We start from the raw sequence: 57,045 nt of genomic DNA, 5'->3' as shown, positions 1-57,045 counted from the left end.
AAGATTTGCTGTGGCTTGGTTGGTGCTGGCCGTCTGCATGGGCATGGCGTTTGGGGTGTGGCGGACCGGGTTGGTTTTGGCTGGTCAATGGCCTGTAGGGGAGATGGCGGCTAAAGTTTTGACGGTTGAAGTGGCGGATATGCCGCGTGATGATGGTCGGCGCGTGCAGTTTGCGGCAAGGGCTTGGGATGAGCGTGGGCAGACTTTTGATTTGATGTTGTCGGATTATCAGCGGCGTGATTGGGCGGTGGGCAGCAGGTGGTCTGTATCGGCGCGGGTAAGGCCGGTGATCGGTGAAGTGAATGTGCGCGGTTTGAACCGTGAAACATGGGCTTTGGCCAATGGTATCGATGGCATGGGTACTTTGGGACGCGACAGGAAACTCGTGCGGCAAGGCGGCGGTTTGGGTTTGGCTAATATGCGTGATACGGTAAGCCGGAGTTGGCAGAGAACAGGGGAAAAGTATCCTGAGTTTTCAGATGGCATAGGGCTGATGCGTGCTTTGAGTATTGGCGAGCAATCGGCGTTGAGGCCGCCTTTGTGGCAGGCATTCCGGCCTTTGGGACTGACGCACTTGGTCAGTATTTCGGGCTTGCATGTGACGATGGTGGCGGTATTGTTTGCCTGGCTGATTAAGCGAATTTTCCGTTATTTGCCGTGGATTCCGGCGCAACCGCGTGTGTGGATATTGGCTGGCGGTGTTGCCGGTGCTTTGTTTTATGCGCTTTTGGCCGGTTTTTCCGTACCGACGCAACGCAGTGTGTTGATGTTGGCTGCGTTTGCGTGGGCATGGTGGCACGGAAGTGGCGGCTCGGGCTGGACGGCATGGTGGCAGGCTTTGGCCGTTGTTTTGTTGTTGGATCCGTTGGCAGTATTGGGCGTGGGAACTTGGTTGTCTTTCGGCTTGGTTGCTGCTTTGATTTGGGCTTCATCAGGCCGTCTGAAAGAGTTGGGTTGGCGTTTGGCTGTACGGGGGCAATGGGCGGCAACGGTGTTGTCGGTGGTATTGCTGGGCTATTTGTTTGCTTCGTTACCTTTGCTCAGTCCGTTGGTTAATGCTCTGGCTATTCCTTGGTTTTCTTGGGTGTTGACGCCGTTGGCTCTGCTGGGTTCGGTTTTTCCGTTCGAACTTGTCCAGTTGGTAGCGGCATTTTTGGCGGAATACACTTTGCGTGGTTTGGTATGGCTGGCTACGGTATCGCCTGAATTTGCCGTCGCAGCGGCGCCTGTGCCTTTGCTGGTGTTGGCGATGATGGCGGCTTTGCTGTTATTGTTGCCTAAAGGAATGGGCTTGAAACCTTGGGCATGTCTGGTTTTATTGGGTTTTGTATTTTACCGTCCTGCCAAGCTGGAGGAGGGGGTGGCAAGAGTTACGGTGATGGATGCAGGGCAAGGTTTGTCGGTGTTGATACAAACGCGCAACCGTAATCTTTTGTTTGATACAGGAACGGAGCAAGTGGCGCAAACAGGTATTGTGCCGAGTTTGAACGCTATGGGCGTGCGCCGTTTGGACAGCCTGATTTTGTCGCACCATGATATTGACCATGACGGCGGTTTTCAAAGTGTAGCAGCTGTTGGTACCGATAAATTGCTTGCCGGACAACCTGAGTTTTATCCGAATGCAGAGTTTTGCCAAGAAGACAAATGGCAATGGGACGGTGTAGATTTCGAGTTGCTCAGGCCGTCTGAAAATACGGGCAAGGAAGATAACGACCAAAGCTGCGTATTGCGTGTCGTGGCAAACGGCAAAGCCTTGTTGATAACCGGCGATTTAGGCGTGAAGGGCGAGGCCGGTTTGATTGAGAAATACGGCAATGCGCTGTATAGCCAAGTGTTGGTATTGGGCCATCACGGCAGCAGCACGGCTTCGTCGGGCAGCTTTCTGCATACGGTTTCGCCGCAATATGCCGTGGCATCCAGCGGCTATGCCAATGCCTACAAACATCCGACCGTTGCCGTACAAAATCGTGTCCGCGCGCACGGCATTACTTTGTTGAGAACGGATTTGTCAGGCGCGTTGGTGTTTGCTTTGGGACAGGGCGATATATTTCAAGGCCGTCTGAAAAAGGATAAGTTTTATTGGCAGAAGAAACCGTTTGAGTAAAAAGGCTAAAAGGCCGTCTGAAAGACTTTTCAGACGGCCTTAATATTTTTCATTGACGGGCATTATCCAAATTTTGTGTGAATCCAATTGTGGATAGTTTGGTTTGATATTTGATAATAAAGAATAAATTAATTGTGATGAAAAAATAGGCAGTTTAAAAATAGGGTAATAATTACAAAGTTATTAGTAATAATCGGTATGATGTTCTGTATATCAAGCAGAGCCTAAAGCAGCACAGAGTTTGCACGTTTCTACAATGAAGATGCTGCGCAGCTGACAGCCGCCAATATTATCGGCTGATTGTTATTTTAAAGTTTAAGGCCGTCTGAACCTGATATTTCATGTTCAGACGGCCTTAAACTTATATAATATCCGACTCATCTGTTTAAAAAGGCAATTTCCATGCACACCATACGCACCAAAATTTGCGGCATTACCCGACCTGAAGACGCGCTGACTGCGGCCGAATTGGGTGCGGATGCCATCGGGCTGGTGTTTTACGCCAAGAGTAAACGGGCAGTGAGTATTGAGCAGGCGCAGGCGGTTGTGAAAAATCTGCCGCCGTTTGTATCGGTGGTGGCCTTGTTTGTGAATGAAAACGAGCAAACCATCCGCGAGATTCTGCGTCAGGTGCCGATAGATATGATTCAGTTTCATGGCGATGAAGACGATGATTTTTGCCGTCGGTTTGACCGCCCGTATTTGAAGGCCGTGCGTGTACAGTCCGCAGCCGATTTTCAGACGGCCTGTGCCAAATTTCCGAATGCACGCGCCTTGTTGTTTGATGCTTATCATCCGACCGAATACGGCGGTACGGGACAAAGTTTCGATTGGACCATGTTGCACGGCAATATCGGCAAACCGTGGATACTTGCCGGCGGATTGACTGCGGAAAACGTTGCCGAAGCGGTAAAAATCAGTGGCGCGGCGGCGGTGGATGTGTCCGGCGGCGTGGAGATCTCCGGTGGGGTTAAGAGCAGGGAGAAAATGGCGGCGTTTATTCAGGCAGTAAAGGCCGTCTGAAAATTTGTTTGAATGAAAAACAACCGGAATACAGATATGCAAGAGTCAATCGTTGAGTCCCACCCCTTCGCAGCCTTGTTGCCTCCGCAGGCAACGGTCATGATGATGGGGACGTTTCCGCCTAAAGAAGAAAAACACGCGATGCAGTTTCATTATCCGAATTTTCAAAACGATATGTGGCGTGTGTATGGGCTGGTGTTTTTCGGCGATGCGGCGCATTTTCAAAAGCAGGGCGAAAAAGCGTTTGATGCCGATAAAATCAAAGCGTTTTTGAGTGAAAAGGGGATTGCATCCTGTCCGACCGTATTGAAGGCAATACGCGAACATGGCAATGCTTCGGATAAGTTTTTAAAAGTGATAGAAACTGTCGATTTGGCGGCAGTATTGGCGCAAATGCCCGAGTGCCGCCATCTTTGCACCACTGGCGGCAAGGCAACCGAAGTTTTGTTGGAGATTCAAGGCAGCGGCATGAAAATGCCGAAAACCGGCGAAACAGTGCCGTTCCCCTATGCAGGGCGTGAGTTGACCCTGACGCGTCTGCCTTCGACTTCGCGTGCCTATCCTTTGAGTTTGGCAAAAAAAGCAGCGGCGTATCGGGCTTTTTTTGAAATGGCTGGATTGACTGTTTTTCAGGAGTAGGGCGATGGATCGTTATGAAATCTCTTTAATGGTGTTTATGGCTTTGTGGTGGCTTTTTAATGTCGTCTCAGTGTGGCTGAAGGCCAAAAAATGGCACATCAGGGTATTGTTGGGCGGAACGCTTTTGTATGTGATACAAATATCTGCAGTCATTATGTCTGTTAACGGCCTTAATTGGATATTTTTGAACGTAAGTACTATAAATACCAATGAGTTGATTATTGCTTTGCTTGTGCTTAACTTTCTGGGTTGTTGGTTGCTGGCGCTGTGGCTGGGGATGTTGGCATTGAAACTATGCCTGAGAAACAAAAACGAAGAAAAATATATCGCGCCTCCGTTGGGTACGGCATTGATTGCAACATCGAGCTGTACGCTGTTGTTCCTATTTTGTCTGCTGATATTATTATTCAATTAGTTGCCGACAAGATGAATGGAAAACAGCTATAATTGCTGACAATTTTTACTTTCAGACGGCCTTTTACTGAATCAGGCCGTCTGAAACCATAAAACGAACAAGGAAAAATCCCATGAAAAATTATCACGCTCCCGACGAGAAAGGCTTTTTCGGCGAACACGGCGGCCTGTACGTTTCCGAAACCCTGATTCCGGCATTGCAAGAATTGGCAGAAGCCTATAAAGCAGCGAAAGAAGATCCTTCATTTTGGGAAGAGTTCCGCCATGATTTGAAACACTATGTCGGCCGTCCCAGCCCTGTTTACCATGCCGCGCGCTTGTCCGAGCATTTGGGCGGCGCGCAAATCTGGCTGAAGCGTGAAGATTTGAACCACACTGGCGCGCACAAAGTGAACAACACCATCGGTCAGGCTCTGCTTGCCCGCCGCATGGGCAAAAAACGCGTGATTGCCGAAACCGGCGCGGGTCAGCACGGCGTGGCTTCTGCTACCGTCGCCGCACGCTTCGGCATGACTTGTGACGTGTACATGGGCGCGGACGATATCCAACGTCAAATGCCGAATGTGTTCCGCATGAAATTATTGGGTGCGAACGTGGTCAGCGTTGACAGCGGCAGCCGTACTTTGAAGGACGCGATGAACGAAGCCATGCGCGAATGGGTGGCGCGTGTGGACGATACGTTCTACATCATCGGCACCGCCGCCGGTCCCGCGCCGTATCCCGAAATGGTGCGCGACTTCCAATGCGTGATCGGCAATGAAGCCAAAGAGCAAATGTTGGAAGCCATCGGCCGCCAACCTGATGTTGCCGTTGCCTGCGTGGGTGGCGGCTCGAACGCCATCGGTTTGTTCCATCCCTATATCGAAGAAGAAAACGTACGTTTGGTCGGCGTAGAAGCCGGCGGTTTGGGTGTGGATACCCCTGACCACGCCGCACCGATTACCAGTAAAGCCCCTATCGGCGTATTGCACGGTTTCCGCAGCTATTTGATGCAGGACGAAAACGGTCAAGTCTTGGGTACGCACTCCGTTTCCGCAGGCTTGGACTACCCAGGCATCGGCCCGGAACACAGCCATTTGAACGACATCAACCGCGTGGAATACACCGTTGCCAAAGACGACGAAGCACTCGAAGCCTTTGATTTGCTCTGCCGTTTCGAGGGCATTATTCCTGCGCTGGAATCCAGCCACGCCGTAGCTTGGGCGGTGAAAAACGCGCCGAAAATGAGCAAAGACCAAGTGATTTTGGTCAACCTCTCCGGCCGCGGCGACAAAGACATTAACACCGTGGCGAAACTCAAAGGCATTGAGTTGTAAGCTTGATTGAGCAGTAAAGGCCGTCTGAAAAAGCTGGGTTTCAGTCTTTCAGACGGCCTTTGTTTCCGTAATGATTCAGCGTAGTATTTTATCCGCGCAAACTCTATCAAGTATCGGCGGCTAAGGAAATTTATCCTTCCAAACTGCGCTTGTACGCTTTCTAAACCGATTATCCAAGTTATCCATTTATTGTAATTATGAAACATTTGGCAATCCATCTAAAACTATTGGGCATGGCGGCGTTTTGGGGCGCATCTTGGCCGATGGGGCGGATGTTGGGACAGGCGCAGCCGCCTTTAACGGGCGGTATGCTGCGCTTTTTGACGGCGGCGATCTTGCTTTTGGGCTGGCTGTTTACACGGTATCGGTTGCGTACTTTAGCGGTTTTGTCGCGCAAACAATGGCTTGGATTGGCACTGGCGGCGGCATTCGGCGTATTTGGTTTTACTGTGTTGTCTATGCTGGGTTTGCAGCGGATTCCTGCTTCAAGGGCGACGGTGTTGGTCACGTTTAATCCTGTGTTGACGATGTTTTTTGCGGCTTTGTTATTTGGCGAGAAGCTCAACGGCAAGATTGTGTCGGGTATGCTGTTGGCAGTGGCAGGCTCGATATGGGCGGTTACGCATGGCGAGATTGCGGCGTTTTTGTCGGGCGGCGGCGTAGGGTGGGGCGAAGTGCTGGTGTTTTGCAGCCTTTGCTGCTTGGTTACTTATACGATGATAGGCAGGGCGGTGTTGCAGGGGATTGACGCGCTGACGGTTACCGTGGCCACTGCTTGGCTGGGTGCAATGATGTTGCTGCCGCCAGCGCTGATTTCAGACGGCCTGCCGTTTGGTATGCTTGCCGAAATGGACGGCAGGGGCTGGTTTGCTTTGATTGGCCTGTCTGTCGGTGCAACGGTCTTGAGCTATGCGTGGTATTTTGAAGGCGTAAAGACTTTGGGCGCAGGCAGCGCGGCGGCGTACATCACTTTGGTGCCGGTATTCGGCATTTTGTGTTCCGCTTGGTTTTTGGGTGAGGCATTGCATGTTTCCTTGGTTGCCGGCTGTTTGGCGGCCGTAATCGGATTGGCGCTGATGCAATATGGAAGACGCGCCGTCTGAAAAGGTAAAGATGTTATATAATAACGAAAATTGTCAATCTGTCTTTAAAACGAATATGTCAGAACCGTCCTCCCTGCTCGATTTCGACCGCGCCCATCTGCTCCATCCCTATACGTCCATGACCGACCCGTTGCCTGTTTATCCGGTGCGCCGTGCGGAGGGCGTGCATATCGAATTGGCGGACGGTACGCGGTTGATTGATGGGATGTCGTCTTGGTGGTGTGCGATACACGGTTACAATCATTCCGTTTTGAATCAAGCGGTTGAATCGCAGATTAAGCAAATGTCGCATGTAATGTTCGGCGGTTTGACGCACGGGCCGGCGGTGGAGCTGGGCAAGTTGCTGGTTGGGATTTTGCCGCAGGGGCTGGACCGTATTTTTTATGCGGATTCGGGTTCGGTTTCGGTAGAAGTTGCGCTGAAGATGGCGGTGCAATACCAGCAGGCGCGGGGTTTGACCGCGAAGCAGAATATTGCGACGGTGCGGCGCGGGTATCACGGCGATACTTGGAACGCGATGTCCGTCTGCGATCCGGAAACGGGGATGCACCATATTTTCGGCAGCGCGTTGCCGCAGCGTTATTTTGTCGATAATCCGAAAAGCCGTTTCGACAATGAATGGGACGAGGCGGATTTGCAGCATGTCCGCGCCTTGTTTGAAGCGCATCATGCGGATATCGCCGCCTTTATTTTGGAACCGGTCGTGCAGGGCGCGGGCGGCATGTATTTTTATCATCCGCAGTATCTTCGTGGTTTGCGCGATTTGTGCGATGAATTTGATATCGTGTTGATTTTTGACGAAATCGCCACCGGATTCGGGCGCACGGGTAAGATGTTTGCCTGCGAACACGCGGAGGTCGTACCGGATATTATGTGTATCGGCAAGGGCTTGAGCGGTGGCTATATGACGCTGGCGGCGGCAATCACTTCGCAAAAAGTCACCGAAACGATTTCGCGCGGCGAAGCGGGCGTGTTTATGCACGGCCCGACGTTTATGGCGAACCCGCTGGCGTGTGCCGTTGCCTGCGCTTCGGTCAAGTTGCTTTTATCTCAAGACTGGCAGGCAAATATCCGCCGCATCGAAAGCATCCTGAAAGGTCATCTGAAAACCGCATGGGACATTCGCGGCGTGAAAGACGTGCGCGTTTTGGGTGCCATCGGGGTGATCGAGTTGGAAAAAGGCGTGGATATGGCGCGTTTTCAAGCGGATTGCGTGGCGCAGGGAATTTGGGTGCGCCCATTCGGCAGGCTGGTGTACCTCATGCCGCCTTACATTATTTCAGACGACCTCTTAACCGAACTTGCCGATAAAACCGTACAAATCTTGAAGGAACACAGCAAATGAAAGGCGTTTACTTCGTCAGTGGCATAGACACGGACATCGGCAAAACCGTCGCCACCGGCGTGTTGGCAAAACAATTGTTGCAGCAGGGCAAAAGCGTGATCACGCAAAAGCCTGTGCAAACCGGTTGCCAAAACATCGCCGACGACATCGCCGTCCACCGCAAAATCATGGGCATACCCATGCAGGAAGCCGACAAGCAAAAGCTGACCATGCCCGAAATCTTCAGCTATCCCGCCTCGCCCCACCTCGCCGCCCGTCTGGACGGCAGAGCTTTGGACTTGCACAAAATCCGCACCGCCACGCAAGAATTGGCGGCGCAATACGAAATCGTCTTGGTCGAAGGCGCGGGCGGATTGATGGTTCCGCTGACGGAAAACCTGTTAACCATTGATTATATTCAACAACAGGCTTATCCCGTCATCCTCGTTACCAGCGGACGGCTCGGCAGTATCAACCACACTTTACTAAGCTTTGCCGCGCTTAAACAATACGGCATCCGGTTGCACAGCCTGATTTTCAACCATATTCACGACAGCAAAGATGAAACCGTTGCCGGCGATACTTTGGAATATCTTAAAGGCCGTCTGAAAGATGAATTTCCCGAAGCCAAATGGCAGGAATTGGCCAAGACAGAGGTGTCAGATGGAGCTTGATATACCGCGTGGCACGCTTTGTTCACATGCCGAAGCTTCAAGTCTTTTGCCGTCTAAGGCCGAACATTTGCTGACCGTTTCTTCGCTAACCGCTGCGTTGCGCGCTTCCGGTAAGGATTTTTCAGTCGAGCTGGTGTATTTGGGTTTGACGAAGGGTGCGGAAAACGGAGACGAAATCTTTGTGCGCGATGTTTTGCTCAAACTGGACGGCGAAACAGTGATACAAGCCAGAAGCGCGTGCCGGCCGGACAGCAGTCTATGGACAGAATTATTGGATTGCGGAACGCAGCCTTTGGGCGAGCGCCTGTTTGACGGTACATTGCCGTTGAAACGTTCGGATTTTGAGTTTCTTCGTTTTGAAGATTTAGACCATCCATCTTTCAGACGGCCTATTACCGCGCGCCGTTCGTATTTCGATTGGAACGGCGAAATATTGGAATTAACAGAATATTTCTTATTGAAATTAATAGATTTATACCGCTAAGGCCGTCTGAAAATAAAACCGATTACCGATGTTTGTCATAATTCTGTTATAATACAATAAATTAAATTGTTAAGATCTGTTTAATTTCAGACGGCAATACATTATAATAAGAGCTAAGGCTCTAAAAAACCGTTCCTTCCGAATCGACACATAAACAACGACACATTACATCAATGAACATAAGGCGATTTTTCCTACAATTTTTACCGCGTTACGCTGTCGGACGGATGGTGATATACGCCAAACTGATGCGTATCGACAAACCTATTGGCACACTGCTTTTGCTGTGGCCGACTTATTGGGCATTGTGGATTGCGTCTAAAGGTGTTCCCGACGCGGATATTTTTATTGCCTTTAGCGCAGGCACATTTTTGATGCGCAGCGCAGGTTGCGTGGTGAATGACTTTGCCGACCGCAATTTTGACGGTGCAGTAGAGCGCACCAAAAACCGCCCGTTTGCCAAAGGTTTGGTTTCTAAAATCGAAGCGCTGCTTTTGACCGTCATGCTGTGTCTGATGGCGGCTTTATGCTTGGTGCAGCTCAACCGCTTTACTTGGCTGATGAGCCTTCCGGCCTTGTTCCTTGCCATCACATATCCCTTTACCAAACGCTTTTTCCCGTTGCCGCAGTTTTATTTAGGACTGGCATTTTCGTTCGGCATTCCTATGGCCTTTGCCGCCGTGCAAGGCCGAGTGCCTCCCGAAGCATGGCTGATGTTTACCGCCAATGCCTTATGGACGCTGGCTTACGACACGATTTATGCCATGGCGGACAAAGAAGACGATTTGAAAATCGGCATTAAAACTTCGGCAATCACATTTGGCCATCACGATATTAGCGCAACCATGCTTTGCCATTTTTGGTTTACCGTATTGATGGCGGTGTTGGGTATCAAAATCGGTGCAACTTGGCCGTATTGGTTGATATTGCCGATAACTGTTTATTGGCAGTATCAGCAATATGTTGTCATCCGTACGCGCAATCGCCAGTTGTGCTTCCAAACGTTTTTGGCCAATAACCGCATCGGTTTGGCGTGGTTTTGCGGATTGGTCTGCCATTATTTCTGGGTATTTTTGGTTTCCAAACTGTTTTAAAAAAAGAAGTTGGGGCCGTCTGAAAAGAAGGGGAAAAGGGGTATGCCGGGCATACCCCTTTTCATTTGAATCATAGTTTGGCTATTGATAGCATTTTTACTTTAAATTCAATATAAGCAAGCAGTTGGATTATTTTTAGCTCGTTAAAAAATATCAAGAACAACATGGAAAATGTTAGCAGGGCGAGTGTAAATTACGCCTTCAGGATTGAGATTTGCACCGACAATCGGTACAATCCTATTGTTTTGCGACATTTAAAAGAGATACACATGAGCCTGATTGGCGAAATTTTACCTTTGTCCCATATCGTTTTGGATTTGGAAGTCAGCAGCAAAAAGCGTCTGTTTGAAGAGGCCGCCCAGCTGCTGGAGAATGAAGCAGAATTACCGAATACCAACGTGTTCGACTGCCTGTTTGCCCGTGAAAAGCTTGGTTCGACCGGTTTGGGGCAGGGGGTGGCGATTCCTCACGGCCGTCACGCATGCGTGAAAAAAGCCACCGGTGCGTTTATCCGCACCAAAGAGCCGGTTGCCTTTGATGCGCCCGACGGCAAACCCGTTTCCTTGATTTTCATCCTGCTTGTGCCTGAAAACGCTACCGGCGAACATTTGGAAGTCTTGTCCAAACTGGCCGGCAGATTCTCTCAAAAAGCCATCCGTGAAGCATTAATGGCCGCAACTTCTGCCGAAGAAGTACGCACACTTCTGACCGAAGAGTAATTCATGCCCAGCATATCCGTCCGCCGCCTGTTTTCCGACAATCAGCACAAACTCGAACTTGCTTGGGCTGCCGGCAATTCTGGCGCGGACAACCGTATCGGTGTCGAAGCCGATAAACCCGTCTTGGCCTTGGTCGGCCACTTAAACTTTATCCATCCCAACCAAATTCAAGTTGTCGGCGTAGCTGAAGCCGAATATTTGCGCCGCTTGGAGTCGGGCGAGCTCAACTACGATTTCGGAGAGCTTTTCGACATCCCCATGTCTTTGGTCATTGTCGCCAACGGCTTGCCGGTATCGCCCAAATTGCGCGATTATTGCCATACCAACAGTATCCCCTTGCTGACTTCCAAACAGGAAAGCCCGCACCTGATGGACGTTTTGCGGATTTATCTGCAACGGACATTGGCAACTTCCACCATCAAGCACGGCGTATTTTTGGATGTATTTGAAGTGGGCGTACTCATTACCGGACAATCCGGCTTGGGTAAGAGCGAATTGGCATTGGAGCTGATTTCGCGCGGCCACAGCCTGATTGCCGATGATGCGGTCGAACTTTTCCGTACCGGCCCGGAAATGCTGGAAGGCCGTTGCCCGCCTATGCTGCGTGATTTCCTCGAAGTACGCGGTTTGGGCATACTTAATATCCGCCATATTTTTGGCGAAACCTCTATCCGTCCGAAAAAAATCCTCCAGCTGATTATCAATTTGGTTCCGGCCGACGACGGATATATGAAACAACTTGATCGATTGAGCATCCGTACCGAAACAGAATCTATCCTCAACGTCAGCGTCCGTTCCGTTACCCTGCCTGTTGCAATCGGTCGAAACTTAGCAGTATTGGTTGAAGCTGCAGTACGCAATTACATCCTTCAATTGCGTGGTAAAGACAGCACCAAAGAATTTCTCGAACGTCACCAAACACAACTCAAAGAAAACGAACAAAATCATGAAAATCGTCCTGATTAGCGGCTTATCCGGCTCGGGAAAGTCCGTAGCTCTTAAGCAGCTCGAAGATTTGGGCTATTACTGTGTCGATAATCTTCCCTTGGAAATGCTTCCATCATTGGTTTCACTCCATATCGAACGGGCCGATGAAACCAAACTCGGTGTCAGCGTTGATATCCGTTCCCGTATTAATATCCAAGAAGCGCAAGAGCAAATCCAATATTTGCGTGACGAAGGACATCAGGTTGAAGTCCTGTTTGTTGAAGCAGAAGAGGGTGTTTTGGTTCGCCGCTTCTCAGAAACCCGACGTGGACACCCTTTGTCTGGTCAAAACCTGACTTTGTTGGAAAGCCTGCAAAAAGAACGCGAGTGGCTCTTTCCGCTTAGAGACATCGCATATTGCATCGATACGTCCAAAATGAATGCTCAGCAGCTGCGTTATGCTGTGCAACAATGGCTCAATATTGAACGTGTCGGTTTGCTGGTCATTCTTGAATCCTTTGGTTTCAAATATGGCGCTCCCAATAATGCCGACTTTATGTTTGATATGCGCAGCCTGCCCAATCCGTATTACGATCCGGAATTACGCCCCTTTACTGGCATGGACAAACCTATTCAAGATTATTTGGGCCAGCAGCCGTTGGTTCAAGAAATGGTTGATGACATCGACCATTTTATTAGCCGCTGGTTGCCGCGCCTGCAACAAGAGAGCCGCAGTTATGTGACGATTGCCATCGGTTGTACCGGCGGTCAGCACCGCTCCGTTTATGTTGTGGAAAAACTGGCCGAGCGCCTCAAAGGCCGTTATGAACTCCTTGTCCGCCACCGTCAGGCTCAAAGCTTGGCAGGACGCTAACTTGCCGTTTCAGACGGCCTCAAAGGAAGAAACCATGAAAAAAATCAGTCTGACCGCATTATCCTTGCTTATCTTGACCGCCTGCGCGACAGAGCCTGTCACTGCTTACCGTTGGCATCGTACCGGCGCGAGCGAAGCTGAAGTTTCCCGCCAAATCAATACTTGCAAATCGCAAGTCCAAAATAGAAATACATACAAGACGTTCGAGCAATGTATGGATGAAGCAGGTTATTACAGCTATGAACATGGCAATCTCTAAATCCGGATTGACCGATTATCCAAATACCGAGGCCGTCTGAAAAAAAATGATTGTTCAGACGGCCTCAGATACGAATAGAAAGAACAAAAAGACATGGCTATCCAATGGTTTCCCGGCCACATGAACAAGGCAAAAAAAGCCATTGCCGAACGCATTAAAAGCGTTGATATGGTGATTGAGATGTTAGACGCGCGTATGCCTGCTTCCAGCGAAAACCCTTTGCTTGCCCAGTTGTCCAAAGGCAAGCCAAAACTCAAAATCTTAAACAAGCAAGATCTTGCCGATCCCGAGCGTACCAAAGTTTGGCTCGAACACTACAACAGCCGCCAAGATACCCGCGCCATTGCGCTTGATTCTTCCGAAACCGGCGCTCATGGCAAAATTACCCAAGCCTGCCGCGCCATGATTCCGCATCGCCAAGGTATCGAGAAGCCGCTACGTGTCCTGATTTGCGGCATTCCCAACGTCGGCAAATCCACCTTGATTAACGGCATGATCGGCAAAAAATCTGCCAAAACCGGTAACGAACCCGGTATTACCAAAGCCGAACAACGCCTTTTCCTTGCAGACGATTTCTGGCTTTACGATACCCCCGGTATGTTGTGGCCGAAAATTATCGTCGAAGAAGGCGGCTACAACCTTGCGGCCGGCGGTGCAGTCGGACGCAACGCACTGGACGAAGAAGAAGTAGCGCTTGAGCTTTTGGATTACCTCCGCCGCCATTATCTGGCCCTGTTGCAAGAGCGCTATCAAGCCGACAAAGATCCAAGCAGCCATTGGGACGATACTTCTTGGCTGGAGTGGATTGCCAAAAAACGCGGTGCGGTTTTGAGCGGCGGACGGGTCAACTACCAAAAGGCTGCTGAAAATATCCTGACCGATTTCCGCGAAGGAAAAATCGGCAGAATCACGCTGGAAACGCCAAACCAATGGGAGGCTTGGCTGAAAAAAGCCAGACAGAAAGAGGCCGAACTTAAAGCCATTCGCGAAGCCAGAAAGGCGGAACGAAAAGGGCAACAGCCTTCTGCCGATTAATATAAAAGGCCGTCTGAAATCTATTTTCAGACGGCCTTTTGTTGGAATAGGCAATTTAGAGGGCGGTACGGCTGAAGCTGTCCAGGGCTTTATCAGTTTGGATTTGGTTGAACTGCATGATGGTTTTGTCGCCTTGCTTTTCGTCTAATTCGATTTTACGTACCAGCGTATCGCCGTTGATTTCGATACGGTTGAAGATTTGACGGGTAATGGCGGTTTTCGGAGTTAAGGTCAACGTCCATTTTTTCTCGTTGCCGTTTAATTTCAAATCAAATTGTTTTTCCAAGCCTTGGGTATTGCCGCCCAACAGGTCGAGGAAGAGTTTGATTTGGCGGCTTTGGCCGTTGAGCTTGCTGGCGTTTGGGTTGACCCATTGGTTGCCATTCCATTGCATGATGCCGTCTGAACGCACGCGCAGGGTGGTTTCAAATGGTTTTTGCATTTTCCAGAGCAGGCCTTTTTGAGGGACAAGGGTAAAGCTGCCGCTGGTGGTCATGGGTTTGCTGAGGGATTTGAGCTGGCGTTGTTGGACAAAATTGCCTTGCACGTTTTGCGGTTTTTGCAGGGTTTGTGCCAATTCGGCAGGGGAAAATGCCCACAAAGCCGGAGCACTGATGAGGAGAGTAAGAGAAAGAATGGTTTTTTTCATTGTGTTTCCATAAGGTCTGAGGCCGTCTGAAAGTTCAGACGGCCTTTTATTGCTTTAATTATAAGGCTGACAAGGCCTGATTAAAGGTTGCGCTCGGACGCATCGCTTGCGCGGCTTTTTCAGGATTGGCTGCGTAGTAGCCGCCGATGTCAACCGCTTTGCTTTGTACGGCAGAGAGTTCTTCAACGATTTTGGCTTCGTCGGCAGTCAAAGCGGCCGCCAATGGGGCAAATGCGGCTTTCAGTTCGGCATCTTTGTCTTGCGCTGCCAATTCTTGCGCCCAGTAGAGGGTAAGGTAGAAATGGCTGCCGCGGTTGTCGAGTTCGCCAGCTTTGCGTTTAGGCGATTTGTCGTTCAACAGCAGTTTTTCGGTGGCTGCATCCAAAGTGTCGGCGAGGACTTGGGCTTTGGCGTTGCCGGTTTTTTGCGCCAGATGTTCAAACGATACGGCGAGCGCGAGGAATTCGCCCAAAGAGTCCCAACGCAAGTGGTTTTCTTCGAGGAATTGTTGAACATGTTTCGGTGCGGAGCCGCCCGCGCCGGTTTCAAACATACCACCGCCGTTCATCAAAGGAACGATAGACAGCATTTTCGCGCTGGTACCCAGTTCCAAAATCGGGAACAGGTCGGTCAGATAGTCGCGCAAGACGTTGCCGGTTACGGAGATGGTGTCTTCGCCGTTTTTCAGACGGCCCAAGCTGAATTTAGCGGCTTCTTCGGGTGCAAGGACGCGGATGTCGAGGCCGTCGGTATCCAGCTCGGCAAGGTAGGCTTTGACTTTGGCGAGCAGGCTTTTATCGTGCGGACGGTTTTCGTCGAGCCAGAACACGGCTGGCGTGTTGCTCAGGCGGGCGCGGTTGACGGCGAGTTGTACCCAGTCTTTGACCGGAGCGTCTTTGGTTTGGCACATACGCCAGATGTCGCCGGCTTCAACGTCATGTTGCATCAGGACATTTCCTGCTGTATCAATGACTTGAACTTGGCCGTCGGCTTCGATTTCGAAAGTTTTGTTGTGTGAGCCGTATTCTTCGGCTGCTTGCGCCATCAGACCGACGTTGGGCACGGTACCCATGGTTGTCGGGTCAAACGCACCGTGTTCGCGACAGAAATCGATGGTTGCTTGGTAAACGCCGGCATAGCTGCTGTCGGGAATCACAGCTTTGGTATCTTGCGCTTTGCCGTCTTTGTCCCACATGCGACCGGAGTTACGAATCATCGCAGGCATAGAGGCATCAACGATGACATCGCTAGGAACGTGCAGGTTGGTGATGCCTTTGTCGGAATCGACCATCGCTAAATCAGGGTTGGCGGCGTAAACGGCGGCGATTTCGGCTTCGACTGCAGCGCGGGTGTCCGCATCCAGTTTGTCCAGATTGGCAAGCAGGTTGCCGAAGCCGTTGTTGACGTTGACGCCGGCGGCAGCCAGTTTGTCGCCGAATTTTTCAAAGACGGGCGCGAAGAACACTTTGACGGCGTGTCCGAAGATAATCGGGTCGGACACTTTCATCATGGTGGCTTTCATGTGCAGCGAGAACAATACGCCTTTTGCTTTTGCGTCTTTTACTTGTTCGGCAAGGAAGGCGAGCAGGGCTTTTTTGCTCATCACGGTTGCGTCGATGATTTCGCCGGCTTTCAGGGCAACAGGCTCGCGCAGCTCTTTTTTGTTGCCTTGTTTGTCGGTGAACACGATGGATACGGAAGTCGCATCGGGTACGGTAACGGATTGTTCGTTATGGAAAAAGTCGCCACTTTGCATGGTGGCAACGTGGGTTTTGGAGTCTTTGGTCCATGCGCCCATGCTGTGCGGATGTTTTTTCGCAAAGTTTTTTACTGCTTTAGGCGCGCGGCGGTCGGAGTTGCCTTCGCGCAGGACAGGGTTTACCGCGCTGCCTTTGATGCGGTCGTAGCGTTCGCGTACGGCTTTTTCTTCATCGGTTTGAGGATCGGCGGGATAGTCGGGAATGGCAAAGCCTTTAGACTGCAATTCTTTAATCGCGGCAGTCAGTTGCGGTACGGACGCGCTGATGTTCGGCAGTTTGATCACGTTGGCATCGGGTTGTTTCACCAGTTCGCCCAATTCGGCAAGCGCATCGGGTACGCGCTGCGCTTCGGTCAGATATTCGGGGAACGCCGCCAAAATACGGCCGGAGAGAGAAATGTCGCTGGTTTTGACATCAATATCGGCGTGACGGGTAAACGCCTGCACAATCGGCAGCAGGGATTGGGTGGCCAATGCAGGAGCTTCGTCGGTGTAGGTATAGATAATGGTGGATTTAGTCATGGGTTCATTCTCTATGTAGGTTAAGTTTTTCTTTTCGGGCACATCGCGAGATGAAATGTGCTAAGCCTATTATGGCATATTTCGGCGGATTTGGTTGTTGTTTTGATGTTATTGTTTTTTAAGTTGCGGAAAAGAAAAAGGCCGTCTGAAAAGACAGCCTAAATATAAGGACTTATCCGATAATCAAAACGGCATTGCTGCCGCCGAAGGCAAAAGACGAGCTGGCGGCAATGCGTTTTTCAGACGGCCAGCGGCTGTTGCCGTCGGTCAAAGCGATGTTGGGCAGCTCGGAATCGGGTATGTTGTCCCATTGTTGGGGCGGCAGTTTGCCTTCCGGATTGTATTGGCGGTTGACCATCAACCAGGCAAACGCGGCTTCGATTGCACCGGCTGCGCCCAAAGTATGACCGGTGGACGGCTTGGTTGAGGTACAAAGGGTGTGGCTGCCAAAGACTTCGGCAACGGCCCGGCTTTCCATGCTGTCGTTGTGCTGCGTGCCGGTGCCGTGCAGATTGATCCAGCCGATGTCTTCCGCTTTCAAACCGGCTTTATCCAAAGCGGCCTGAAAGGATTGGGCTGCACCCAAACCGTCGGGGCGGGGCGAAGACATATGGTAGGCATCGCTGCTTGCGCCGTAGCCCAGCAACTGCATTTCGCCGTCAAAATCGGCATCGCGCGTCATCACGAAAAATGCGGCCGCTTCGCCGATATTGATGCCGTTGCGGTTGGCGGAAAAAGGTTTGGCGATGCCGTCTGAAAGCACTTCCAAAGAGGCAAAACCATTAATCGTCAGCGGAGAAAGCGTATCCGCGCCACCGCAAATTACAGCATCACATAATCCGGCACGAAGCAACCGGGCTGCGCTGATGAGGGCGCGTGCGCCGGAAGTGCAGGCGGTGGAGACGGTATAGCGCAAGCCGTCCAGGCCGTAAACTTGGGCGATAAATTCGGAGGGCGAAGCCATGGTGTGTTGCAGCTGTTTGAACGGAACATCTGTCCATGCACCGCCTTGGACAACGTGTTGGAACAAAGGGATATTTTCGTCTGCGCCACTGGTGGACGTACCGGTAACGACAGCGACCCTTTCTTTGCCGTAACGGGCAATGGCCGTCTGAATCAATCCGTCTATTTGCGAAAGCGCGTGCAGGATAAGCTGGTTGTTGCGGCTGCGGTGTGCTTCGGTGATGCTGTCGGGCAGGGGCATCAGGGTTTCTTTGACTGTACCGAAAGCATGCGTTTTGCCTTTTACCCATTGGTCTGAAAAAGTCAGGGGCGTGTTTTCAGACGGCGTGAGCAAGGCATCGGCATGAACTTGCAAGCCGCTGCCCAATGCGCTGGTCAGTGCCGGACGGCTGAGATAAACAGGAGTATTCATGAATTAGTCTTCTGCAATCGGGCTGACCGTCCAGAAAGTTTGGTCGGGGAAGCCAATGAGGAATTGTTCGGAATGGTGGGCGACACACCACAAATCACGCTCGCGGTAGCTGAATACCGCGCCTTTGCCGTTAGGGCAGAAGCCTTGATGGGTGGCGTTTTGTTGGCGGGCTTCAGGGTAAAGCGTGGCGGCGTGTTCGACGGCTAAAAGCGGCAACAGGGCGGCAAACAGTCGGCGCGAAGTGGCATTAGGCATCACAAAGCCGTCGTTTTTCCAGCCTTTGGTGCTGACCGATTGACGAGATACCGGCGCACCCAGTGCATCGGTTTGGACAAAGCGGATGCCGTCTGAATGAGGTTCGACTGCCAAGAGATTGGTTTGAACGGTTTGCCCTGCCGCATTGGTCTGCTCGAGTTTGAACCATTGGCCTTCTTTGGAAAGCGGCGGCAGCGTTTGCGGATGGGGGAGCGAAGTTGCGCATGCGGAAAGGAGCAGTGCGGCAATCAAAGGGATAAATCGCATAAGGTTTTATCTATCGGTCAAAATATTTAATGATAAGGGTAGATTTTCAGACGGCCTGTTCTGTTTTTAGACGCGACCGTCTGAAAGGCATTCGTCCTTATTCTACCTTCAAATCGCCCACCAATGCGGCAAGTGTGGACAAGCGTTGCTCGGATTTTTCCACGAATGGATTGTTCGTGTCCCAAGCGTAGCCTGCCAAAATAGACGAAATCATGCGGCTGATTTCAGGACTGCGGTTGGGCGCGTAGATGGCATTTTGGAAGCGGAAATCGTACCAACCGTTTACATAAGTGCGGAACGCGTTCACGCCGATCATCAGTTGGTCGGCAAATTCGGTTTGCCAATCGACGGCTTCACCTTTGAGTTGTTTGGCCAACAAGTCGGCAGCCAGTTTGGCAGAGTGCAGGGCAATGGTTACGCCGGAGGAGAAGACGGGGTCGAGGAATTCGGCGGCGTTGCCCAAAAGGGCGAAATGTTTGCCGTATAAGGTTTTCACGTTGGCGGAGTAGCCTTGGATAGAGCGGAACGGGAAGTCGTTTTCCCAAACGGCTTTATCCAAGATTTCCGCCAGCATCGGGCATTCGTACACAAATTTTTTCAACACGGCTTCTGATTCGCCGGCCAGTTTGTCGGGCGTACCGACAACGCCGATGGAGCAGCGGTTGTCACCGAAAGGAATCAGCCAAATCCAGACATCGCGATGTTCAGGATGCGTGTTGATCAGGATTTTGTTGCGGTCAAATTTCGGGCTGGTGATGTTGTCGTCGATATGCGTGAAGTGGGCTTGGCGAGGAGGCAGCTCGGACGGGCTTTCCAAGTCCAAAAGGCGGGGCAGGACGCGGCCGTAACCGCTGGCATCCAAAACGAATTTGGCGGTCAATTCATAGTTTTCGCCTGTATCGGTCGCAACGCTCAAACGTGCCACATCGCCGCTGTTGTCAAACGCGGTTACGCCATGTCCGAAGCGGACATCGACACCTTGTTTTGCCGCTTCATCAATCAGGATTTTGTCGAAGATGCCGCGGCGCACTTGATAAATGGTGCCGGGGCCGTCTGAAAATTTTTCAGTAAAGTTGAAATCTGTGTAACGGCTGCCCCATGAAAACGCAGCGCCGTCTTTAAATTGAAAGCTGGGTTCGGCATGCACTGCGTCGGCAAAACCGGCTTCTTCCAACATTTCCATGCAATGCGGCAACAGGCTTTCGCCGATGACAAAGCGTGGGAAATGTTGTTTTTCCAATACGCAAACTTTAAAGCCTTGTTTGTTCAGCAAAGCGGAAGCAACCGAACCTGAAGGGCCTGCGCCGATAACGGCAACGTCAAATTCTACGGACATTTTAAAATACCTTTGATTTTAATGATAAATAATGTTTAATCCGTCGTCTGAAATTTTTCAGACGGCCTCTTACAACGTGACGATAGAAGTTGAAACAAAATATCGCCTTAATTTCAATCGTCTTCATCTTTTGTCTAATTTTTCAACAATGTGCCTGCCAGCCAAATATTGAATGCCACGCCGATGGTAACCGTCATGCCGAACGCGGCAACGGCGGGCGTGCTGCTGATGGCGAGCAGGGCAAAGGAAATGGCTGTCGTCGCGGCGGCAAGCAGCATACCGCCTAATTTTGCCGGCGCGCTGTGATGTGCAGTGGCGGCATAGACGGCATAGTCCACGCCGATGGCGGACACTAAAAGCAGGCCGAACATGGCAAACAGGCTGACGGGAATGCCGGCCAAACCGAGTACGGCAACGGTGCAGATAGCTGCAGCCAGCGGCACGGCAAGGATTTTGCTGCCGCGTTTGAAACCGAACATTTTCCACAAAAGCAGCCATGCCAACGCATAGGAAGCCAGTTTCAACCATGCGGCCTGATTGCGCGTGTGGTGGAAAAGCTCGTTTAAGTGGGCGCGTTTGTCTGCCCAATGTATGCCGGAGACGTGTTGCACTGCGGCGTGTACGGCGGCTTCATCGGTCATGCCGTTCAAACGCACGACGGCAGCAAAACGGCCTGGTTCCACTTCACCCAAATACAAGGAACGCCAAGCTTCTGCCAAATCGGTATTCAGGCCGTCTGAAAGCGATAATGGTTGCGTATCGGCGGCTTGCAGCAGGGCATCGCGCACGGTTTTGCGCGGAATACCGATTTCTATGAGCGGTTTCCAGCTATCAGGCAATTTGGTCAATTCGCGCAGGCGGTTTTGCAGTTTTTGCTGTTCCGTTGTCGGCAGGATGAATTGGTCGGGCGATTGGATGCCGGACAGTTTGCCTTGCACAATTAAGGGCTGCAGGGCGCGGCCGAGTTCGGCGGTTTTCTTCAACAGGGCATCTTCGCTTTGTGCTTCGGCCACCAAATATTTGCCGCCAAAATCCGTGCCGCTCAACTGGCCGATTTGTTGTACTTCGGCCAACATCGCGGTCGGCATATTGACCCATTGACGGATGTCGTCACGCCAGTCGCTGCGCCACAGTCCGGCTGCCAGCAAAATTCCGCCTACGATTAACCAGCCGCGTTTGTGCAGGCGGTTTTTCAGACGGCCTGACAAGGAATAGAGCTTTTCGGTTAATGCGGCAAAAGGCACGGTTTTGGCACGGTAGCGGCGAAACAGCGGCGGCAGCCATAAAACGGTGGCACCAAACGCGCCAAATAAAGCGAAGCCTGAAAATACCGCGGTTTGGCGCAATACAGGCAAAGGGGTAAACCACAGCAGTGCGTAGCCCAAGACGGTAATTGTCAGGCTGACAGCAAAACTCGGCAAGACATGTTTCATTGCCGATTCAGCCTGCCAAACGGTCTTTTCAGACGGCCCGAATACCGACGGAGCAAGCCAGTGCAACGGGAAATCCACCAACATACCCACCAGGCTGGTGCCGATGACGATGGTCAGGATATGTACTTCGTTGAATACCAATAAAGCGACCGCCAATCCGGTCAACATACCGGCTGCCAGCGGCAAGGACAGCAAAAATACGCGGCCGCTGCGGAAGACCCACAAAAGCAGCGCAAAGGTCAGTCCAAGTCCGACCATACTCATCAGCCGACTTTCTTTTTCTGCGGCTGCTTTGGATACGGCGGCGAACAATGCGCCACCTGCGCTTAAGGTTTCGGCGCCGTTTTCCGAAGCGATTTGACGGCTTTGCGCCATCAGCGGCAAGAGGGCATCGTTGCCGGAAAATTGATCGCCGCCGGCGAGCCGTCCGCGCAAGAATACCCAAGTTTTGCCTTTGTCTTCGGCAAAGAGCATGCCGTTGTCCATGTCCCACTGCAAACGGCTTTGCGGATTGGCCTTGTTGGCAACAAAGCGTCCGAAGCCCAGCCAGTCTTGTTCTAAAGACAAAGGGGAGGGGGTGGCAAACGGATTGGCCGCGGCTTCTGCCCGAGCCTGAAAATAGGCTTGCGGCTGCTCAAACAGCAGGCGTATTTCGTCTTGCGGCAAAACTGCCAAACTCAGTTTCTGCATATCCGCCCGCACTTTGTCCAAATTCGGCGTCATGCTGCTGTCGACTTGTTCAAATACGCCGCTTTTGCGCCATACGTCGGCAATTTGTGAGGCAGTCTGAAAAGCGGTTTCGGCATCGGTGCTGCCTGCAAGCAAAATGACTTGCGAATTGAGCTGCGCTTCTGCGGCTTTATCCGCGGCCGTTAATAAGGCATCGGGTTGCTGCTCGCTTGGCAATAACGCGGTCAAATCGGTTTGGATGCGCGCTTGTGAAGCAAAGGCATAAACCAAAAACAGGGTAAGAAACAGGATAAGGGCAGTATAGAGGCGGTTTAGGAGGCGAAGATTCATCGTTCAGACGGCCTTTTGCAAATGCTGCTGTTGGTGTGTGGAATAAGTAAAAGTGCAGTAAATTAAATCAGATTATTATTAGTTTGTCAGTTGTTAGATAGTTTGCTGGTCGGTTAAGTCATTGAGCTTGAGTGAGCCGAAAAACTGCCATTGCAGAGCGACGGCTTTTCCCTTCCAAACGCAGGCAAGTGCCATCGTATCCGCCAAAATCGCGCTTGTGCCGTGCCAATCGGTTTGCTTTCCAGCGCGTAAACCGACGGGTTGCCCTGAATCGAAAACATAGCCGACCGATTTCATGTCCGACGGAAAATCCAAATTCGCCGCTTTAATCAATGCTTCTTTGAAACACCACAATCGGTAAAACGTTTCAGACGGCCAGTTTACTGTTTCTAAGTAGTTTTGTTCTTCTTGCGTGCAGACCAAAGCCGATAGCGCTTTAAAATCGCGCGGGCGGATAAACTCGATATCGATACCGGCTGTTAAGGGCTGAGGCGCACACAATAAAGCGGCAAAGCCTTTGCTGTGGCTCAGCGATACAGTCGGTAAATCGGTTTGCTGTTTTAATGCGCGGCTGACTTGCCAGTCTTGACGCTGCGCCAGTTGAGGCGTGGTAGCCAAACGTTGGGAATCGGCTGCGTTTAGAGACGCATGGTCGTAGCAGGCGGCAAAAGAGGGATCGGCCAGCAGACAGTGAAGGGGTGTCGTATCCATAAAATAGAAAAATGCCAAACTTCATATTGAAGTCCGGCATTTTTGACATTGCTTAGTGGAAGCTGCCTTTCAAAACCACACGGCTGTTGAATGTAGCGATGTGGCATTCGTATTCGTTACCGCCTTTGGTTACTTTGTCAAAGTAGCTAACCAGATGAACGGATTTGGCTTTTTTGCGATGAGCAGTGCTTTGGAAGCGTTTAACCGCGCTTAAGAATGCGCGTTGGCAGGTTTCATCAGGGGTTTTGCCGACTGTGTTGGCAATTTGACGAGAAGTCAAAGTTGCGCCGGATGTACTGCCGTAGTGAACGCGGATGCTAGGATCCAAAACAGATTTAGCTTCGGTAGAGTTTAAAGCTACATCGACTTTACACATATAAATATCGTTTTGACCTTTGCCATGGACTTTATGGCCCTCACCCATGCTACGGCAGGCAGAACCGGCGGCAGTTGTTTTTGGAGTAGAAGTTTGAGAGGAGGAAGTGGATGGTTGGGAATTGCCAGATTGTGAGCAAGCGGCAAGCATCAGGGCGGATACGGCAACCAAAGCAGAAAAACGTAACATACGAACTCCTTTGTAATAATGGGCGTAGAAAAAGTTTACAGAAAGCAGAATCATTTTAACATATATGAAAGAAGTATAAAAACAGAATGGTGCAAAAAATATTATATTTTTATTTAAATGATTTCATGGCGTTAAGAAAGTTTGAGGCGGTAATGCTTGACGAAGGAGGGCAGAAAGCGTATATTGCGGACTTCCTTAGGAGTAATGGCTGAGAGGCTGAAGGCACTTCCCTGCTAAGGAAGCATGTGGGGTCAACCTGCATCGAGGGTTCGAATCCCTCTTACTCCGCCAAATATGAAAGACACCGTTTTATACGGTGTCTTTTTTATTATCCGAGATTGCTTGGAATCTAAGGCTGTCTGAAAGTGTGAAATGAACGATTTGATTATTCTAAACAAGCCTTATGGCGTGATTTGCCAGTTTTCTGCACATGAAAAACATCAGTGCCTTAAGGATTTTGTCGAGAAACCGGGATTTTATCCGGCCGGCCGTTTGGATACGGACAGCGAGGGTTTGCTGCTGCTGACCAATGATGGCCGTTTGCAGGCGCAGATTGCCGACCCGAAATTCAAGCAGGTCAAAACTTATTGGGCGCAGGTGGAGGGTTCTCCTGATGAAGCCAAATTGGATTTGTTGCGCCGTGGCGTAGATTTGGGCGATTTTGTCACCCGTCCGGCCGAGGTTAGGGTATTGGAAGAAGGCGAAGCGGAGGTTTTATGGCCGCGCGTGCCGCCGATTCGCGTGCGCAAGTCTGTGCCTGATTTTTGGGTGGAAATCAAAATTTCGGAAGGGAAAAACCGCCAAGTGCGAAGGATGACGGCGAAAGCAGGCTTTCCATGTTTGCGCTTGGTCCGTGTGGCAATAGGCCGTCTGAATCTGTTTGATTTGAATTTGGAATTGGGACAATGGCAGTTTGCACCGCATCGTCCTTAAATAGAATGAATAAAGGCCGTCTGAAATATTCAGACGGCCTTTTGTTATGGAAAAATTAATGATGTGAATGACCGATCTGGAAGGTCATTGTGGTGTAGTTAGCCTGTTTTTGGCACACGCTTTGATCGGGGAAATCGGCTTTGTGTTCTACGCTGGCTTTCCAGAAGCCTTGGCGCAGGGGAATAATGCTGACTTCGCCTTTGTCGTCCGTTGTATCGGAGAAGGCTTGGGCTTCGGTTTTGTGGGTTTTGCTGCGGTCGCTGGTGTCGAAGCCGTCAAATGTGGCGGTAACGGTAGCGTTGGGCAGCGGCTCGCCATTGAAGAGGACGCGGACTTTGAAGCGTTCGCCGACGTGGACGTTGGCAGGGTTGTCCAAAGGAACGATTTCCAAATGTTGGCCGACTTGCTTGGTGATAATGGCGGTATCTGCGCTTTCGTGGCCGACATTGACGATGTTTTTACCGAACATACGGGTTTGCTCGCAATAGCTTGCATCAGGCATTTCTTTGATGCTTGCCTGCTTCCAACCCGCGTTGTTTTTTGACCAGAAAGTCGGTTGGTATTCGGCGGTAACGAGGTAGCTACCGTCTTTGACCGGCAATTTGCTGCGGTATTGGTAATTGTATGTGCCTTTTTGAATCATGTTTTCTTTGCCTTTTTCAGTTACCAGTTGCATGGGTTTGCTGAAAATGTGCAGGCGGTCTTTGGCGATAGGTTCAAGCTCAGGGAATTCGCCATAGCCCAATTCGGCTTCAAGGTATTCGCCGCCATGTGTGTGGGCGGTTTCAACCCAAACGCGATGGGCGTGTGCGGCAGTGCTGAACAGGAAGGCGGATGCGATAAGCAAAGCGGTTTTTTTCATGATTTCTCTCCGATTTTTGATGTGTAGAAAAGATAGAATAAAATCGTTCGTTATAATATAACAAAATTATTTAAATTTAAAGAGAGTCCGTCTGAAAGTTTTCAGACGGCCTTTTAGATGATTGTTTTTTAGGAGGATTATCGAAACGGTTTAGTCCCCGTCACGACAAACATCAATCGCTTCCTGCAAACTGCTGACGCCGTAGATTTTCAGGTTCGGAAACTCTTTGGCATTGCGCGGCATATTGGCTTTGGGGACGATGGCGCGTTTGAAGCCGAGTTTTTCCGCTTCTTTGAGCCGCTCTTGTCCGCGTGCAACAGGGCGGACTTCGCCGCTGAGGCCGATTTCGCCGAAAACCACGGTTTTTTCGGGCATGGGGCGGTTGCGGAAGCTGGAGAGCATGGCGAGGATGACGGCGAGGTCGGCGGCGGGTTCGCCGATTTTGACGCCGCCGACGGCATTGAGGAACACGTCTTGGTCGAAACAGGCGATGCCGCCGTGGCGGTTGAGGACGGCGAGCAGCATGGCGAGGCGGTTTTGTTCGAGACCGACGGTGAGTCGTTTGGGTGTGAAACCGTGTGCATCATCGACCAATGCCTGAATTTCGATCAAAAGCGGGCGGCTGCCTTCTTGTGTAACCAAAACGCACGAGCCGGGCGTATCGTCGCGGTAGCTGGCGAGGAAAATGGCGGACGGATTGGATACGCCTTTTAAACCGTTTTCGGTCATGGCGAATACGCCCAGTTCGTTTGCCGCACCGAAGCGGTTTTTAATGGCGCGTATCATGCGGTAGTTGGAATGTTGGTCGCCCTCGAAATACAGCACGGTATCGACCATGTGTTCCAGCACGCGCGGGCCGGCAATCGCGCCGTCTTTGGTAACGTGTCCGACCAGTATCATGGCGATGCCCATCTGTTTCGCCATACGCGTCAGTTGGGCGGCACATTCGCGCACCTGCGACACGGAACCGGGGGCGGAAGTGATTTGGTCGGAATACATGGTTTGGATGGAGTCGATAACGACGACTTCGGGCTGATGCTGTTTCAAGGCCGTCTGAATCGCTTCCATGCGGATTTCAGCAAGCAGGTTCACGCCTTCGGTAGGCAGTTCCAAACGTTGTGCGCGCAGGGCGACTTGTTGGGCGGATTCTTCACCGGAAACGTACAGCACTTTACGGCTTTGCGCCATTTTGGCGATGGTTTGCAACAGCAACGTAGATTTGCCGATGCCGGGGTCGCCGCCGAGCAGGATGACCGCGCCATCGACCAAACCACCGCCCAATACGCGGTCAAGCTCGCCCATGCCGGTCGGATTACGCGGCACTTCGGTCGCGGTAACGGCGGAGAGGGATTGGACGGTCGAAGTGTCCGCCGCCCAAGATTGGAAACGGGCGTTTTTCGGTTCGGGCGCGGCCAGGCTTTCCTGAAGCGTGTTCCACTCGCCGCAATGCGGGCATTTACCCTGCCATTTCGGGGAAGTACCGCCGCATTCGGAACATTGGTAGATGGTTTTGGGGGCTTTTGCCATGGTGTTTTCCCTGTGGAATATTTGATGTGTGAAAAGGTCGTCTGAAAACAATCATATCGTTTTCAGACGACCTTTTTTATTGAGAAATAACAGGTTTATTTCTTACTGTCTTTATCCGCATCTTTTTTCGGTGCAGGTTTTTTCGCTGCCAAGCCCAAAGATTTTTGCCATTCGGCTGGATTTTTCACTAAGTCCAAGGCTTTACGGAGCTGATCGTCTTTGGCCGGATTGGGAATGCGGCGGCTGGAGATGTCTTCGTCTTTGTCTTTTTTGGACTTGTCTTTATCGGCTTTGGTTTCTGTGTTGGCAGGCGTTTCGTTGCTGCTGTTGACGTCTTGGCCGCCCAGCGGATTACCGATATGGCCGACCAAATCGGCTTCGCGGCTTTCAAAGGTGCGGTCTTTGTCTTTGACTTCAACGTCAGGAACAATGCCTTGCGCTTGAATCGAGCGGTCGTTTGGCGTGTAGTAAAGGGCGGTGGTCAGTTTGACTGCGCTGCCGCCGGAAAGCGGAATCAGGGTTTGCACTGAGCCTTTGCCGAAACTTTGTGTGCCGACGACGACGGCGCGTTTGTGGTCTTGCAATGCGCCGGCAACGATTTCGGAAGCAGAGGCCGATCCTGCGTTAATCAGGACGGTCATAGGAATGGTTTTCAGCTCGGCAGGCAATCCGGCCAACGGGTCTTTGCCGCTGGTGGTGATGTAGTCTTCGGCAGTTGCTTTGAGTACCATGCCTTCTTTTTTGTTGCGGCCTTTGGTGCTGACAACGGTTACGTCAGGCTGCAGGAAGGCTGCGGATACGCCGACTGCGCCATTGAGCAGGCCGCCTGGGTCGTCGCGCAAGTCGAGAATGATGCCTTTGAGCGGACCTTTGTTTTCTTTGACAAGGGCTTGTGCGGCTTCGTTGAGCGCGGCAACGGTGCGCTCTTGGAATTGGGAGACGCGGATGTAGCCGTAGTCTTTTTCAAGCAGATGGTGGCGCACGCTTTTGACTTTGATGATGGCGCGGGTCAGGTTGACGACGATGGGTTTGTCGGCATTTTTGCGTGAAAGGGTCAGGGTGATTTTGGTACCCGGTTTGCCGCGCATTTTTTTGACGGCTTCGCTGACAGTCAGGCCGCGGGTAGAGGTATTGTCGATTTTGACGATGAAGTCGCCGCTTTTCACACCGGCGCGTTCTGCCGGCGTGTCTTCAATCGGGGCAACGACTTTGACGAAGCCGTCTTCTTGTCCGATTTCCATGCCCAGGCCGCCGAATTCGCCGCTGGTGGATTCTTTCATTTCGGCATAGCCTTTTTTGTCCATATACTCGGAATGCGGATCGAGATCGGACACCATACCTTTCATTGCGCCTTCAAAAAGCTCGGCATCGGGCTTGTCTTGGTAATAGTTGGCTTTGATTTGGCCGTACACTTCTGCCATGGTGCGGATGGTCTGCACGGGCAGGGCCTCGTTGTCTTTTTTGTCTTTTTCGGCGGCAAAACTTTGTACACTCAGACTGAGGGCGATGCCGCTAAATGCGCCGAGAGTGTAGATTGCAACTTTTTTCAAAGTGGATTTTGTTGACATTCGTTTGACTTTCTTTTTGTGTACGGTAAGCAAAGTGGTTTTTGTTTTCTCTGAACCCGTTGACTTTATGTGATTTAAACGCTCGGAACAATAAGTTTAAGGTAAAAGTTTGTTGTTTAATGTGCTGAACAGGCGTGAAAATCGTGTTTTATTGTAGTTTATGATGAAAATTCAGACGGCCTGGAGGGAAAATTCACTCAGGCCGTCTGAAACATCAGTTAATCCATGAAAGCGGATTCATGACTTGTCCGTTGTAGCGGACTTCAAGGTAAAGGCCGGTTTCGCCCGACGGCAAAGTGCCGCTGGTGCCAATTTTACTGCCGGCATTGACGGCGTAGTTTTGGGCAATGTCGATTTCGCTCAGGCCGGAGTAAATGCTGACATAGCCGTCGCCGTGGTCGAGGACGACTACTTTGCCGTAGCCTTCAAGTTCGCCGGCAAAAGTAACCGTGCCTGATGCAATGCTGCTGACCGGAGCCGGAACGGTATTGTAGAACACGCCTTTCCAAACTTCGCCATCGCCGCGGTCTTGACCGAACAGGCCTGCCAATGTGCCGTTGACCGGTTTTTTCAGACGGCCTTGCATACGGCTGAAGCTGTTGGCGTTGCTGACGGTCAAACCTTGGGTATTTGGGGCTTGCAGTTTCATGTCTTCGTCAGTCAGCGTGGACATGGCGGCGCGTTCGGCTTCGGCTTTTTGTTGGGCGGCAGCCTGCTCTTTGCGTGCTTTTTCAGCGGCGGCCAAACGGGCTTCGGCGGCTTTTTTACGCGCTTCGGCTTCGGCTTTGCGTTGCTCGGCTTTGCGTTTTTCCAAATCTTTCAAGAGATTGTTGAGGCGCTGCTCGTTTTCTCTGTGGTTGATTTTCTTTTGTGCTTCTTTGGCCATCTGCGCGTTTTGACGGCGGCTTTCGGCTTGTTCTGCGGTATTGGTCACGCCTTGTTGACGCAACGAAGCTTGGATGTTGGCTTGCAGTTTTTTCAGGTAAGCCAATTCATTGTTGATTTTTTGCTCTTGCGCCGCCAGCTCTTTTTGTTGTTTTTCCAAGTCTCTCATGACTTGGTCGTTGGCGTTGTTGATATAACGCGTGTAACGCAGGAAGCGGGTTTTTTGACCGGCATCGGCGTTTTTCAGGAAGAGGGCAACCGCGTTGGGCTGGCTGTTTTTATAGTTGCCGGACACAAAGCGCGAAATTTGGGCGCGCGTGTTGGAAACTTCGGCTTTCAACTGGTTGGCATCGGCATTGAGTTTTTGGAATTTTTCCCAAGCGTCGCGTTGTTTGCGGTTGATACCGGAGAGGTTGTTGCGTGTTTGTTGCAGCTGTTTGAGCGTGGCATTGACATGGATAATGAAACCCTCGTTGCGTTTGGCAAAGGATTTCTTGCTTTCCATTTCGTTGGCGGCGGCAGTCACGGCTGCTTTGAAATCGTTGTCGGCTGAAGAGACGGCTTTAGGCTCAGCTTTAGGCTCGTCTTTTTTGTTTTGCTCTTTAGCTTTTGTGTCTTTTTTAGCGTCTTTTTTATCTTCAACAGCTTTTTTGGCAGGCTCTTTGGCTTTGGTTTCTTTGGCGTCAGCCTTTTTGTCTTCAGCTGCTTTTTTTACTGGCTCTTTGGATTGACGGTCTTTTTTATCCTCAGCCGCTTTTTTAGCAGTCTCTTTGGTTTTGGTTTCTTTAGGTTCTGCTTTTTTTACGGGTTCTTTGGTTTTGCTGTCTTTTTTATCTTCAACAGGTTTTTTGTCTTGTTCTTTGGCTTTGCCGGGTTTTGCGGCTGCGGCTTTTTTGTCTTTGGCTGTTTCTTTAGGCTCTTCGGTTTTGCGGTTGGCCTTTTTATTGTCGGCCGCGGCTTCGGCGGCTTTAGCCGGTTTGTTTTTGGATGAAGCGCGTTCGTTCTTGTCGGCGGTTTCCTTCTCTTTGGAGGCTTTGGCTTTAACCGCTTTTTTGTCTTCCTCTTTTTCTTTTACCGCTTGTTTTTTTGAGGTTTCTTTTTTGACATCCGCCTTGGCGGCTTCTTTCTCTTTTTTCACGGGCGCAGCTTTTTTGACGGCGGCCGCTTTTTCTTTCGGCGTGTCTTTGGCAGCATAGGTTGGCAGGGAGAAGCTGAGCAGCAGGGCGAGGATGAGGGGTTTGTAACGCATGGTTCGATCTTGCTATTAAAGTAGGAACAATAGGACGGATTATACTGTCTGTCAGGCCGTCTGAAAATAATATTGGGTTGCAATATGGACGAACGGTCTTATATAGTAATGATGGAGTAGGCGGATATGATTCTGCCTGCCTGAAAACTAACAGTCTGCATTGACAGGATATTATGAAAAAATATTTATTAGTAGTGTTGGGCGCCATGATTTTGGCGGCTTGCGGTAACGATACCGATAAAATCGGACGCGCCAGTACGGTGTTTCATATGTTGGGTAAAAACGACCGTATTGAAGTGGAAGGTTTTGATGATCCTGATGTGCAGGGGGTTGCCTGTTATATTTCGTACGCGAAAAAAGGCGGTTTGAAAGAAACGGTCAATCTGGAAGAAGATGCCAGCGACGCATCGGTTTCCTGCGTGCAAAGTGCGGAAGTCATCCGTTATAACGAGTCTGAAGTTTTGAAACCGCGACAAGTGTTCAAACGCAGTGCTAGCATAGCATTTAAGAGCCAGCAGATTATCCGCTACTACGATCCGAAACGTAAGTCTTTCGCTTATTTGGTGTACAGCGATAAAATCGTTCAAGGTTCGCCGAAGAACTCTTTGAGCGCGGTATCGTGTTTTGCCCATGCGAAAACCGATGCGCCGGTACCGGCAGGCGGCGCAGTTTATGGCGCCTGCGTGGTGGACGCGCCGATTTCTGACGGCCAAAAATAATAAAATCAGCTTAATAGATTAAGAAGAATATGAATTTAGCCAACCATTTCCTGATTGCTATGCCTCATATGGACGATCCGTTTTTTACGGATACGGTCATTTATGTGTGCGAACACGATGAAGAAGGTGCGCTGGGCATCATCATCAACAAGCCTTCGCCGATTACCATGGACATGATTTTTGCCGCCGCCGACCGCAATATCCCGTTGCGCCTGCAACATGAAAACGTGATGATGGGCGGGCCGGTTCAGATTGAGCGCGGCTATGTCGTGCATACGCCGATCGGCCGCTGGCAAAACAGCATGGTGGTAACCGATAACGTGGCGCTGACTTCTTCGCGCGATGTGATTGAAAACCTGTCTAAAGAAGGTGCGGTGGATAAGGCTTTGATCAGTATCGGTTATTCTAAATGGGGCAAAGGGCAGTTGGAGCGCGAGCTGGCAGAAAATGTTTGGCTGACCGTCCCTGCGGACGAGCATATTCTTTTTGATGTGCCTTACGAGCTTCGTTATGCCGCCGCTTTTGAAAAATTGGGTGTCAATCCGAACGCCTTAGTTTCAGGAGTCGGCCATGCCTGATGCACCAAAAGGTACGGTTTTGGCCTTTGATTTCGGCGAGGCGCGTATTGGCGTGGCGCAGGGCGACGCTGAGTTGGGTATGACTCATCCGCTGGCGACGGTAACCGGCAACAGCAACGATGAAAAATTTGAGGCCATTGCCAAGCTGGTCAAAGAATGGCAGCCCAAGTATTTTGTGGTCGGCCTGCCGACGCATACCGATGGCACGGAGCATGAGCTGACCCGTTTGAGCCGCAAGTTTGGCCGCCGTTTGCACGGACGTTTTAATTTGCCGGTTTATTGGGTGGACGAAAGGATGTCTTCCCTATACGCGGAAAGCCTGCTTGCTGAAGCCCAAGTGTTTGGCCGAAAACAAAAATCCGTGCTTGACCAAGTAGCGGCGCAGGCGATTTTGCAAGGCTTTTTTGAAGGCGGAGCGGCCGAGTATTTCAATGGCCGCGAAGAATAGCACATGGTTCGTTATAGAGGCCGTCTGAAACTTGATTTCAGACGGCCTTGGTTTTATTACGGCTTTGAGATAAAAGAGGTTTAGTTTGGTTAAGTCTGATTTTTTTCAGTGCAAATTTTGCTACACTCCGTTCTCTTTTTTAGACACAAATACAAGGAAAAAGTCATGGCACTCATGGACAATCTTTTGAATGCGGCTACCCAAATGTTGGGTGGCAACAGCGAAAACGGCGCACAAGGTTCTCTGACCGATATGGCGATGGATTTGGTGAAACAGCAAGGCGGTGTGGGCAACCTGATCAACCAACTGCAACAAGGCGGTTTGGGCGATGCCCTGAGCAGCTGGGTTTCCAACCAATCCAGCAACCTGCCTGTGTCCGGCAGCGACCTACAAAATGCTTTGGGCAGCGATACGGTAAACCAAATCGCGCAAAAATTCGGCGTGGATGCCGGTCAAGCAGGCGATTTGTTGGCCAAAGTATTGCCTGACTTGGTAGATAAAGCCACACCTAACGGCACGGCTCAAGATGCGGATGGCTTCGGCTTGGACGACATTGCTTCTATGCTGCTGAAAAACTTTATGAAATAATGAATTGAATCATTTGATAAGGCCGTCTGAATCCGTTCAGACGGCCTTATAACTTTTGGTTCACGGTAAATAACCAATAAGTCTTTTTCTGATGGAGGCAGATGGCTTATGATGGACACTTCATTTCACCAAATAAGAAGGTTATACACATGTCCCGCTTGACCATACACACAGTTGAAACCGCTCCTGAAGCTGCTAAACCACGCGTTGAAGCCGTATTGAAAAACAACGGCTTTATTCCTAACCTGATCGGCGTTTTGGCCAATGCGCCTGAAGCTTTGGCGTTTTATCAAGAAGTTGGCAAGCTGAATGCGGCCAACAGCCTGACTGACGGCGAAGTTGAAGTTGTCCAAATCATCGCCGCCCGTACCAACGAATGCGGTTTCTGCGTTGCCGGCCACACCAAACTGGCCACCCTGAAAAAACTGCTGTCCGAACAATCCATCAAAGCCGCACGCGCATTGGCTGCAGGCGAGTTTGACGATGCCAAACTGGGTGCTTTGGCGACATTCACCCAGGCCATTATGGCGAAAAAAGGCGCGGTATCCGACGACGAGCTGAAAGCTTTCTTCGATGCAGGCTACAACCAACAGCAAGCCGTTGAAGTCGTCATGGGCGTTGCTTTGGCAACCTTGTGCAACTACGTCAACAACCTTGCCAAAACCGAAATCAACCCTGAATTGCAGGCATTTGCCTAATCTCATCAAAAAAGGCCGTCTGAAAATTCAGACGGCCTTTTAGCAAAAAGCAAGGATATCCTTGTTGCCAAGAATAATTCATAAGTAGAACCATCTACGCTTCAAACCTTATTCAGAGGAAAAAATCATGACACGCGAAGCTTTACTGAACAATGTTGCCGCACTCGTTAAAAGCAAGCTGAAACCATTGGTGGACGACATCGACCGCAAAGGCCTGTACCCGAAAGAATTTATGCTGGAATTGGGCAAAATCGGCGGTTTTGCCGCGACCGGTACGGTTGAAGAAGGCGGCAACGGTTTGGGTTTGTCAACGCAAATTGCCGTATTGCGCGAAATCGGTAAAGAATGCGGCGCGACTTCGTTCAGCGCATGGTGTCAGGCAGCTTGCGCGTGGTATCTGCATCAATCCCCCAACCAAGCGGTTAAAGCCAAATATTTGGCTGATATTCTGCAGGGCAAAGTTTTGGCCGGTACGGGCATGTCCAATACCGTCAAACACCTTGCCGGTATCGAAAAACACAATCTGCAAGCCGAACGTGTCGAAGGCGGCTACAAAATCAACGGCGCTTTGCCTTGGGTATCCAATATCGGCGAAGACCACATTTGGGCAAATACCGCCCAAATCGGCGACAGCTATGTGATGTTTATCACCGGCGGTCAATGGGAAGGCGTTACCTTGCAAGATTGCCCTGAGTTCTGCGGTTTGGAAGGCACGCGCACTTACAGCCTGAATTTTAAAGACGTGTTTATTCCGGATGAAGATGTGATTGCTACGCCTGAGCAGTTCCAGTCTTATATCCCGACCATTAAAGCCGGTTTCATCTTGCTGCAAATGGGTATCGGCGCCGGTGTGATTGACGGTGCGCTCGGCATTATCCGCATGGCTAATGTGGTGAACGCGGAAGTAAACGGCTACCTCGACCACAGCTACGATGAATTGAAAGCCGCTTTGGACGGCGCATGGGCGGAAACCGAACGCCTTGCCGATGATGCGTGGAACAATAAACCTGACACGCTGGCAACCTTGAAACTGCGTGAAGCAGCTGCCGTATTGGCATTGAACGCCACTCAATCTGCCGCATTGCATGCAGGCGCAAAAGGCTATCTAATGCGCAGCCCGGCACAACGCCGCGTCCGCGAGGCCATGTTCGTCGCCATCGTAACACCGGCCATCAAACACCTGCGTAAAGAAATAGCCGCTTTGGAAGCAGCGCAATAAATTCAAAATATCAACAATAAGACACACGAAAGGCCGTCTGAAAATACGGTTTCAGACGGCCTTTCAAAATGGAAGGAACACCAAATGGCTCAATATATGTGCGGCCCTTGCGGCTGGATTTACGATGAAGATGTCGGCGACCCCGAACACGGCCTGCCTGCCGGAACCAAGTTCGAAGACATCCCCGACGACTGGAAATGCCCTGAATGCGGCGTAGGTAAAGAAGATTTCTACCTTCTGGACTTCACCATATAAATTACCCGATTATTTAATAAAAAGGCCGTCTGAAATTTCAGACGGCCTTTGTTTGCTTAATCGTCAGCGGTAGAGCGAAACAATGGTTTCAGCCGCTTTGACACAGCTTTCCACGTCGGCAACCAAAGCGATGCGGACGTAGCCTTCGCCCGGATTGCCTTGTTCGGTATCGCGGGCGAGGAAGCGGCCGGGCAACACTTGGATAGCGGCTTTCTGCCACAGGTTGCGCGTAAATGCCAAGTCGTCGCCATCGGGAACTTTCAGCCAAATGTAGAACGACGCGTCAGGCAGTTTGACATCGAATGCCTGTTGCAAAATAGGGATGACGCGGTCGAATTTTTCTTGGTAGAGGCGGCGGTTGTCAATGACGTGTTCTTCATCGTTCCAAGCGGCAATGCTGGCGCGTTGGACGGGAATGCTCATCGCGCTGCCGTGGTAGGTGCGGTAGAGCAGGAAGTTTTTGAGCAACTCGGCATCGCCTGCGACAAAGCCAGAACGCAAACCGGGGACGTTGGAGCGTTTGGACAGGCTGGTGAACATAATAATGTTGCGTGTACCGCGTCCTAATTGCGCCGCAGCCTGCAGGCCGCCGATTGGTTTGTTGTCGTCAAAATAGATTTCGGAATAGCATTCGTCAGAGGCGATAACGAAGCCGTATTTGTCTTGCAAATCAAAAATTTCTTTCCAGTCTTCTAATTGCAGGACGCTGCCGCTTGGGTTGTTGGGCGAGCAGACAATCAGAACTTTGGTGCGCTGCCATACGTCTTCGGGCAGGCTGCTCCAATCGGGGTTGAAGCTGGGTGCAGGACAGTTGGCAAAATGGATTTCGCCGCCGCCCAAAATAGTCGCGCCTTCGTAAATTTGATAGAAAGGATTAGGGCTGATAACGACCGGTTTGGGGCCGTCTGAAGCCGGATTTAAAACGGTTTGGATAAAAGAGAACAAAGCTTCCCGGCTGCCCAATACCGGTAGGATTTCATTGTCGGGATTGAGGCTCAAACCATCATAACGGCGGGCAACCCATTCGGCGCAGGCTTGGCGCAGTTCGGGCAGGCCTGCGGTCAGCGGATATTTTTCCAGTTCGTGCAGGGAGGCGGTCAGCGCATCTGTAATGACTTTGGGCGTCGGATGTTTCGGCTCGCCAATTTGCAGATGAATAGGCGTCATGCCTGTGGGTGCATCAATACCTTGCATGGCTTCACGCAGGCGGGCGAAAGGATAGGGTTTGAGATGGTTCAATAATGGGTTCATGATGTTTCAGCCGGATAAATTCAGGCAACAATCTTAGCATTTTTTAGATGGATTGGGACAAAAAGGCCGTCTGAAAACAGGGTTTAAATGTTTTTCAGACGGCCTTTTGAGTGTTGATGCGTTTATTTGGCAGGGACGGCGGGCAGGGAACCGTTCAAGAGATAATGAATGGTTTCTTGAACCGTACGGATGGCGTTGCCAAACGGCAGTGGGTCTTTACCGCGGAAAAATAGGCCTTTATCGACTTCGCCGCGGAATGCGGCGGAAAGTTGGATGTCGATACAGAATTGGCCGGCTTTGGCCAAACCGTCGCGCAAGCCGCAGCTGGTCAGACAGTTCAGGCCTTGGGTGCAACGGCGCGGATCGTTTTTGGCATTGGCTTGCAATTTGGCTTCGCGTTTGATGTAGCTGTCGAGGAATTTGGTGCGCACGCCACGAGCAGGCAAACCGGCAACAGACATGAATTCAACCACTTGTTCGGTTTCCGCACCGGTCAGCGTTTTCTTGAAGTTGATGTGGGCATCGCCTTCTTCAGTTACGGCAAACGCAGTACCAATTTGGACGGCGGACGCGCCCCAGTTTTTCAAGGCTGTTTTGACTTTTTCAAAGTTTGCCATGCCGCCGGCGAGTATCAACGGGATTTTTTCGCTTTCCAAACCCAAGTTTTTGAATACTTCAAACGTTTCTTCAATAACGCGTTTGAACTCGAATTTAGCATCGTTCACGCCGTCAACGGTTGCCGCACCCAAGTGGCCGGCTGCGTGGGCAGGGTGTTCGATAACGATGGCATCGGGCAAGATGCCTTTTTTCATCCAACGTTTCAAAACGATATTGATACCGCGTGACTCAGACAAAATAGGGAAAAGGGCGACATCTTTGTGGTAGCCCTCTGCCATTTCCGGCAGATCTAAAGGCAAACCTGCGCCCATCACAATCGCGTCTGCACCGGATTCGCAGGCCTGACGAACGTAGGCGGCATGGTCTTTGACGGCTTTCATGACGTTGACGGCGATCATGCCTTTGCCTTCTGAATCGGCTTTGGCTTTTTTGATTTCACGGTCAAGCGCGATGCAGTTGAGGCGGGTGTATTTTTCTTCGCTGGAATCGATTTTTGATTCGGCCAGCAAATCTTCGTGCAAGTGGCGCAAATCGACACTGGCGATGGTACCTACGCCGTTTTCGCGCGCAACCGCGCTGGAGAGTTTTGATGCGGAAACGCCTACACCCATACCGCCTTGTACAACGGGAATCAGTGATTTGCCACGGATAATCAATGGGTCAAAGTTGTTTTGCATGGATGCTCCTTCATAGATTCTGGATGGTACCGTCTGAAATCCTATGAAATGGATTGGATAACGGACTGATGTGTATATAAATAAGTGTGTTTTTCGCCGCCGTTTTTCAGACGGCATGAGGCGTGTTTTTAAAATTTTAGGAATTATACTCTAAGTTAATGTAAAAATTAGAGTATTAATACAGTTTTTTTGAAGGAAAAATTGAAAAGTATTGTTAATAAAGGAATAAATTTTATGATGAGTTGGATTGAGGGGGAGAAATTGCAAACAAAATCTACAAAGAAAAAGGCCGTCTAAAATTTCAGACGGCCTTAAGTATGGGAATCAGACGGATGTCAGATTACATTTGTTTTTTAGCAGCATCAATGGCGCGTTGATCAGGGTTGATCAAGATTTCAACGCGGCGGTTTTGTGCGCGGCCTTCAACAGTAGCGTTGGAGGCGATTGGTTGACGGGAGCCGTAACCGAAAGTGCTCAAACGGGTGCTGCTTACGCCACGGGATTGCAGGAAGGTAGCAACAGATTCGGCGCGGTTGCGAGACAATGGCTCGTTGATGGCGTCGTTACCGGTGTTGTCGGTGTGGCCATTGATGGTCAAAGTCGTGTCAGGATATTGAACCAAAGTTTGCGCAGCGGCAGACAAGGCGCTTTGAGCATGGCCACTCAGGGCAGCGCTGCCGGTAGCGAAGGTTACGTTTTCAGGCATAACCAGTTTGATTTGGTTGCCTTGACGTTCAACTTCGATGTTGGTGTTGGCCAAGCTTTGACGCAGTTTTTTCTCTTGGTAGTCCATGTAACCGCCGATACCGGCACCTACTGCACCACAAGCCAATGCGGAGTTACGCGCGCCTTTGCCGCCGTGGGTCAGCGCACCAACGATACCGCAAACAGCCGCACCGCCCAAACCGTACATAGCGGTTTTGCTGGCGGATTGTTGACCGGTAGCAGGATCAGTTACACAGCCGGTGAGCGCCAAAGGAATTGCAGTAGCAATAACGGTCAGTGGTTTCAAGAATTTCATGTCGTATCCTCTTTTTAGATGACGGCTCGGGCCGTCTGAAAAAATGAATAAAAACCGCGTGGGTCGTTACGAATTAATGATACCGAATATCCGAAACGCAAAAGAACGGGTTTAACCCGATATTACGAAAATATTTGCCAGTTAACATAATTCTGAAGCATTTCTGCATTTCTCCGACAGTTTGGTCATTTTGCCGCGAAATAACAAGCAAAGTTTTTTACAGTTTCTTCCGTTTTTTCTGCTTGCGGCGATACCAGTTGACGAATGCCCATTTCAATCTGACCTTGACATCGTATCCCACTGAACCTGCACCCAGTATGAGCAAAACGGCGGAAACGGGCAGGGCGAAATGATGGCCGACCAGATGATAACCCCATGCGCCAACCACGCCGCCCAGCAAAAACGACAGCATCAAGCCGCTTAAAAGCCACATTTTCGGTTTGTTGACGCGGACGTGCGGCAGGCGCGGATGATGCTGTTTGGAGTAATAAAGCGCGCGTGAAATTTCAATGCCCAAGTCGGTCGCCGTACCGGTCATGTGGGTGGAGCGGATGGCACCGCCGGAAAGAAGCGTGATAACCGTATTGTGCATGCCCATAATAAAACACAATAAAAACAATGCTAAAGACGGCATAATAAAATCAGAGCCGCCAAAATCCCATTCCATCGCGGCAATACCGAACCAACCGAATATCAACAGATAAACTGCTTCCAGCCACATGGAAAACCCAAAGCTGCCACGGAAACGCATCTGCTGCGTCCACAAAATCACCCAACCCGAATGCGCGGCACCGGCAACAAAACATAACACGCTGATTGTGGCAATAATGGCCACACTCCACTCTTGAAGATACAAAACATCTGCCAACAGCGACATTGAGCCGGTAACGTGGGAGGTATAACGTGAGAATGCGAAGTAACCGCCGGCATTAATCGCACCGGCAAGAAAGGCCATGATGTAGCCCAGCCGTCTAAAACGGGCATCGGAAATATTGTGTTCGTGCAGATACGGACGGTCCGCCTGCCAAAACGGCGGCGTGTGTTGCCTGTGGTGGCGCAATCGGTAGGAGTGGGGCGGTTTGTCGTCGTTCATTGATTGAGGGTAGGAGCGAGCATTTATATTGGGTGTATTTTATATGCAACTGCCTGCTGCCAAGAACAAATAATATGAAAGTGTCCCCAAGTTGCCACACTTGCCCATTACAAGATGAGGGCGTACATTAATAGCTATACATGACTATAAGGAAACATCCGATGAATCCTATCCGCCTGACTTTATTGATTGGTGCTGCCGCATTACTTGCCGCCTGCGCCACCACGCCTGAGCAAAAAGCCGCACGCGCCCAAGCGCAGAAACGCTATGAGCAGGATCTTCAAGTACATCTTGCTGCCCAATGCGATCAGGAGACTGCCGCGCTGATCCGCCGCAAATTTGACGAAGAAGGCAAACCCGGTGCCGCAACTGCGGAACAAAAAGCCTTCCGCCTCAAATATATCGACAAAGTTTCCGATCCGATGTTCCAAGCCTGCTACAAAATGGCATGGCAAAACTATATTTCTCAAGAACAGCTGCGCGAAGCCCGTTACTATCGTTATTACGACGATTGGGGCTATCCGTTTGGCCGTTATCCTTGGTGGTGGTAAGGTATTAACAAACTTTAGGGCCGTCTGAAAGCATATATTTATTGGTTTCAGACGGCCTAAGGTTTATTGAAACGGCAATAACGTTTACAATAGCCGCCTATTCAAACACAATACCCACCACCCATGAACATCTGGCTTGGACAGCGACACGCGCCCAAATTTCCGCAAGGAGCCGCCGTAACCATCGGCAACTTCGATGGCGTACACCTCGGGCACAAACACATTCTACAAAAACTCAAACGAGAGGCAGACCAGCGCGGTCTGCCTGTTGTCGTTGTTGTTTTTGAGCCTCAGCCCAAAGAATTTTTTGCGCGCAAAGCCGGGAAAAAGCTGCCTTACCGCATCAGCCCGCTGCGTACCAAATTGCGCCTTTTGCGTGAAACCGGCTGCGTGGATGCCGTTTGGGTCTTGCGTTTTAACCAAGCTTTCTCCGATATGAGCGCGCAAGCGTTTATCGACCAGCTTTTGCGCCAAACGCTCAACACGCGTTATTTGTTGATTGGCGACGATTTCCGTTTCGGTGCCGGCCGTGAAGGCTGTTTTGAACTCTTGGCTCAACAGCCCGATATGCAAACCGAGCGCACGCCGTCCGTTATCGTTGAAGACATCCGTACCAGCAGTACCGCCGTCCGCCAAGCCCTTTCAGACGGCAAGTTGGAATACGCCAAAAGACTATTGGGCCATGATTACGTTTTAAGCGGCAAGGTCAAACACGGACAAAAACTCGGCCGCACCATCAACGCGCCTACCGCCAATGTCCAGCTTCCTCCGTATCATTATGCGCTAAGCGGCGTATTTGTCGTTGAAGCAGATGGCACATTCGGTACGCGCCGAGGCGTTGCCAGCTTTGGTTTTAACCCCACTGTCAGCAACAACCGCTCGCAAAAGCTGGAAGTCCATCTGTTCGATTTCAACGGCGATTTGTACGGACAACGTATCTTCGTTCGCTTCCTGCACAAACTGCGTGACGAGAAAAAATTTGAGAGTATCGAAGCATTGAAAACCCAAATTTTGCAAGATATGGAAGATGCAAGGGTTTGGGAAGCATAGAAACGCTTCTAGAAGCTTATAAAATCAAGACAATTGGGCTACAATAAGTCCTTTGAATTTTTTCAGACGGCCTGTTCTTTTCAAAATGAGCAATCAGGCCGTCTGAAACCGAAATACCGCAACAATAGAGATCAAAAAATGACCGATTACAGTAAAACCGTAAACCTGCTCGAGAGCCCGTTTCCAATGCGCGGCAATCTTGCCAAGCGCGAGCCTGCATGGCTGAAAAGCTGGTACGAGCAAAAACGCTATCAAAAACTGCGAGAAATCGCCAAAGGCCGTCCGAAATTTATTCTGCACGACGGTCCTCCGTATGCCAACGGCGACATCCACATCGGTCATGCCGTCAATAAAATTCTCAAAGACATCATTATCCGCAGCAAAACCCAAGCCGGTTTTGACGCGCCTTATGTACCGGGTTGGGACTGCCACGGTTTGCCTATCGAAGTAATGGTAGAAAAACTGCACGGCAAAGATATGCCTAAAGCCCGTTTCCGCGAATTGTGCCGCGAATATGCCGCCGAACAGATTGCCCGCCAGAAAAAAGACTTTATTCGCTTGGGTGTGTTGGGCGACTGGGATAATCCTTACCTGACCATGGATTTCAAAACCGAAGCCGATACCGTGCGTATGCTCGGCGAAATCTACAAATCCGGCTATCTCTACCGCGGCGCGAAACCGGTTCAGTTCTGCTTGGACTGCGGCTCTTCGCTGGCCGAAGCCGAAGTGGAATATAAAGACAAAGTATCGCCTGCGATTGACGTCGGTTATCCGTTTAAAGACACTGCCGCGCTTGCCGCCGCATTCGGTTTGGCAAGTATCGAAGGCAAAGCATTTGCCGTTATTTGGACAACCACGCCTTGGACTTTGCCTGCGAGCCAAGCTGTTTCAGCTGGCGCAGACGTGGTGTATCAACTGATTGATACGCCTAAAGGCAAATTGGTGTTGGCTAAAGATTTGGCAGAAGATGCGCTCAAACGCTACGGTTTTGCTTCAGACGACCTAAATGTATTGGCAGAAACCACAGGTGACAAGCTGGAAAACCTGCACATGAATCATCCGTTCCTCGAACGCGATATTCCCATGCTCAATGGCGACCACGTTACCACCGATGCCGGTACCGGCTTGGTGCATACTGCGCCTGCTCATGGTCTGGAAGACTACGCTGTCTGCAATAAATACGGCATTGAGCTTTACAACCCTGTAAATGCCGAAGGCAAATACATCAGTGAAACACCTCGTGTTGCTGGTATGCGAGTTTGGGAAGCCAATCCCGTTATCCTGCAATGGTTGGAAGAAACCGGCAACCTCTTGGCAAGCAGCAAAATCGAACACAGCTATGCACACTGCTGGCGCCACAAAACCCCGCTGATTTACCGTGCGACCGGCCAATGGTTTGTCGGTATGGACAAAGCAGGTGCCGACGGTAAAACCCTGCGCGACAAAGCCATCAAAGCCGTTGATGACACCGAATTCTTCCCATCATGGGGTCGTGCGCGTTTAGAAGCCATGATTGAAGGTCGTCCTGACTGGGTGGTTTCTCGCCAACGCTATTGGGGCACACCGATGACTTTCTTTGTTCACAAAGAGACTGGTGAATTGCATCCAAACTCTGCCGAGTTGTTGGAAAAAGTTGCCCAAAAAATCGAAGGAAAAGGCATCGAAGCATGGTTCTCTCTTGATAAGAGCGAACTCTTGAGCGCGGAAGATTGTGAAAATTACGACAAACTTTCCGACACTATGGACGTATGGTTCGACTCCGGCTCGACCCATTATTCCGTCTTGAAACAACGCGAAGAATTGGAATGGCCCGCCGACCTCTACCTCGAAGGCAGCGACCAACACCGCGGCTGGTTCCAATCGTCTATGTTGACCGGTTGTGCCTCATCAATGGGTCGCGCGCCATACAAACAGCTGCTGACCCATGGTTTCGTGGTTGACCAAAACGGCCGCAAAATGTCGAAATCCATCGGTAACGTTGTTGCACCGCAAGAAGTTTACAACGAATTCGGCGCAGACATCCTGCGCCTGTGGGCGGCATCTACCGATTACAGCGGCGAATTGGCGATTTCCAAAGAAATCCTTAAGCGCGTAACTGAAAGCTATCGTCGTATCCGCAATACCTTGAGCTTCCTGTTTGCCAACCTCAGCGACTTCAATCCTATTGAAGATGCCGTACCGCAGGCAGACATGGTCGAAATCGACCGCTACGCCGTGGTATTGGCACGTCAGCTGCAAGAGCGTCTGGCAGGCGATTACTATCCGCGCTATGCCTTCCATTTTGCCGTAAAAGACATTGTTTCTTTCTGCTCGGAAGACTTGGGCGCGTTCTACCTCGATATTCTGAAAGACCGCCTCTACACCACCAAAGCAGACAGCCATGCACGACGCAGCGCGCAAACTGCCCTGTATCACATCACACGCAGTTTGGTTCTGCTGATTGCTCCGATTTTGTGCTTCACCGGCGAGGAAGCATGGGATATTATCGGTGGCGGCGAAGAAGACAGCGTCCTCTTCCACACATGGCATGAGTTCCCATCTATCAATGAAAAAGCCGAAGCCGAATTGGTGAAAAAATGGACGGCAATCCGCGAAGCACGCGAAGCAGTAACTGCCGCCATCGAACCTCTGCGTACGGATAAAACAGTCGGTTCTTCATTGCAAGCCGAAGCCGAAATTACGGCTCCGGAAGAAATTGCCGATTATCTGAACACTTTGGGCGAAGAATTGCGTTTTGCTTTGCTGGTGTCTAAAGCAGAAGTGAAAGTAGGTGATGAACTTGCTGTAACCGCTAAAGCCAGCGATGGTGAAAAATGCGAACGCTGCTGGCACTACACCCACGATGTAGGCGCAGTTGCAGGCCATGAAACCATCTGTAAACGTTGTGCCGACAACGTTGACGGTAAAGGCGAAGACAGATATTACGCTTAATGGTTTGGTCTAAGATAAAGGCCGTCTGAAAACTTTGGAAATAGGTTTTCAGACGGCCTTTGTTTATTGAATCTGTTTCATATAACGGATTGATTTTGAAGGGTAATTGGGATTTGTAGTTTTGATAAATAGAGATAGTCAGTATAGGTATAGTGGATTTGACGTATATTGAGAAATATATTCTCGTAGAAAGCACTTTTCAAAGGGCCTTACTATCTGTGGGGTATGGATGTATTTTGAACCTTCAAATAGCCTCATATTTACATTTTCTCATTGAACGGAAACTATATTTCTCTTTCGTTTTATCCAATATAAAAGGCCGTCTGAAACAAGTTTTCAGACGGCCTTTAGCTATTCTATTGCTTAGTAGAAATTAACGTGCAGAGCAAGAAGTTTCTACTTTGTTGCCGTATGGGTCAGTGAAGCCGAAGAATGCTTCGCTGCCTTTTTGATGCCATTCAGCGCCTTTGCCGAATAGGCCTTGGTTGGCAACATAGCGTTCGCCTGAACCTGCAACGGCAGAAGACAGGGTGGCAACTTTGTCGTCCAGACGCAGTTCAACTTGGTTGGTGCTCAGGTTGCGGACTTGTACAGACAGGCCGTTTTCGCAGCTGAATGATTGAACACGGCCATGGTTATGCATGTCATGATGTTGGTGGCCATATTCGTGTGCATGATTGTGCTCATGACGTTGACCATGGTCATGGCGATGGGCTTCAGGTGCGGCACAGGCAGCGAGGCTCATGGCGGCGGCAATTGCAAGCAGGGCTTTTACTTTCATTTTTGACTCCTATGGTCAGTGTTGAAGGAAGAATGTAGCGGCATGTTATAAATATCTTTATGGCTTCACAATAGGGATAACCATTATTTACTTTTCCTTCCTGTTTCCGGGAGTATGGCAGGATTCTTTGTAGTTTTGATATGAATGATTAATGCCGTTTGAAAAAAAGCCGCACTTGCGCTAGAGGTAAACGAAAGTGCGGAAAATTCAGAGAGTTACATTGAAAGAAGGATGGGACAGCTTAACGCTGGCGTGCTTTAAAACGGGGATTGCTCTTGCAAATGACGTACACTTTGCCTTTTCGGCGGACAATTTGGCAGTCGCGGTGTCGTTTTTTTGCAGTTTTCAGAGATGAGAGGACTTGCATCATTTATCCTTTCTGAAAGAAGACATCATGGATTGGTAACGTTGGTTGAATTTGCTGGCGCGACCTTCAATATTGACGTTGCGTTGTTTGCCTGTGTATACGGGGTGGGACGCGGAAGAGGTATCAAGAGAGAAGAGGGGATACTCTACTCCGTCTTTCCAAACCATGGTCTTTCCGTGGGTATTGGCGCATGAACGGATGAGCCATCCTTGGTCTGCACCGCTGTCGTAAAACAGGACGGTACGATAGTTGTCTGGGTGGATATCGGGTTTCATTTCTTTCTCCAGTGAGTGTTATGGTATAACATTATACTCTTAGAAAAAGAGCAGGCAAGTGTTTTTTGGTTTTTCTTTATCACGGGGTTGCGGCATTTTGATAAAATATGCTGTTTCAGACGGCCTATTTTTTCATGAGGCCGTCTGAATATTTTGTTTTCTGATGATAGGGATATGATGTATTTGTATAAGGGTTTCAGATTGGGTGGTGCGGTAAGCAAGGTGATGCCGATTGTCCATGTATTGTCCAAGCTGGGGCTGTTGTTTTCACTGCTGTTGGCTGTGCCGACACTGATGTCGTATTTTTATCACGACAGCGCGTTTTTCGTGTTTGCCTACACGGCTTTGACGGTATTGCTGGTGTCGTGCGTTACTTGGGTGTTGACTCTGCGTTTCAATCGTGAATTGCGGCCGCGTGACGGATTTACCCTGGTATTGATGCTGTGGCTGGCCTTTGCCGTCGTGGCGGCGATGCCGATTTATTTCTATATGCCGTCCATGAGTTTCACCGATGCGTTTTTTGAAGCGATGTCGGGGCTGACGACAACGGGGGCAACAGTGATTTCCGGCTTGGATACGCTGGCACCGTCGGTGAATTTTTGGCGGCACATGCTCAACTGGCTTGGCGGTATGGGTATTATCGTGTTGGCTGTGGCGATTTTGCCGATGTTGGGTGTGGGAGGGACGCAGCTTTTCAAAGCGGAAATTCCGGGTATGGATAAGGAAAGCAAGATGGCTCCCCGCATTTCGCAAGTGGCTAAACGGCTGTGGTTTGCCTATGCGCTGACAACTGCTGCCGCCTTTGTATCCTTGCATATTGCCGGCATGGGCTGGTTTGATGCCTTGTGCCATGCGATGTCGGCTGTGGCCTTGGGCGGTTTTTCGACACATGATGACAGCGTTGCCTATTTTAATTCTGTAGCAGTCGAATGGACGTTGATGTTTTTTACTGTCTGGGGCGGTATCAATTTCGCCAGCCACTTTACTGCGCTGGGCAACCGCTCCTTGCAGGTGTATTGGAAAGATGAAGAATGCCGCACCATGCTGCTGGTTTTGTCGGGCAGTATTTTGATTTCGGCATTGTATTTATGGCAGCAGGACGTTTATCAAAGCCTTGGCGAAGCTTTGCGCTTTGTCAGCTTCAACTTTGTGTCCATCGGATTGGCAAGCGGTTTCTCCAATGCAGACTTTGCCCAATGGCCGTTGATTGTGTCGCTGTGGATGTTTTTCCTGTCGAACGTATTGGCAAGTTCAGGCTCTATGGGGGGCGGTATTAAAAACGTGCGTGCGTTGGTGTTATTCAAATTCAGCTTGCGCGAAATGTTGATTTTGCTGCACCCGCGTGCGGTTCGTACGGTAAAGGTCAACAACCGTTCCATTCCGGATCGCATGGCGCTGACCGTCATGTCGTTCATCTTTATTTACTTTATGACGGTCATCGTATTCAGCTTTTTACTGATGGCGGCAGGCTTGGACTTTTTATCCGCCTTTACGGCAGTCATTGCCTGTATTACCAATGCAGGGCCGGGTTTGGGGGCAGTCGGTCCGTCACATAATTATGCTGTGCTGAGCGATGTGCAGAAATGGCTGTGTACGGCGGTGATGTTGTTGGGACGTTTGGAGATTTTTACCGTTCTGATTTTGCTAACTCCGGCATATTGGAAGAAATAAGTGTGAGAAAAAGGCCGTCTGAAATTTCAGACGGCCTTTTTATAATGGCTGGGCTTAAGCGTATTGTTTGAGCAATTCTTTGAATTGTTCGCCAGTTTCAGGGTGTTTCAAACCATAAGCCACGGTTGCTTCAAGGTAACCCAATTTGCTGCCGCAGTCGTAGCGTTTGCCATCAAACGCATGAGCCAACACAAACTCATGGTCGAGCAGGCGGGCGATACCGTCTGTCAGTTGGATTTCGTTACCGGCGCCGCTGGGCAGGTTGGTCAACAAGTCAAAAATACGCGGAGTCAGGATGTAGCGGCCGACAACTGCGAGGTTGGAAGGCGCTTCTTCCGGTTTGGGTTTTTCAACTATGTTGGTGATACGTTGATAGCTTTTTAGCTTTTCAACTTCAACGATACCGTAAGAGCCTGTTTGGGAAGGGTCGACGGTTTCAACGCCCAAAATGCTGTTACCGCTTTGGTTGTACACATCAACCATCTGTTTCAATGCACCTTTAGGCGCATCAATCAAATCGTCTGCCAAAATAACGGCAAAAGGTTCATTACCAACGGCAGCCTGCGCGCACAATACGGCATGACCCAAACCCAATGCTTCAGTTTGACGGATGTACATGCAGGTAATGTTGGGAGGCAGGATATCGCGAACGTGCTCCAACAGCTTGTCTTTTTGACGCAATTCCAATTCGGTTTCCAACTCGTATGCTTTGTCGAAGTGGTCTTCGATACTGCGTTTGTTACGGCCGGTGATGAACACCATTTCAGTACAGCCGACTTCAACCGCTTCTTCAACTGCATATTGAATCAGAGGTTTGTCTACGATAGGCAGCATTTCTTTGGGGCTGGCTTTGGTCGCAGGCAAGAAACGGGTGCCCATACCGGCAACGGGGAAGACGCATTTTTTAATGGGTTTCATATTATTATCCTATTTTAACTGTGGGTTTATACCCCAAAAAGTGTAAAGATGTAGTCGTATGTAATGATAATACCACATGATAAAGTATCAGACGGTCTGAAAAGGAGGATTGGTCATAGATACTGTCTTATCCTAGCAACGTCAGTAATTCTTCTTCGCTCAATACGACCACGCCCAACGTTTGGGCTTTTTCCAATTTACTGCCTGCGGCTTCTCCGGCGACAACGTAGTCGGTTTTTTTGGATACGCTACCAGAAACTTTACCGCCGGCAGCCTCAATCATGGCTTGGGCTTGGTCGCGTTTGAGCGTGGGTAAAGTTCCTGTTAATACAAAGGTTTTTCCTGCTATGGTCTCATTGATGCCGTCTGAAATCGTTTCATCTTGAAGCTCAGGCAGCTTTTGATCAAAGAAAGTTTTCATATTTTCAAGCAGGGCTGCGTTTTGCAGTTTACTGCGCCATGTTTGCCAATCGGCAGGCAACGCTTTGTCAGTTTGCAAACCTTCTATGCTTTGTCCGGCAAGCTCCCATAAGGCCAGTGCTTTGGTTTCGCTGATTTTAAAATCAGGCAGGCGGGCAATCCAGCGTTGCGGCTCGGCATAGCGCAACGGCGGGATAGTGACAGCCTGGCTTTGCGGGGCAACACCTACAGCCAGCAGTTCGTCTATCATCGCCTGTTGCGCTTCTTGGGCAAAAAAGTGGGCGATGGAGCGGGCAACCACCGTGCCGATATCGGGCAGGCAGGCGAGGATGGGTTCGGGTGCATGGCGGACGTGTTCCAGTGTACCGAATGCCTGCGCCAGCGTTTTGGCGGTGCGTTCGCCGACGTGACGGATACCGAGGGCAAAAAGGAAGCGGGCAAGTTCAGGCGTTTTGCTGGCTTCTATGCCTGCGAGGATGTTTTCCGCCCATTTAGTTGGCTGTTTTTTACTGGTTTTGCTAAGCAGGGCATTGCCGCTCTCGCTTTCAAAGTCTTCAATCTCACTGTTTGATGGTTCTTCCTCATTAGCTGACGCTTTATCCGCCGTTTCCTTCATTTTTTGCAGGGTTGGGATATCGAGGCGGTAGAGGTCGGCGAAATGACGAACCAAATCTTGTGCTACCAGTTGCTCGATTTGTTTTTGTCCAAGTCCGTCGATGTCCATGGCTTTGCGTGAGGCGAAGTGGATTAAACCTTGCGCGCGTTGTGCTTGGCAAAGCATACCGCCGCTGCATCGGGCAACCGCTTCGCCTTCTTCGCGTTCGATTTCGCTGTGACAGATAGGGCAATGGGTGGGCAGGCGGTAAGGTTTGTGAAGCGGTTCGGAGCGGGTTTCAGAAGGTATTTCGGCAAACAAATCGTCTTGCAGGCCGTCTGAAACAGCAATGTTGGTATCCTGCATTGGGCGGCGTTCAAAAATTACGCGCACCACCTCGGGAATCACGTCTCCGGCACGGCGCACGACAACTGTATCGCCAACGCGCACGTCTTTGCGCGATACTTCGTCCTGATTGTGCAGGGTAGCGTTGGTAACGGTAACGCCGCCGACGAATACAGGTTGCAGGCGGGCGACGGGGGTTACTGCGCCGGTGCGCCCGATTTGTACATCAATGGCTTCGACAATGGTCAATGCTTCTTCGGCAGGAAATTTGTGGGCAATGGCCCAGCGCGGCGCGCGTGAGATGAAACCCAGTTTTTCTTGTTGTGCCAGACTGTTGACTTTGACCACCATACCATCGATTTCGTAAGGCAAAGTAGGGCGTTTTTGCTGCATTTGTTCGTAAAACGCCAATACTTCTTCGATATTTGGGAAGCAGCCGAAATTACCATCAGGCAGGCTGAAGCCAAGCTCTTTACAGTAGCCCAGCTCTTGCAGGTGTTCTTCTGCGATAAAACCGCCTTGTTGTCGGGCGATGGAATAGGGGAAGAAATGCAGTTTGCGCTGTGCCGTAATGCGCGAATCGAGTTGGCGCAGACTGCCGGCGGCGGCATTGCGCGGATTGGCGAAAGGTTTTTGTCCGTTTTCAGCCTGTCGTTCGTTTAAAGCGGCAAAATCGGCTTTAAGCATCAGTACTTCGCCGCGTATTTCGATAAACTCGGGAATGTTTTCTCCATGCAGACGCAGGGGGATGTTGGATACGGTTTTGACGTTTTGGGTAACGTCTTCGCCTGTGGTGCCGTCTCCACGGGTTGCCGCTTGAGTCAATACGCCGTCGCGGTACAGCAGGCTGATGGCCAGACCGTCAAATTTAGGTTCGATAACGTATTCCGGTTTTTCTCCATTTAAACCGCCACGAACGCGCTCATCAAAAGCGTACATTTCGGCATGGTCAAACACACCGTTTTCGTCTTGTGGCGAGAAGGCGTTGGTCAGCGACAGCATCGGTATTTCGTGGCGTACTTCGGCAAAGCCTGCTAAAGGCTCGCCACCGACGCGCTGGGTCGGGCTGTCGGGCAGTTTGAACTCGGGGTAGTTTCGCTCCAATGCCTCGAGCTCGCGGAATAATTTGTCGTATTCGGCGTCGGGTACGCTGGGCGCATCTAGGGTGTAGTATTCGTAGGCGTAGCGGTTGAGGAGGTCGGTCAGGTATTTGATACGTTGTGCGGTCGGATTCATGAGCAATCGAAATAGAGTTTTCAGACGGCCTGATGATAGAGAGGCCGTCTGAAAATCGATGAATATTGAAGATGAAGGGATTTTACCTGAAAAAAGCGGATATGCCGTCATTGCATATCCGCTTTTTGATTGGGGAAGTTTAAGAGAACAGGCGCAGGGCTTGTTTGCTGCCGGGTTTGATGCCGACTTTAAGCATTTCTTCCTGACGGGCCAAAACGTAGTTGCGTACGTCTTTGAGCCATTGGGTGGAAACTTCTTCCATTTGGTCGTTAACCAAATCCAAGCTGAGTTGACCGGAAAGTTTGACTGCCAAGTCCATGAATTTGTCGAAAGTTTTTTCGCCGGCAGGAACATGCGGAATATCTAGAAGCATGCTGAAACCGCGGTAGGTTTGGTTGTCCAACAGAGGATTGGTAAACGGTTTGTTGTCCAAAGTATGGATGGAGAACAATTGAGGGTTGTTGTTGTCGCCGAAATGGAACGCGCCGTCTTCGCCCAGTTTGAAGCCTGTATCTTCCACGGCGGCACGCAATTCTACGCCGCTGATATTGGAATGGGAAACTAAGTGAATGGCGATGGTTTGGTCAACACGCGCACAGAATTGGTCGAGGGCTTGCGCGACTTCGGTGAAAGCGTCCAAGTCGGTATGCAAAACTTTGCCGTCCATCAGTTGGGCAAAAGCATCAACCTGTTGGTCGAATTGTTGCAACTCTTCACGCGCGGCCAAACCGTTGCGGCTGACAGCTTGCAGGCCCATGACGAAGCCTTGGTAGTAAACACCCGGAATCGGCTCGGCAACGCGGAAATGATCGTCCATGGTGCAACCGATGATTTGGAAGCGGTGAGTGCCGGAAAGGCGCGGCAGGGCGTGCAATTCTTGGGCTTGTTTCAGGGAGATGTAGGCCATGTAGTCGAAGCGCGGGTCAAACCAAGGTAACTCGACTTGAGACAATTCATCCAAGCTGATCAATGGTACTTGTGCCACAGGCTCGGCTGTGGTTTCAACCGGAGCAGAAGCGGCTTCGGCTGGGCTTACGGTAATTTCGTTGTTCAAGCCGATAACGGTGTGTTGAACTTTTTCTTCTGCGGAAAAGTCGTCTTCCACGGCCAGCTCGACATCGGTTTTAAGTTGGGCAGGATGAGCCAGTTTGGCTTTTGCCGCGTAGATTTCATCTTGCTCTTGCAGGTTGCGCAATGCCTCTTCGGTTTTTTTGTTTTTCTTGATAAACAAACCTTGGCCGCCGGTTTCTTTGCTGTCGCGGACGTGCTTGGTTTTGCTGGTCAAAAGTGCATCCTTATCGGAATGGCCGAATTGTTCGCGCACTTGTTTGCGGTATTGGTTTTCCTGGTACATATTGTAACCGATGACAGCCAAAAGGGCGGCGAGGGCTAAGACGATGAAAATCATGGAGTAATCACTTTTTAAAAAGGCAGCATTCCGTCTTTTTCAGGGTGCGGAATCTTGCTGCGTGGGAAGTTCGTTGGAGCCGGACTTTATGCGTCCGAATGAATAGCTGAATTATAACGAAAATAAACGGTTGTGACAGCATTATGTCTGCCAATCAGTGTTCAGGCCGTCTGAAAGTTATCCGTGCCGGATGGGGAAACCTGCTTTTTGAAGGCGTGGCCAATCGAAGAAATGTCCAGGATCGGTTTTCCTGTCCGGAGCGATGTCCTGATGACCGGTAATGGCCTGAATCGGGTAATGTTCGGAAATGGCGGTCAGCAAGGCTTGCAGGCTGGTGTATTGTGCTTCGGTAAAAGGCTCGAAATCGCAGCCTTCCAATTCGATACCGATGGAGAAGGTATTGCATTTTTCTCTGCCTTGAAATGACGATACACCGGCATGATAGGCCATATCGTCGCAGGAAACGAATTGGACGGTTTCGCCCTTACGGCTGATGAAAAAATGGCTGGAGACGCGCAGGGTGTGGATGATGCTGAAAAAAGGATGCTCGTCAGGGTTGATTTGGTTGGTAAACAATTTTTCCACCGCACCCGTGTTGTACTCAAAAGGAGGGAGGGAAATATTGTGGAGGACAACCAATGAGATGTCTTCATCCGGTTCTCGCGGGCTGAAATTGGGCGAATGAGTTTGACGTGCATTCAGCCAACGGCCGCTTTGCCAAGTGTTTTTTGAAGGAGAATTCATGGTTTCAGACGGCCTTTCGGGATAGGAAAATATACGTTGGGTAAGGTGGAGGGCGTGGTGGACTTGTTTTCGGTTATACTGTCGCCCGACACGTTCACAAACCAAGAATCCTACCATGCTGAAAAAATTGTTGAAATGGCTGGCCGTATTTTTGACGGCATTTGCCGCCGTGGTTGCCGCATTGTTGTTTGTTCCGAAAGACAACGGCAAACCATACCGTATTACCATTACCAAAAACCAAGGTATCTCTTCCGTCAGCCGCAAACTGGCTCAAGACGGCATTGTTTATAACCGTTATGTTTTAGTAGCCGCCACATATGTGATGGGCGTACACAACCAACTTAATGCCGGTTCTTACCGCCTGTCTGCCAAAGTATCGGCTTGGGACATTTTAAAACGCATTAAAAAAGGCCGCCCTGACTCGGTCAGCGTGCAAATTTTGGAAGGCGCGCGTTTTGCACAAATGCGCCGTATTATCGATAACACTGCCGACATTGCCCACGATACGCGCGGTTGGAGTGATGAAAAACTGATGGCCGAAGTGGCACCCGATGCCTTGAGCAGCAATCCCGAAGGACAGTTTTTCCCGGATAGTTACGAAATTGATGCCGGCGGCAGCGATCTTCAAATTTACAAAATCGCCTACCGTAAGATGCGGGAAAACCTGCAAGAAGCATGGGATGACCGTCAAAGCGGCCTGCCTTATAAAAATCCGTACGAAATGCTGATTATGGCGAGTCTGATTGAAAAAGAAACCGCGCACGAAGACGACCGCGCCCATGTGGCCGCTGTATTCGTCAACCGCCTGAATATCGGTATGCGCCTGCAAACTGACCCGACCGTCATCTATGGTATGGGCGATGCGTATAAAGGCAGAATCCGCAAGGCCGACCTGCAACGCGATACGCCTTACAATACCTACACGCGCAGCGGCTTGACGCCGACGCCGATTGCGCTTCCCGGCAAGGCCGCGCTTGAAGCAGCAGGCCATCCGTCTGATGAAAAATATCTGTATTTCGTCTCAAAAATGGATGGTACGGGCTTGAGCGAGTTCAGCCATAATCTTTCTGAACACAACGCTGCCGTACGCAAATATATTTTGAAGAAATAAACCGAATAGGCCGTCTGAAACATTTATAATCCCTGTTTCAGACGGCCTTTAAATTGAAGATATCCATATGAAACCCAGATTTATTACCCTTGACGGCATAGACGGCGCAGGCAAATCCACCAACCTTGCCGTAATGAAAGCATGGTTTGAGAAACACCAACTGCCCGTATTGTTTACGCGCGAACCGGGAGGCACTCCGGCCGGAGAAGCATTGCGTGAAATCCTGCTCAATCCTGCCACCCAAGTCAGCCTGCGTACCGAAACTCTGCTGATGTTTGCAGCCAGACAGCAACACTTGGAAACAGTCATTCTGCCTGCCCTGAAAAACGGCACGCATGTCGTTTCCGACCGCTTTACCGATGCAACGTTTGCCTATCAAGGCGGCGGACGCGGCGTTCCCTTGCAAGATATTGCCACGCTTGAGCATTGGGTACAGGGCGATTTCCGCCCAGATTTAACTTTGCTGTTGGATGTGCCTTTGGAAGTGTCAATGGCGCGCATCAACCAAACGCGTGAGAAAGACCGCTTTGAACAAGAAGAAGCCGAGTTTTTCAATCGGGTGCGCGAAGTATATCTGCAACGTGCTAACGAACAGCCGGAACGCTATGCCGTCATCGACAGCAGCCAAAGTCTGGACGCGGTAAAAAATCAGATTGAAACCGCGCTAGACAGTCATTTTGGATTGAATGTTTAAGTTTAAATAAAATGCCATCTGAAAGAAGGGTAGTGTGGCGAAGAAATATTATTACAGAAGTTTTTAGACATAAAACCAAATAAAACGAAATATCAAAACAAATGTAATAAATATCGGTATGCGCCACCAAAAGAACATGATAAAATTACGGTCCCTTACAAAGTCTGTCTGTTAACAACCCGACTTTAGAAATTTTAAACGTCTGAAGCAGCCTGTTTCAGACTTGTTCGCTGTAAAATCTCTCTCGCAAACAGGATCGATAAATGGAAAATTCATTAAAAGAAGCCGCCCTGCAGTTCCACGAATTCCCCGTGCCGGGCAAAATCTCCGTTACCCCAACCAAATCTTTGGCTACTTCTAAAGACTTGGCGTTGGCGTACTCTCCGGGCGTAGCTGCTCCTTGTATGGAAATCCATGCCGATCCTCAAACTGCCTACAAATACACTGCCAAAGGCAATTTGGTTGCCGTGATTTCCAACGGTACAGCAGTGTTGGGTTTAGGTAACATCGGCGCATTGGCCGGTAAACCTGTAATGGAAGGCAAAGGCGTATTGTTCAAAAAATTCGCCGGCGTTGACGTATTCGATATCGAAATCGATGAAAAAGACCCGCAAAAATTGGTAGACATCATCGCTTCTTTGGAGCCGACTTTCGGCGGTATCAACCTAGAAGACATCAAAGCGCCTGAGTGCTTCTACATCGAACGCGAATTGCGCAAACGTTGCAAAATCCCTGTATTCCACGACGACCAACACGGTACCGCCATCATTACCGCTGCCGCTGTACTGAACGCTTTGCGTTATACCGGCCGCAAAATTGAAGAAGCGACTTTGGTGTGCTCCGGCGCAGGTGCCGCAGCGATTGCCTGCTTGAACCAATTGCTGGATTTGGGTCTGAAACGTGAAAACGTAACTGTCTGCGACTCCAAAGGCGTGATTTACAAAACCCGCGAAGACAAAGACCGTATGGACGAGTCCAAACAGTTCTACGCCATCGAAGACAACGGCCAACGCGTATTGGCCGATGCCGTTAAAGGTAAAGACATCTTCTTGGGTCTGTCCGGCGCAAACCTGCTGACACCTGAAATGCTGAATACCATGAACGAAAAACCAATCGTGTTCGCTATGGCAAACCCAAATCCGGAAATTCTGCCTCCTTTGGCAAAAGAAACCCGTCCGGATGTGGTAATCGGTACCGGTCGCTCAGACTTCCCGAACCAAGTAAACAACGTATTGTGCTTCCCATTCATCTTCCGTGGCGCATTGGATGTCGGCGCGACCACCATCAACGAAGAAATGAAACGCGCTTGTGTATACGCTTTGGCTGACTTGGCAATGGAAGAAGTGCCTGAGGAAGTGATTGCTGCTTACGGTAAGAAATTTGAATTCGGCGCGGAATACCTGATTCCTACCCCATTCGATTCCCGCCTGTTGCCTCGCGTTGCTACAGCTACTGCTAAAGCAGCAATGGAAAGCGGCGTGGCTACCCGTCCAATCGCTGATTTGGATGCGTATACTGCTAAACTGGCCGGTTTGAAATTGTAATCCGGTAAGTAGTATTTGATTGAAAATGCCGTCTGGAAGTTGTATTTCAGACGGCATTTTTGTTTATTGGGTATTTTAGAAACGGTTTAATGCAGCAATCGGAATGAAGGACATGATAATCTGCTGCTTCAACAGAGACGTGGGAATATGGATTGCTTTTTAAAATAGGTTTCTATTTTTGAGCGGCTTTGATTTTGCAGGGTTTGTACGAGATTAAATACAATATTTTTGCCAGCTTTTTTAAACAACATCAGGCCGAGACCTTTGCAAAATTCCTTTCCCCCAACAGCCGAAACCTAAACACAGGTTTTCGGCTGTTTTTGTTTCGAATATC

At 50.3% G+C, this 57,045-nt stretch carries 53 protein-coding genes and 1 tRNA gene (1 of these 54 only partly in view); 31 read left to right on the top strand and 23 right to left on the bottom strand.

Features of this window, described 5'->3' with window-relative positions:
* The 15 genes from ACTHSN_RS08475 to ylqF all read left to right on the top strand — a co-directional run.
* A protein-coding gene (locus ACTHSN_RS08475) for a DNA internalization-related competence protein ComEC/Rec2 (protein ID WP_440365255.1) crosses the window boundary here: on the top strand, nt 1-2,104 show its 3' portion. It extends 122 nt beyond the left edge of the window; only the last 2,104 of its 2,226 coding nucleotides appear in the window; its start codon lies beyond the left edge, outside the window; the stop codon is at nt 2,102-2,104.
* 402 nt (nt 2,105-2,506) lie between these two features.
* On the top strand, nt 2,507-3,127 hold the full coding sequence (locus tag ACTHSN_RS08470) for a phosphoribosylanthranilate isomerase (RefSeq protein ID WP_070461630.1): 621 nt from the start codon (nt 2,507-2,509) through the stop codon (nt 3,125-3,127).
* Between the two features lie 36 nt (nt 3,128-3,163).
* Nucleotides 3,164-3,766 (top strand): DNA glycosylase, encoded by a 603-nt coding sequence (locus tag ACTHSN_RS08465; protein ID WP_049336521.1) that lies wholly within the window; start codon nt 3,164-3,166, stop codon nt 3,764-3,766.
* A gap of 4 nt (nt 3,767-3,770) precedes the next feature.
* Nucleotides 3,771-4,181: a hypothetical protein gene (locus ACTHSN_RS08460; RefSeq protein WP_049336439.1), complete on the top strand. Its 411-nt coding sequence runs from the start codon at nt 3,771-3,773 to the stop codon at nt 4,179-4,181.
* A 112-nt stretch (nt 4,182-4,293) separates the two neighbouring features.
* Complete coding sequence (gene trpB, locus ACTHSN_RS08455) at nt 4,294-5,496, top strand: tryptophan synthase subunit beta (protein ID WP_070850700.1); 1,203 nt, start codon at nt 4,294-4,296, stop codon at nt 5,494-5,496.
* A 197-nt stretch (nt 5,497-5,693) separates the two neighbouring features.
* Nucleotides 5,694-6,599: a DMT family transporter gene (locus ACTHSN_RS08450; RefSeq protein ID WP_440365254.1), complete on the top strand. Its 906-nt coding sequence runs from the start codon at nt 5,694-5,696 to the stop codon at nt 6,597-6,599.
* Between the two features lie 55 nt (nt 6,600-6,654).
* Nucleotides 6,655-7,944 (top strand): adenosylmethionine--8-amino-7-oxononanoate transaminase, encoded by a 1,290-nt coding sequence (gene bioA, locus ACTHSN_RS08445; protein WP_440365253.1) that lies wholly within the window; start codon nt 6,655-6,657, stop codon nt 7,942-7,944.
* On the top strand, nt 7,941-8,597 hold the full coding sequence (bioD, locus tag ACTHSN_RS08440; RefSeq protein ID WP_440365252.1) for a dethiobiotin synthase: 657 nt from the start codon (nt 7,941-7,943) through the stop codon (nt 8,595-8,597). Before bioA ends, bioD begins: the two co-directional genes overlap by 4 nt.
* On the top strand, nt 8,587-9,081 hold the full coding sequence (locus tag ACTHSN_RS08435; protein ID WP_440365251.1) for a chorismate--pyruvate lyase family protein: 495 nt from the start codon (nt 8,587-8,589) through the stop codon (nt 9,079-9,081). The genes bioD and ACTHSN_RS08435 overlap by 11 nt, the downstream gene beginning before the upstream one ends.
* 227 nt (nt 9,082-9,308) lie before the next feature.
* Nucleotides 9,309-10,175, top strand: coding sequence for a 4-hydroxybenzoate octaprenyltransferase (gene ubiA, locus ACTHSN_RS08430; protein WP_440365250.1), 867 nt, complete (start codon nt 9,309-9,311; stop codon nt 10,173-10,175).
* A 269-nt stretch (nt 10,176-10,444) separates the two neighbouring features.
* Entirely contained in the window at nt 10,445-10,894 is a 450-nt protein-coding gene (gene ptsN / locus ACTHSN_RS08425) for a PTS IIA-like nitrogen regulatory protein PtsN (RefSeq protein WP_039862228.1), read from the top strand.
* A gap of 3 nt (nt 10,895-10,897) precedes the next feature.
* Nucleotides 10,898-11,860, top strand: coding sequence for an HPr(Ser) kinase/phosphatase (hprK, locus tag ACTHSN_RS08420; RefSeq protein WP_003747372.1), 963 nt, complete (start codon nt 10,898-10,900; stop codon nt 11,858-11,860).
* On the top strand, nt 11,841-12,695 hold the full coding sequence (rapZ, locus tag ACTHSN_RS08415; protein ID WP_070461625.1) for an RNase adapter RapZ: 855 nt from the start codon (nt 11,841-11,843) through the stop codon (nt 12,693-12,695). The genes hprK and rapZ overlap by 20 nt, the downstream gene beginning before the upstream one ends.
* A gap of 34 nt (nt 12,696-12,729) precedes the next feature.
* A complete protein-coding gene (locus ACTHSN_RS08410; protein ID WP_070461624.1) occupies nt 12,730-12,954 on the top strand; it encodes a protocatechuate 3,4-dioxygenase in 225 nt (74 codons plus the stop codon).
* 93 nt (nt 12,955-13,047) lie between these two features.
* On the top strand, nt 13,048-13,989 hold the full coding sequence (ylqF, locus tag ACTHSN_RS08405; RefSeq protein ID WP_070461623.1) for a ribosome biogenesis GTPase YlqF: 942 nt from the start codon (nt 13,048-13,050) through the stop codon (nt 13,987-13,989).
* 55 nt (nt 13,990-14,044) lie between these two features.
* Here the strand turns inward: ylqF and ACTHSN_RS08400 are convergent, their stop codons facing one another.
* The 8 genes from ACTHSN_RS08400 to ACTHSN_RS08365 all read right to left on the bottom strand — a co-directional run bounded on the left by ACTHSN_RS08400 (nt 14,045) and on the right by ACTHSN_RS08365 (nt 23,881).
* Nucleotides 14,045-14,638 (bottom strand): LolA family protein, encoded by a 594-nt coding sequence (locus ACTHSN_RS08400; protein ID WP_107737629.1) that lies wholly within the window; start codon nt 14,636-14,638, stop codon nt 14,045-14,047.
* Between the two features lie 58 nt (nt 14,639-14,696).
* A complete protein-coding gene (locus ACTHSN_RS08395) occupies nt 14,697-16,919 on the bottom strand; it encodes an NADP-dependent isocitrate dehydrogenase (RefSeq protein WP_440365249.1) in 2,223 nt (740 codons plus the stop codon).
* A 172-nt stretch (nt 16,920-17,091) separates the two neighbouring features.
* Nucleotides 17,092-18,294 carry a beta-ketoacyl-ACP synthase gene (locus ACTHSN_RS08390; protein ID WP_440365248.1) on the bottom strand — a complete coding sequence of 401 codons (1,203 nt, stop codon included), beginning with the start codon at nt 18,292-18,294 and terminating at the stop codon, nt 17,092-17,094.
* A 3-nt stretch (nt 18,295-18,297) separates the two neighbouring features.
* Complete coding sequence (locus ACTHSN_RS08385) at nt 18,298-18,816, bottom strand: hypothetical protein (RefSeq protein WP_440365247.1); 519 nt, start codon at nt 18,814-18,816, stop codon at nt 18,298-18,300.
* A 97-nt stretch (nt 18,817-18,913) separates the two neighbouring features.
* Nucleotides 18,914-20,152, bottom strand: a complete 1,239-nt coding sequence (locus ACTHSN_RS08380) for an NAD(P)/FAD-dependent oxidoreductase (RefSeq protein ID WP_049322866.1) — start codon at nt 20,150-20,152, stop codon at nt 18,914-18,916.
* Nucleotides 20,153-20,286: 134 nt separating this feature from the next.
* Nucleotides 20,287-22,605, bottom strand: a complete 2,319-nt coding sequence (locus tag ACTHSN_RS08375; protein WP_440365246.1) for an MMPL family transporter — start codon at nt 22,603-22,605, stop codon at nt 20,287-20,289.
* 93 nt (nt 22,606-22,698) lie between these two features.
* Nucleotides 22,699-23,316 carry a 4'-phosphopantetheinyl transferase family protein gene (locus ACTHSN_RS08370; RefSeq protein ID WP_440365245.1) on the bottom strand — a complete coding sequence of 206 codons (618 nt, stop codon included), beginning with the start codon at nt 23,314-23,316 and terminating at the stop codon, nt 22,699-22,701.
* A 52-nt stretch (nt 23,317-23,368) separates the two neighbouring features.
* Entirely contained in the window at nt 23,369-23,881 is a 513-nt protein-coding gene (locus tag ACTHSN_RS08365) for a hypothetical protein (RefSeq protein WP_234395463.1), read from the bottom strand.
* Between the two features lie 198 nt (nt 23,882-24,079).
* On the opposite strand from ACTHSN_RS08365, the gene ACTHSN_RS08360 reads away from it, so the two are divergent.
* Together ACTHSN_RS08360 and ACTHSN_RS08355 are read left to right on the top strand one after the other, a co-directional pair.
* Nucleotides 24,080-24,172, top strand: a tRNA-Ser gene (locus tag ACTHSN_RS08360).
* 81 nt (nt 24,173-24,253) lie between these two features.
* Nucleotides 24,254-24,814 (top strand): pseudouridine synthase, encoded by a 561-nt coding sequence (locus ACTHSN_RS08355; protein WP_070843277.1) that lies wholly within the window; start codon nt 24,254-24,256, stop codon nt 24,812-24,814.
* 55 nt (nt 24,815-24,869) lie between these two features.
* On the opposite strand, the gene ACTHSN_RS08350 is transcribed toward ACTHSN_RS08355, so the two are convergent.
* The 4 genes from ACTHSN_RS08350 to ACTHSN_RS08335 form a co-directional block, all read right to left on the bottom strand.
* Nucleotides 24,870-25,676 (bottom strand): DUF4198 domain-containing protein, encoded by an 807-nt coding sequence (locus ACTHSN_RS08350; RefSeq protein ID WP_070843276.1) that lies wholly within the window; start codon nt 25,674-25,676, stop codon nt 24,870-24,872.
* Between the two features lie 150 nt (nt 25,677-25,826).
* Nucleotides 25,827-27,203 carry a DNA repair protein RadA gene (gene radA, locus ACTHSN_RS08345; protein WP_070843275.1) on the bottom strand — a complete coding sequence of 459 codons (1,377 nt, stop codon included), beginning with the start codon at nt 27,201-27,203 and terminating at the stop codon, nt 25,827-25,829.
* Between the two features lie 95 nt (nt 27,204-27,298).
* Complete coding sequence (locus tag ACTHSN_RS08340) at nt 27,299-28,771, bottom strand: S41 family peptidase (RefSeq protein ID WP_070843274.1); 1,473 nt, start codon at nt 28,769-28,771, stop codon at nt 27,299-27,301.
* Nucleotides 28,772-28,985: 214 nt separating this feature from the next.
* Nucleotides 28,986-30,905: a murein hydrolase activator EnvC family protein gene (locus ACTHSN_RS08335; protein WP_070843273.1), complete on the bottom strand. Its 1,920-nt coding sequence runs from the start codon at nt 30,903-30,905 to the stop codon at nt 28,986-28,988.
* A 173-nt stretch (nt 30,906-31,078) separates the two neighbouring features.
* Between ACTHSN_RS08335 and ACTHSN_RS08330 the strand changes: the two genes are divergently transcribed.
* From ACTHSN_RS08330 to ACTHSN_RS08300, 7 genes are all read left to right on the top strand, one after another.
* Complete coding sequence (locus tag ACTHSN_RS08330; RefSeq protein ID WP_070843272.1) at nt 31,079-31,624, top strand: CreA family protein; 546 nt, start codon at nt 31,079-31,081, stop codon at nt 31,622-31,624.
* 29 nt (nt 31,625-31,653) lie between these two features.
* Nucleotides 31,654-32,202, top strand: coding sequence for a YqgE/AlgH family protein (locus tag ACTHSN_RS08325; protein ID WP_049322876.1), 549 nt, complete (start codon nt 31,654-31,656; stop codon nt 32,200-32,202).
* Complete coding sequence (gene ruvX / locus ACTHSN_RS08320; protein ID WP_003680463.1) at nt 32,195-32,650, top strand: Holliday junction resolvase RuvX; 456 nt, start codon at nt 32,195-32,197, stop codon at nt 32,648-32,650. The genes ACTHSN_RS08325 and ruvX overlap by 8 nt, the downstream gene beginning before the upstream one ends.
* A 165-nt stretch (nt 32,651-32,815) precedes the next feature.
* Nucleotides 32,816-33,238 (top strand): YidB family protein, encoded by a 423-nt coding sequence (locus ACTHSN_RS08315; RefSeq protein ID WP_003684921.1) that lies wholly within the window; start codon nt 32,816-32,818, stop codon nt 33,236-33,238.
* Between the two features lie 149 nt (nt 33,239-33,387).
* Nucleotides 33,388-33,936, top strand: a complete 549-nt coding sequence (locus ACTHSN_RS08310; protein ID WP_070843271.1) for a carboxymuconolactone decarboxylase family protein — start codon at nt 33,388-33,390, stop codon at nt 33,934-33,936.
* A gap of 127 nt (nt 33,937-34,063) precedes the next feature.
* The gene (locus ACTHSN_RS08305) at nt 34,064-35,155 is read left to right on the top strand and encodes an acyl-CoA dehydrogenase family protein (protein WP_440365244.1); all 1,092 of its coding nucleotides are present in this window, start codon (nt 34,064-34,066) and stop codon (nt 35,153-35,155) included.
* Between the two features lie 84 nt (nt 35,156-35,239).
* Entirely contained in the window at nt 35,240-35,410 is a 171-nt protein-coding gene (locus tag ACTHSN_RS08300) for a rubredoxin (protein ID WP_003747315.1), read from the top strand.
* Between the two features lie 63 nt (nt 35,411-35,473).
* Here ACTHSN_RS08300 and dapC read toward each other — a convergent pair whose 3' ends face one another.
* The 4 genes from dapC to ACTHSN_RS08280 form a co-directional block, all read right to left on the bottom strand.
* Nucleotides 35,474-36,661: a succinyldiaminopimelate transaminase gene (dapC, locus tag ACTHSN_RS08295; RefSeq protein WP_440365243.1), complete on the bottom strand. Its 1,188-nt coding sequence runs from the start codon at nt 36,659-36,661 to the stop codon at nt 35,474-35,476.
* Between the two features lie 122 nt (nt 36,662-36,783).
* Nucleotides 36,784-37,956: an NAD(P)H-dependent flavin oxidoreductase gene (locus tag ACTHSN_RS08290; RefSeq protein WP_137040981.1), complete on the bottom strand. Its 1,173-nt coding sequence runs from the start codon at nt 37,954-37,956 to the stop codon at nt 36,784-36,786.
* A gap of 340 nt (nt 37,957-38,296) precedes the next feature.
* Complete coding sequence (locus ACTHSN_RS08285) at nt 38,297-38,977, bottom strand: OmpA family protein (protein WP_049328625.1); 681 nt, start codon at nt 38,975-38,977, stop codon at nt 38,297-38,299.
* Nucleotides 38,978-39,194: 217 nt separating this feature from the next.
* Complete coding sequence (locus tag ACTHSN_RS08280; protein ID WP_070461604.1) at nt 39,195-40,070, bottom strand: YoaK family protein; 876 nt, start codon at nt 40,068-40,070, stop codon at nt 39,195-39,197.
* Between the two features lie 161 nt (nt 40,071-40,231).
* Between ACTHSN_RS08280 and ACTHSN_RS08275 the strand changes: the two genes are divergently transcribed.
* From ACTHSN_RS08275 to ileS, 3 genes are all read left to right on the top strand, one after another.
* Complete coding sequence (locus tag ACTHSN_RS08275) at nt 40,232-40,621, top strand: hypothetical protein (RefSeq protein WP_049331430.1); 390 nt, start codon at nt 40,232-40,234, stop codon at nt 40,619-40,621.
* 123 nt (nt 40,622-40,744) lie between these two features.
* Nucleotides 40,745-41,671, top strand: a complete 927-nt coding sequence (gene ribF, locus ACTHSN_RS08270; protein ID WP_070461603.1) for a bifunctional riboflavin kinase/FAD synthetase — start codon at nt 40,745-40,747, stop codon at nt 41,669-41,671.
* A 138-nt stretch (nt 41,672-41,809) separates the two neighbouring features.
* Nucleotides 41,810-44,602 (top strand): isoleucine--tRNA ligase, encoded by a 2,793-nt coding sequence (gene ileS, locus ACTHSN_RS08265; protein WP_070461642.1) that lies wholly within the window; start codon nt 41,810-41,812, stop codon nt 44,600-44,602.
* Nucleotides 44,603-44,975: 373 nt separating this feature from the next.
* Here ileS and ACTHSN_RS08260 read toward each other — a convergent pair whose 3' ends face one another.
* From ACTHSN_RS08260 to ACTHSN_RS08250, 3 genes are all read right to left on the bottom strand, one after another.
* Nucleotides 44,976-45,383, bottom strand: a complete 408-nt coding sequence (locus tag ACTHSN_RS08260; RefSeq protein WP_070461602.1) for an MliC family protein — start codon at nt 45,381-45,383, stop codon at nt 44,976-44,978.
* Between the two features lie 241 nt (nt 45,384-45,624).
* Entirely contained in the window at nt 45,625-45,750 is a 126-nt protein-coding gene (gene ykgO / locus ACTHSN_RS08255) for a type B 50S ribosomal protein L36 (RefSeq protein WP_003685279.1), read from the bottom strand.
* Nucleotides 45,750-46,025: a type B 50S ribosomal protein L31 gene (locus ACTHSN_RS08250; protein WP_049328620.1), complete on the bottom strand. Its 276-nt coding sequence runs from the start codon at nt 46,023-46,025 to the stop codon at nt 45,750-45,752. Before ACTHSN_RS08250 ends, ykgO begins: the two co-directional genes overlap by 1 nt.
* A gap of 174 nt (nt 46,026-46,199) precedes the next feature.
* On the opposite strand from ACTHSN_RS08250, the gene ACTHSN_RS08245 reads away from it, so the two are divergent.
* Nucleotides 46,200-47,696, top strand: a complete 1,497-nt coding sequence (locus ACTHSN_RS08245) for a TrkH family potassium uptake protein (protein ID WP_070461601.1) — start codon at nt 46,200-46,202, stop codon at nt 47,694-47,696.
* A gap of 54 nt (nt 47,697-47,750) precedes the next feature.
* On the opposite strand, the gene galU is transcribed toward ACTHSN_RS08245, so the two are convergent.
* The 4 genes from galU to ampD all read right to left on the bottom strand — a co-directional run bounded on the left by galU (nt 47,751) and on the right by ampD (nt 53,362).
* On the bottom strand, nt 47,751-48,614 hold the full coding sequence (gene galU, locus ACTHSN_RS08240; RefSeq protein ID WP_070461600.1) for a UTP--glucose-1-phosphate uridylyltransferase GalU: 864 nt from the start codon (nt 48,612-48,614) through the stop codon (nt 47,751-47,753).
* Nucleotides 48,615-48,741: 127 nt separating this feature from the next.
* A complete protein-coding gene (gene ligA, locus ACTHSN_RS08235) occupies nt 48,742-51,210 on the bottom strand; it encodes an NAD-dependent DNA ligase LigA (protein ID WP_440365242.1) in 2,469 nt (822 codons plus the stop codon).
* 139 nt (nt 51,211-51,349) lie between these two features.
* A complete protein-coding gene (locus ACTHSN_RS08230; protein ID WP_285069838.1) occupies nt 51,350-52,618 on the bottom strand; it encodes a cell division protein ZipA C-terminal FtsZ-binding domain-containing protein in 1,269 nt (422 codons plus the stop codon).
* A 177-nt stretch (nt 52,619-52,795) separates the two neighbouring features.
* A complete protein-coding gene (ampD, locus tag ACTHSN_RS08225; protein ID WP_070461597.1) occupies nt 52,796-53,362 on the bottom strand; it encodes a 1,6-anhydro-N-acetylmuramyl-L-alanine amidase AmpD in 567 nt (188 codons plus the stop codon).
* 115 nt (nt 53,363-53,477) lie between these two features.
* Here ampD and mltG point away from each other — a divergent pair, with 115 nt between their 5' ends.
* The 3 genes from mltG (at nt 53,478) to ACTHSN_RS08210 (ending at nt 56,711) form a co-directional block, all read left to right on the top strand.
* On the top strand, nt 53,478-54,473 hold the full coding sequence (mltG, locus tag ACTHSN_RS08220; protein ID WP_107791945.1) for an endolytic transglycosylase MltG: 996 nt from the start codon (nt 53,478-53,480) through the stop codon (nt 54,471-54,473).
* Between the two features lie 67 nt (nt 54,474-54,540).
* Nucleotides 54,541-55,167: a dTMP kinase gene (gene tmk, locus ACTHSN_RS08215; protein ID WP_049331462.1), complete on the top strand. Its 627-nt coding sequence runs from the start codon at nt 54,541-54,543 to the stop codon at nt 55,165-55,167.
* Nucleotides 55,168-55,430: 263 nt separating this feature from the next.
* Entirely contained in the window at nt 55,431-56,711 is a 1,281-nt protein-coding gene (locus ACTHSN_RS08210; RefSeq protein WP_083290073.1) for a malic enzyme-like NAD(P)-binding protein, read from the top strand.
* The last annotated feature ends 334 nt before the right edge of the window (nt 56,712-57,045 follow it).

It is taken from the genome of Neisseria sp. P0009.S010 (assembly GCF_051958545.1).
Lineage (GTDB): Bacteria > Pseudomonadota > Gammaproteobacteria > Burkholderiales > Neisseriaceae > Neisseria > Neisseria subflava_A.
The sequence above is the reverse complement of the archived record's forward strand: the minus strand, read 5'-3'. Positions and strand labels throughout refer to the sequence as shown.

Coding starts and splice junctions, on each gene's coding strand:
- ACTHSN_RS08390 (WP_440365248.1), bottom strand. CDS start 18,294: ATGAATACTCCTGTTTATCTCAGCCGTCCGGCACTGACCAGCGCATTG.
- ptsN (WP_039862228.1), top strand. CDS start 10,445: ATGAGCCTGATTGGCGAAATTTTACCTTTGTCCCATATCGTTTTGGAT.
- ACTHSN_RS08465 (WP_049336521.1), top strand. CDS start 3,164: ATGCAAGAGTCAATCGTTGAGTCCCACCCCTTCGCAGCCTTGTTGCCT.
- ACTHSN_RS08330 (WP_070843272.1), top strand. CDS start 31,079: ATGAAAAAATATTTATTAGTAGTGTTGGGCGCCATGATTTTGGCGGCT.
- ACTHSN_RS08305 (WP_440365244.1), top strand. CDS start 34,064: ATGACACGCGAAGCTTTACTGAACAATGTTGCCGCACTCGTTAAAAGC.
- bioD (WP_440365252.1), top strand. CDS start 7,941: ATGAAAGGCGTTTACTTCGTCAGTGGCATAGACACGGACATCGGCAAA.
- ACTHSN_RS08290 (WP_137040981.1), bottom strand. CDS start 37,956: ATGCAAAACAACTTTGACCCATTGATTATCCGTGGCAAATCACTGATT.
- ACTHSN_RS08395 (WP_440365249.1), bottom strand. CDS start 16,919: ATGACTAAATCCACCATTATCTATACCTACACCGACGAAGCTCCTGCA.
- ACTHSN_RS08250 (WP_049328620.1), bottom strand. CDS start 46,025: ATGAAACCCGATATCCACCCAGACAACTATCGTACCGTCCTGTTTTAC.
- ACTHSN_RS08400 (WP_107737629.1), bottom strand. CDS start 14,638: ATGAAAAAAACCATTCTTTCTCTTACTCTCCTCATCAGTGCTCCGGCT.
- ACTHSN_RS08300 (WP_003747315.1), top strand. CDS start 35,240: ATGGCTCAATATATGTGCGGCCCTTGCGGCTGGATTTACGATGAAGAT.
- ACTHSN_RS08340 (WP_070843274.1), bottom strand. CDS start 28,771: ATGTCAACAAAATCCACTTTGAAAAAAGTTGCAATCTACACTCTCGGC.
- ACTHSN_RS08370 (WP_440365245.1), bottom strand. CDS start 23,316: ATGGATACGACACCCCTTCACTGTCTGCTGGCCGATCCCTCTTTTGCC.
- trpB (WP_070850700.1), top strand. CDS start 4,294: ATGAAAAATTATCACGCTCCCGACGAGAAAGGCTTTTTCGGCGAACAC.
- ACTHSN_RS08260 (WP_070461602.1), bottom strand. CDS start 45,383: ATGAAAGTAAAAGCCCTGCTTGCAATTGCCGCCGCCATGAGCCTCGCT.
- ACTHSN_RS08375 (WP_440365246.1), bottom strand. CDS start 22,605: ATGAATCTTCGCCTCCTAAACCGCCTCTATACTGCCCTTATCCTGTTT.
- ampD (WP_070461597.1), bottom strand. CDS start 53,362: ATGAATTCTCCTTCAAAAAACACTTGGCAAAGCGGCCGTTGGCTGAAT.
- ACTHSN_RS08275 (WP_049331430.1), top strand. CDS start 40,232: ATGAATCCTATCCGCCTGACTTTATTGATTGGTGCTGCCGCATTACTT.
- ileS (WP_070461642.1), top strand. CDS start 41,810: ATGACCGATTACAGTAAAACCGTAAACCTGCTCGAGAGCCCGTTTCCA.
- ACTHSN_RS08355 (WP_070843277.1), top strand. CDS start 24,254: ATGAACGATTTGATTATTCTAAACAAGCCTTATGGCGTGATTTGCCAG.
- ACTHSN_RS08350 (WP_070843276.1), bottom strand. CDS start 25,676: ATGAAAAAAACCGCTTTGCTTATCGCATCCGCCTTCCTGTTCAGCACT.
- dapC (WP_440365243.1), bottom strand. CDS start 36,661: ATGAACCCATTATTGAACCATCTCAAACCCTATCCTTTCGCCCGCCTG.
- radA (WP_070843275.1), bottom strand. CDS start 27,203: ATGGCAAAAGCCCCCAAAACCATCTACCAATGTTCCGAATGCGGCGGT.
- ACTHSN_RS08460 (WP_049336439.1), top strand. CDS start 3,771: ATGGATCGTTATGAAATCTCTTTAATGGTGTTTATGGCTTTGTGGTGG.
- rapZ (WP_070461625.1), top strand. CDS start 11,841: ATGAAAATCGTCCTGATTAGCGGCTTATCCGGCTCGGGAAAGTCCGTA.
- ACTHSN_RS08280 (WP_070461604.1), bottom strand. CDS start 40,070: ATGAACGACGACAAACCGCCCCACTCCTACCGATTGCGCCACCACAGG.
- ACTHSN_RS08410 (WP_070461624.1), top strand. CDS start 12,730: ATGAAAAAAATCAGTCTGACCGCATTATCCTTGCTTATCTTGACCGCC.
- ACTHSN_RS08230 (WP_285069838.1), bottom strand. CDS start 52,618: ATGATTTTCATCGTCTTAGCCCTCGCCGCCCTTTTGGCTGTCATCGGT.
- ACTHSN_RS08325 (WP_049322876.1), top strand. CDS start 31,654: ATGAATTTAGCCAACCATTTCCTGATTGCTATGCCTCATATGGACGAT.
- bioA (WP_440365253.1), top strand. CDS start 6,655: ATGTCAGAACCGTCCTCCCTGCTCGATTTCGACCGCGCCCATCTGCTC.
- ubiA (WP_440365250.1), top strand. CDS start 9,309: ATGGTGATATACGCCAAACTGATGCGTATCGACAAACCTATTGGCACA.
- ACTHSN_RS08470 (WP_070461630.1), top strand. CDS start 2,507: ATGCACACCATACGCACCAAAATTTGCGGCATTACCCGACCTGAAGAC.
- ACTHSN_RS08365 (WP_234395463.1), bottom strand. CDS start 23,881: ATGTTACGTTTTTCTGCTTTGGTTGCCGTATCCGCCCTGATGCTTGCC.
- ACTHSN_RS08245 (WP_070461601.1), top strand. CDS start 46,200: ATGATGTATTTGTATAAGGGTTTCAGATTGGGTGGTGCGGTAAGCAAG.
- ylqF (WP_070461623.1), top strand. CDS start 13,048: ATGGCTATCCAATGGTTTCCCGGCCACATGAACAAGGCAAAAAAAGCC.
- ACTHSN_RS08315 (WP_003684921.1), top strand. CDS start 32,816: ATGGCACTCATGGACAATCTTTTGAATGCGGCTACCCAAATGTTGGGT.
- ribF (WP_070461603.1), top strand. CDS start 40,745: ATGAACATCTGGCTTGGACAGCGACACGCGCCCAAATTTCCGCAAGGA.
- ACTHSN_RS08310 (WP_070843271.1), top strand. CDS start 33,388: ATGTCCCGCTTGACCATACACACAGTTGAAACCGCTCCTGAAGCTGCT.
- ACTHSN_RS08380 (WP_049322866.1), bottom strand. CDS start 20,152: ATGTCCGTAGAATTTGACGTTGCCGTTATCGGCGCAGGCCCTTCAGGT.
- tmk (WP_049331462.1), top strand. CDS start 54,541: ATGAAACCCAGATTTATTACCCTTGACGGCATAGACGGCGCAGGCAAA.
- ACTHSN_RS08435 (WP_440365251.1), top strand. CDS start 8,587: ATGGAGCTTGATATACCGCGTGGCACGCTTTGTTCACATGCCGAAGCT.
- ykgO (WP_003685279.1), bottom strand. CDS start 45,750: ATGCAAGTCCTCTCATCTCTGAAAACTGCAAAAAAACGACACCGCGAC.
- ACTHSN_RS08335 (WP_070843273.1), bottom strand. CDS start 30,905: ATGCGTTACAAACCCCTCATCCTCGCCCTGCTGCTCAGCTTCTCCCTG.
- ruvX (WP_003680463.1), top strand. CDS start 32,195: ATGCCTGATGCACCAAAAGGTACGGTTTTGGCCTTTGATTTCGGCGAG.
- ACTHSN_RS08210 (WP_083290073.1), top strand. CDS start 55,431: ATGGAAAATTCATTAAAAGAAGCCGCCCTGCAGTTCCACGAATTCCCC.
- ACTHSN_RS08450 (WP_440365254.1), top strand. CDS start 5,694: ATGAAACATTTGGCAATCCATCTAAAACTATTGGGCATGGCGGCGTTT.
- galU (WP_070461600.1), bottom strand. CDS start 48,614: ATGAAACCCATTAAAAAATGCGTCTTCCCCGTTGCCGGTATGGGCACC.
- ACTHSN_RS08385 (WP_440365247.1), bottom strand. CDS start 18,816: ATGCGATTTATCCCTTTGATTGCCGCACTGCTCCTTTCCGCATGCGCA.
- mltG (WP_107791945.1), top strand. CDS start 53,478: ATGCTGAAAAAATTGTTGAAATGGCTGGCCGTATTTTTGACGGCATTT.
- ligA (WP_440365242.1), bottom strand. CDS start 51,210: ATGAATCCGACCGCACAACGTATCAAATACCTGACCGACCTCCTCAAC.
- ACTHSN_RS08285 (WP_049328625.1), bottom strand. CDS start 38,977: ATGAAATTCTTGAAACCACTGACCGTTATTGCTACTGCAATTCCTTTG.
- hprK (WP_003747372.1), top strand. CDS start 10,898: ATGCCCAGCATATCCGTCCGCCGCCTGTTTTCCGACAATCAGCACAAA.